Origin of the sequence: Microvirga vignae (assembly GCF_001017175.1) — a bacterium.
GTDB classification, from domain to species: Bacteria; Pseudomonadota; Alphaproteobacteria; order Rhizobiales; family Beijerinckiaceae; genus Microvirga; species Microvirga vignae.
Genome location: NZ_LCYG01000053.1, coordinates 1 through 56,505 on the forward strand (window position 1 = coordinate 1; position 56,505 = coordinate 56,505).

General features: G+C 60.2%; 54 protein-coding genes and 2 pseudogenes (1 of these 56 only partly in view). 24 read left to right on the top strand and 32 right to left on the bottom strand.

The features are described 5' to 3' along the window. Window positions 1–98: 98 nt before the first annotated feature. From AA309_RS19160 to AA309_RS34465, 7 genes and pseudogenes are all read right to left on the bottom strand, one after another. The gene (locus AA309_RS19160; protein WP_047190624.1) at window positions 99–1,292 is read right to left on the bottom strand and encodes an FAD-dependent monooxygenase; all 1,194 of its coding nucleotides are present in this window, start codon (window positions 1,290–1,292) and stop codon (window positions 99–101) included. A gap of 166 nt (window positions 1,293–1,458) precedes the next feature. After that, the gene (locus AA309_RS33310) at window positions 1,459–2,682 is read right to left on the bottom strand and encodes a GNAT family N-acetyltransferase (RefSeq protein ID WP_160310500.1); all 1,224 of its coding nucleotides are present in this window, start codon (window positions 2,680–2,682) and stop codon (window positions 1,459–1,461) included. 549 nt (window positions 2,683–3,231) lie between these two features. Further along, the gene (locus tag AA309_RS19170; protein WP_047190625.1) at window positions 3,232–3,456 is read right to left on the bottom strand and encodes a hypothetical protein; all 225 of its coding nucleotides are present in this window, start codon (window positions 3,454–3,456) and stop codon (window positions 3,232–3,234) included. A 75-nt stretch (window positions 3,457–3,531) separates the two neighbouring features. Beyond that, window positions 3,532–3,690, bottom strand: a complete 159-nt coding sequence (locus AA309_RS35330) for a hypothetical protein (protein WP_160310501.1) — start codon at window positions 3,688–3,690, stop codon at window positions 3,532–3,534. Window positions 3,691–5,091: 1,401 nt separating this feature from the next. Continuing rightward, window positions 5,092–6,354 carry a peptidoglycan-binding protein gene (locus AA309_RS32245; protein WP_052954854.1) on the bottom strand — a complete coding sequence of 421 codons (1,263 nt, stop codon included), beginning with the start codon at window positions 6,352–6,354 and terminating at the stop codon, window positions 5,092–5,094. 321 nt (window positions 6,355–6,675) lie between these two features. After that, a pseudogene (locus AA309_RS19185) lies at window positions 6,676–7,865 on the bottom strand (tyrosine-type recombinase/integrase). Window positions 7,866–8,515: 650 nt separating this feature from the next. Beyond that, window positions 8,516–8,956, bottom strand: a complete 441-nt coding sequence (locus AA309_RS34465) for a hypothetical protein (protein WP_150117653.1) — start codon at window positions 8,954–8,956, stop codon at window positions 8,516–8,518. A 106-nt stretch (window positions 8,957–9,062) separates the two neighbouring features. Between AA309_RS34465 and AA309_RS19195 the strand changes: the two genes are divergently transcribed. Further along, window positions 9,063–9,290 carry a hypothetical protein gene (locus tag AA309_RS19195; protein WP_047190628.1) on the top strand — a complete coding sequence of 76 codons (228 nt, stop codon included), beginning with the start codon at window positions 9,063–9,065 and terminating at the stop codon, window positions 9,288–9,290. A gap of 187 nt (window positions 9,291–9,477) precedes the next feature. Here the strand turns inward: AA309_RS19195 and AA309_RS19200 are convergent, their stop codons facing one another. The 9 genes from AA309_RS19200 to AA309_RS19240 all read right to left on the bottom strand — a co-directional run bounded on the left by AA309_RS19200 (window position 9,478) and on the right by AA309_RS19240 (window position 19,548). Next, window positions 9,478–10,341: a hypothetical protein gene (locus tag AA309_RS19200; RefSeq protein ID WP_150117654.1), complete on the bottom strand. Its 864-nt coding sequence runs from the start codon at window positions 10,339–10,341 to the stop codon at window positions 9,478–9,480. Between the two features lie 341 nt (window positions 10,342–10,682). Further along, window positions 10,683–11,093, bottom strand: a complete 411-nt coding sequence (locus tag AA309_RS19205) for a hypothetical protein (RefSeq protein ID WP_047190630.1) — start codon at window positions 11,091–11,093, stop codon at window positions 10,683–10,685. A gap of 1,500 nt (window positions 11,094–12,593) precedes the next feature. Next, window positions 12,594–12,905, bottom strand: a complete 312-nt coding sequence (locus tag AA309_RS19210; RefSeq protein WP_047190631.1) for a hypothetical protein — start codon at window positions 12,903–12,905, stop codon at window positions 12,594–12,596. A gap of 143 nt (window positions 12,906–13,048) precedes the next feature. Continuing rightward, entirely contained in the window at window positions 13,049–13,219 is a 171-nt protein-coding gene (locus AA309_RS35335) for a hypothetical protein (protein WP_160310502.1), read from the bottom strand. Window positions 13,220–13,912: 693 nt separating this feature from the next. After that, entirely contained in the window at window positions 13,913–16,843 is a 2,931-nt protein-coding gene (locus AA309_RS32250) for a bifunctional diguanylate cyclase/phosphodiesterase (protein ID WP_052954855.1), read from the bottom strand. A 289-nt stretch (window positions 16,844–17,132) separates the two neighbouring features. Next, window positions 17,133–17,840, bottom strand: a complete 708-nt coding sequence (locus tag AA309_RS19225; RefSeq protein WP_047190633.1) for an outer membrane protein — start codon at window positions 17,838–17,840, stop codon at window positions 17,133–17,135. Window positions 17,841–18,131: 291 nt separating this feature from the next. Continuing rightward, window positions 18,132–18,587 (bottom strand): NUDIX hydrolase, encoded by a 456-nt coding sequence (locus AA309_RS19230; RefSeq protein WP_047190634.1) that lies wholly within the window; start codon window positions 18,585–18,587, stop codon window positions 18,132–18,134. 43 nt (window positions 18,588–18,630) lie between these two features. Then, window positions 18,631–19,131, bottom strand: coding sequence for a phasin family protein (locus tag AA309_RS35905; RefSeq protein ID WP_047190635.1), 501 nt, complete (start codon window positions 19,129–19,131; stop codon window positions 18,631–18,633). Window positions 19,132–19,167: 36 nt separating this feature from the next. Continuing rightward, window positions 19,168–19,548: a phasin gene (locus AA309_RS19240; protein ID WP_047190636.1), complete on the bottom strand. Its 381-nt coding sequence runs from the start codon at window positions 19,546–19,548 to the stop codon at window positions 19,168–19,170. A 195-nt stretch (window positions 19,549–19,743) separates the two neighbouring features. On the opposite strand from AA309_RS19240, the gene AA309_RS19245 reads away from it, so the two are divergent. Both AA309_RS19245 and AA309_RS19250 read left to right on the top strand, forming a co-directional pair. After that, window positions 19,744–22,461: a PAS domain-containing sensor histidine kinase gene (locus AA309_RS19245; RefSeq protein WP_052954856.1), complete on the top strand. Its 2,718-nt coding sequence runs from the start codon at window positions 19,744–19,746 to the stop codon at window positions 22,459–22,461. 106 nt (window positions 22,462–22,567) lie between these two features. Further along, on the top strand, window positions 22,568–25,291 hold the full coding sequence (locus AA309_RS19250) for a bifunctional acetate--CoA ligase family protein/GNAT family N-acetyltransferase (RefSeq protein ID WP_047190637.1): 2,724 nt from the start codon (window positions 22,568–22,570) through the stop codon (window positions 25,289–25,291). A gap of 170 nt (window positions 25,292–25,461) precedes the next feature. Here the strand turns inward: AA309_RS19250 and bfr are convergent, their stop codons facing one another. From bfr to AA309_RS19285, 7 genes are all read right to left on the bottom strand, one after another. After that, a complete protein-coding gene (gene bfr, locus AA309_RS19255) occupies window positions 25,462–25,950 on the bottom strand; it encodes a bacterioferritin (RefSeq protein ID WP_047190638.1) in 489 nt (162 codons plus the stop codon). A gap of 79 nt (window positions 25,951–26,029) precedes the next feature. Further along, on the bottom strand, window positions 26,030–26,287 hold the full coding sequence (locus tag AA309_RS19260; RefSeq protein WP_047190639.1) for a (2Fe-2S)-binding protein: 258 nt from the start codon (window positions 26,285–26,287) through the stop codon (window positions 26,030–26,032). A 119-nt stretch (window positions 26,288–26,406) separates the two neighbouring features. Then, the gene (locus tag AA309_RS19265; RefSeq protein ID WP_047190640.1) at window positions 26,407–26,976 is read right to left on the bottom strand and encodes a putative glycolipid-binding domain-containing protein; all 570 of its coding nucleotides are present in this window, start codon (window positions 26,974–26,976) and stop codon (window positions 26,407–26,409) included. A gap of 60 nt (window positions 26,977–27,036) precedes the next feature. Further along, window positions 27,037–27,711 (bottom strand): LutC/YkgG family protein, encoded by a 675-nt coding sequence (locus AA309_RS19270; RefSeq protein ID WP_047190641.1) that lies wholly within the window; start codon window positions 27,709–27,711, stop codon window positions 27,037–27,039. Beyond that, entirely contained in the window at window positions 27,708–29,141 is a 1,434-nt protein-coding gene (locus AA309_RS19275) for a LutB/LldF family L-lactate oxidation iron-sulfur protein (protein WP_047190642.1), read from the bottom strand. Before AA309_RS19275 ends, AA309_RS19270 begins: the two co-directional genes overlap by 4 nt. An 8-nt stretch (window positions 29,142–29,149) precedes the next feature. Beyond that, window positions 29,150–29,944: a (Fe-S)-binding protein gene (locus AA309_RS19280; protein WP_047190643.1), complete on the bottom strand. Its 795-nt coding sequence runs from the start codon at window positions 29,942–29,944 to the stop codon at window positions 29,150–29,152. Further along, the gene (locus AA309_RS19285) at window positions 29,941–30,345 is read right to left on the bottom strand and encodes a c-type cytochrome (protein WP_047190644.1); all 405 of its coding nucleotides are present in this window, start codon (window positions 30,343–30,345) and stop codon (window positions 29,941–29,943) included. The genes AA309_RS19280 and AA309_RS19285 overlap by 4 nt, the downstream gene beginning before the upstream one ends. 252 nt (window positions 30,346–30,597) lie before the next feature. Between AA309_RS19285 and AA309_RS19290 the strand changes: the two genes are divergently transcribed. The 5 genes and pseudogenes from AA309_RS19290 to AA309_RS19305 all read left to right on the top strand — a co-directional run bounded on the left by AA309_RS19290 (window position 30,598) and on the right by AA309_RS19305 (window position 36,311). Continuing rightward, on the top strand, window positions 30,598–32,031 hold the full coding sequence (locus tag AA309_RS19290) for an FAD-linked oxidase C-terminal domain-containing protein (protein ID WP_047190645.1): 1,434 nt from the start codon (window positions 30,598–30,600) through the stop codon (window positions 32,029–32,031). Continuing rightward, window positions 32,028–33,215, top strand: a complete 1,188-nt coding sequence (locus AA309_RS19295; RefSeq protein WP_047190646.1) for an FAD-binding protein — start codon at window positions 32,028–32,030, stop codon at window positions 33,213–33,215. Before AA309_RS19290 ends, AA309_RS19295 begins: the two co-directional genes overlap by 4 nt. A gap of 24 nt (window positions 33,216–33,239) precedes the next feature. Continuing rightward, a pseudogene (locus AA309_RS37790) lies at window positions 33,240–33,311 on the top strand (hypothetical protein); the annotation flags it as partial. 27 nt (window positions 33,312–33,338) lie between these two features. After that, the gene (glcF, locus tag AA309_RS19300; protein WP_047190709.1) at window positions 33,339–34,694 is read left to right on the top strand and encodes a glycolate oxidase subunit GlcF; all 1,356 of its coding nucleotides are present in this window, start codon (window positions 33,339–33,341) and stop codon (window positions 34,692–34,694) included. A gap of 102 nt (window positions 34,695–34,796) precedes the next feature. Continuing rightward, window positions 34,797–36,311: a hypothetical protein gene (locus AA309_RS19305; RefSeq protein ID WP_052954857.1), complete on the top strand. Its 1,515-nt coding sequence runs from the start codon at window positions 34,797–34,799 to the stop codon at window positions 36,309–36,311. A 70-nt stretch (window positions 36,312–36,381) separates the two neighbouring features. On the opposite strand, the gene tyrS is transcribed toward AA309_RS19305, so the two are convergent. Further along, complete coding sequence (gene tyrS / locus AA309_RS19310) at window positions 36,382–37,632, bottom strand: tyrosine--tRNA ligase (RefSeq protein ID WP_047190647.1); 1,251 nt, start codon at window positions 37,630–37,632, stop codon at window positions 36,382–36,384. 379 nt (window positions 37,633–38,011) lie between these two features. Between tyrS and AA309_RS19315 the strand changes: the two genes are divergently transcribed. From AA309_RS19315 to AA309_RS19325, 3 genes are read left to right on the top strand one after another with little or no spacing between them, the layout of a single operon-like run. After that, a complete protein-coding gene (locus AA309_RS19315; RefSeq protein ID WP_047190648.1) occupies window positions 38,012–38,863 on the top strand; it encodes an SDR family NAD(P)-dependent oxidoreductase in 852 nt (283 codons plus the stop codon). Next, window positions 38,860–39,444: an NUDIX hydrolase gene (locus tag AA309_RS19320; protein ID WP_047190649.1), complete on the top strand. Its 585-nt coding sequence runs from the start codon at window positions 38,860–38,862 to the stop codon at window positions 39,442–39,444. Before AA309_RS19315 ends, AA309_RS19320 begins: the two co-directional genes overlap by 4 nt. Before the next feature lie 60 nt (window positions 39,445–39,504). After that, on the top strand, window positions 39,505–40,179 hold the full coding sequence (locus AA309_RS19325; RefSeq protein ID WP_047190650.1) for a DUF2076 domain-containing protein: 675 nt from the start codon (window positions 39,505–39,507) through the stop codon (window positions 40,177–40,179). 133 nt (window positions 40,180–40,312) lie between these two features. Here AA309_RS19325 and AA309_RS19330 read toward each other — a convergent pair whose 3' ends face one another. Then, window positions 40,313–41,056, bottom strand: a complete 744-nt coding sequence (locus tag AA309_RS19330) for a L,D-transpeptidase (protein ID WP_047190651.1) — start codon at window positions 41,054–41,056, stop codon at window positions 40,313–40,315. Window positions 41,057–41,271: 215 nt separating this feature from the next. On the opposite strand from AA309_RS19330, the gene AA309_RS19335 reads away from it, so the two are divergent. Then, window positions 41,272–42,117: a DMT family transporter gene (locus AA309_RS19335; RefSeq protein WP_047190652.1), complete on the top strand. Its 846-nt coding sequence runs from the start codon at window positions 41,272–41,274 to the stop codon at window positions 42,115–42,117. A gap of 5 nt (window positions 42,118–42,122) precedes the next feature. On the opposite strand, the gene AA309_RS19340 is transcribed toward AA309_RS19335, so the two are convergent. Further along, window positions 42,123–42,536, bottom strand: coding sequence for a DUF3806 domain-containing protein (locus tag AA309_RS19340; protein ID WP_047190653.1), 414 nt, complete (start codon window positions 42,534–42,536; stop codon window positions 42,123–42,125). Between the two features lie 176 nt (window positions 42,537–42,712). On the opposite strand from AA309_RS19340, the gene groES reads away from it, so the two are divergent. The 5 genes from groES (at window position 42,713) to AA309_RS19365 (ending at window position 46,408) form a co-directional block, all read left to right on the top strand. Continuing rightward, window positions 42,713–43,000 carry a co-chaperone GroES gene (gene groES / locus AA309_RS19345; protein ID WP_047190654.1) on the top strand — a complete coding sequence of 96 codons (288 nt, stop codon included), beginning with the start codon at window positions 42,713–42,715 and terminating at the stop codon, window positions 42,998–43,000. A 66-nt stretch (window positions 43,001–43,066) separates the two neighbouring features. Beyond that, window positions 43,067–44,713 carry a chaperonin GroEL gene (gene groL / locus AA309_RS19350; RefSeq protein WP_047190655.1) on the top strand — a complete coding sequence of 549 codons (1,647 nt, stop codon included), beginning with the start codon at window positions 43,067–43,069 and terminating at the stop codon, window positions 44,711–44,713. 122 nt (window positions 44,714–44,835) lie between these two features. Next, entirely contained in the window at window positions 44,836–45,318 is a 483-nt protein-coding gene (locus AA309_RS19355) for a calcium-binding protein (protein ID WP_052954858.1), read from the top strand. A gap of 164 nt (window positions 45,319–45,482) precedes the next feature. Then, entirely contained in the window at window positions 45,483–45,929 is a 447-nt protein-coding gene (locus tag AA309_RS19360; RefSeq protein WP_047190656.1) for a MarR family winged helix-turn-helix transcriptional regulator, read from the top strand. Between the two features lie 38 nt (window positions 45,930–45,967). After that, window positions 45,968–46,408, top strand: coding sequence for a P-loop nucleotide/nucleoside kinase family protein (locus AA309_RS19365; RefSeq protein WP_047190657.1), 441 nt, complete (start codon window positions 45,968–45,970; stop codon window positions 46,406–46,408). Between the two features lie 72 nt (window positions 46,409–46,480). On the opposite strand, the gene gstA is transcribed toward AA309_RS19365, so the two are convergent. Next, complete coding sequence (gene gstA / locus AA309_RS19370) at window positions 46,481–47,095, bottom strand: glutathione transferase GstA (RefSeq protein ID WP_047190658.1); 615 nt, start codon at window positions 47,093–47,095, stop codon at window positions 46,481–46,483. A gap of 26 nt (window positions 47,096–47,121) precedes the next feature. Beyond that, a complete protein-coding gene (locus AA309_RS19375) occupies window positions 47,122–47,574 on the bottom strand; it encodes a DoxX family protein (RefSeq protein WP_047190659.1) in 453 nt (150 codons plus the stop codon). Window positions 47,575–47,680: 106 nt separating this feature from the next. Here AA309_RS19375 and AA309_RS19380 point away from each other — a divergent pair, with 106 nt between their 5' ends. The 5 genes from AA309_RS19380 (at window position 47,681) to AA309_RS19400 (ending at window position 50,594) form a co-directional block, all read left to right on the top strand. Further along, window positions 47,681–48,127: a MarR family winged helix-turn-helix transcriptional regulator gene (locus AA309_RS19380; RefSeq protein WP_047190660.1), complete on the top strand. Its 447-nt coding sequence runs from the start codon at window positions 47,681–47,683 to the stop codon at window positions 48,125–48,127. 89 nt (window positions 48,128–48,216) lie between these two features. Beyond that, complete coding sequence (locus AA309_RS19385; protein ID WP_047190661.1) at window positions 48,217–48,765, top strand: VOC family protein; 549 nt, start codon at window positions 48,217–48,219, stop codon at window positions 48,763–48,765. Window positions 48,766–48,847: 82 nt separating this feature from the next. After that, entirely contained in the window at window positions 48,848–49,231 is a 384-nt protein-coding gene (locus tag AA309_RS19390; protein ID WP_047190662.1) for a COG4315 family predicted lipoprotein, read from the top strand. Window positions 49,232–49,278: 47 nt separating this feature from the next. Next, window positions 49,279–49,788 carry a sigma-70 family RNA polymerase sigma factor gene (locus AA309_RS19395; protein ID WP_047190663.1) on the top strand — a complete coding sequence of 170 codons (510 nt, stop codon included), beginning with the start codon at window positions 49,279–49,281 and terminating at the stop codon, window positions 49,786–49,788. Beyond that, window positions 49,785–50,594: an anti-sigma factor family protein gene (locus tag AA309_RS19400; RefSeq protein WP_047190664.1), complete on the top strand. Its 810-nt coding sequence runs from the start codon at window positions 49,785–49,787 to the stop codon at window positions 50,592–50,594. Before AA309_RS19395 ends, AA309_RS19400 begins: the two co-directional genes overlap by 4 nt. A gap of 12 nt (window positions 50,595–50,606) precedes the next feature. On the opposite strand, the gene AA309_RS19405 is transcribed toward AA309_RS19400, so the two are convergent. Beyond that, window positions 50,607–51,434, bottom strand: coding sequence for an aldo/keto reductase (locus AA309_RS19405; protein ID WP_047190665.1), 828 nt, complete (start codon window positions 51,432–51,434; stop codon window positions 50,607–50,609). 159 nt (window positions 51,435–51,593) lie between these two features. Between AA309_RS19405 and AA309_RS19410 the strand changes: the two genes are divergently transcribed. Next, window positions 51,594–52,673 (top strand): flavodoxin family protein, encoded by a 1,080-nt coding sequence (locus AA309_RS19410; RefSeq protein ID WP_047190666.1) that lies wholly within the window; start codon window positions 51,594–51,596, stop codon window positions 52,671–52,673. 72 nt (window positions 52,674–52,745) lie between these two features. Here the strand turns inward: AA309_RS19410 and AA309_RS19415 are convergent, their stop codons facing one another. Genes AA309_RS19415 through AA309_RS19425 form a run of 3 tightly spaced genes read right to left on the bottom strand, consistent with a single transcriptional unit; the run spans window position 52,746 to window position 55,315 of the window. Then, a complete protein-coding gene (locus AA309_RS19415; RefSeq protein ID WP_047190667.1) occupies window positions 52,746–53,531 on the bottom strand; it encodes a MetQ/NlpA family ABC transporter substrate-binding protein in 786 nt (261 codons plus the stop codon). Between the two features lie 34 nt (window positions 53,532–53,565). After that, window positions 53,566–54,231, bottom strand: a complete 666-nt coding sequence (locus AA309_RS19420; RefSeq protein ID WP_047190668.1) for a methionine ABC transporter permease — start codon at window positions 54,229–54,231, stop codon at window positions 53,566–53,568. Next, window positions 54,221–55,315, bottom strand: a complete 1,095-nt coding sequence (locus AA309_RS19425; protein ID WP_047190669.1) for a methionine ABC transporter ATP-binding protein — start codon at window positions 55,313–55,315, stop codon at window positions 54,221–54,223. Before AA309_RS19425 ends, AA309_RS19420 begins: the two co-directional genes overlap by 11 nt. 272 nt (window positions 55,316–55,587) lie before the next feature. On the opposite strand from AA309_RS19425, the gene AA309_RS19430 reads away from it, so the two are divergent. Further along, on the top strand, window positions 55,588–56,505 hold the beginning of the coding sequence (locus AA309_RS19430; RefSeq protein ID WP_200902013.1) for an ABC transporter ATP-binding protein/permease. Its footprint extends 1,179 nt past the window's final position; only the first 918 of its 2,097 coding nucleotides appear in the window; the start codon lies at window positions 55,588–55,590; its stop codon lies off the right edge, out of view.

Consider the following 56,505-nt stretch of genomic DNA (forward strand, 5'->3'; position numbering starts at 1 on the left):
TGGTCTGGCATAGGTGCTTACCTGGGGTACAGCTGTTGCCCTACTGCAGAGCGATTCTGGCACCAAGCGGGGAGAGGGCGAGATTGGCATTCCTTTGATCACGTTCGCTGTCGCTCATAGTAGAGGGTAGCGGCGAGGCTCCGCAATTTCCGAAGCACTTGAGTCTTGTTCGTGATCCTATCCAGTTGGCAGTAGATTGCTGGCGGCAGAAGAGGAACTATTGGCGAGCGGCGGCTCAGTAGCAACGTGAAGAAATGCGATGGGTCGAGTTGAATATAGCGAGGAATACTCTCGAACCACTGAGCGCTCAGGTGAGCCTTCTTGCACGGCTGGAGTAAGGCGTGCTGCCGCTCCGTTTCGTATGCTTTTAGGGCTGCTTGGACGTCCGTATGAGCCTGCAGATTGGTGGCTAGTGAAATGGCGTCTTGGATCGCCAACTGCGTGCCCGAGCCAATCGAGAAGTGGGTGGTATGCGCAGAGTCTCCCACCAATACGATGTTGTCAGCATGCCATTTTATGTTCTTGACCCAGCGGAAAGTGAGCCAGGGGAGACCTTTGTCTGCGTTAGCCTTGCTGATAAGCCGATGACCTGCGAGGTGGTGCTCGAAGATACACTCCAAGCATGCGAGGCTCTCGTCCCGCCCCAGCCGATCAAACCCGAGGCCCGTCCAAGTGTCGGAGGAGCACTCGGCAATCAGAGTGCTCATCTGCTGGCTGAAACCATAGGCGTGAAACCAGATCCATCCAGCCTTAGTTGGCGCGAAGCCAAAAGTGAAATTGTTGAAGATTTTTGTGGTTCCCAGCCAAACATACCTGTTGCGTCCCTCAGAGATCTGGGTCTCGAAACGATCAGCTTTCAGCTGCCGCAGTCGACTGCTGGCCCCGTCGGCAGCGACGATCACGTCAGCATCCGGTAGTCGGCTCGCGTCGGTGATCTTGTGCTCGAAGTGGATCTTTACGCCGAGAGCTGCCGCTCGTGCGGTCAATATATCGAGCAACTGCTGACGACCGATGCTGAAGCCACCGCCCAGACCTCGTAATGGCGGACTTCCTTCCATATCCAATATTTGGCCGACCCATTCAAAGGATTGATCCAGGATTTTATCCGCAGTGACAGGATCGTTCTTCCGTAAGGCTTCAACCATGTCGTTAAAGAACACCACTCCCCAGCCGTGGGTGACGCCCGCAGGGTTCTGCTCAAAAATCGTGATCTCAGTATTCGGATCGCGCAGCTTTATTAGAATAGCGAGATAGAGACCAGCTGGTCCTGCGCCAATACAAGCAATTCTCATGCTGTCCTCTCAAAACTGCACCGGCTCCCGATGCGGCAGGAGAGCAGTGATGTCCGCTTGAGGAGATCACTGCGAGAAGCTGGTTGAAGAACCCGATCTGGTAGACCATCATAAGGCGGGACGGACCACCCGCGGGCCGAAGTCGTGCGCCGAGCGAAGCTGTGTATCAGTAATCGCATGCCTGGGGCTGAACTGACCGGCTGTCTGCGGCTCGACATGGCTTCCGACCTCCGCGACGCTTGAATCTGTGGTAAGTATTAATCACGGCTCTTGGAATCCAAGGCCGCACAAGGTTTTGGTACAGCGATCTCACCACAATGCAGGGCAGTTTAAACAGTATTGGGAGGATGCCGCGGCGGATCAAATACAAATCGGTATATTTGGCATGGCTCATGCGCCAGTGACAACTCCAGGCGAAACTGCTCATGGGATGGAGTTCCGCAACGTCTTGGCGGGAAAAAGCATCTTCAAGGATTGTCTCAACCAGCAAACTACCGGGCCTGCATTCAGAGAAACTCTCATCAAAAGCAAATTTGGGGAGCATGAGGGTGGTCCCGCATCGGACACCCATACCAGCTGCTACGAGCCGGTCGCCCACTCGGATCGCCTGCCATTCCCACCGGCCTTGAAGTGCAAAGTTTCGCACGAGTGTGGTGTAGAAAGAAGATGCGCTTGGATCGTTTAGGATACTGGTTCCATTACGCCCCTTCCAGCCAGACGCTTCGAGTGCCACAAACTCGCTCAGGAACGCTTCACCCGCTGCTGGTCCTTTTCGGATTTCGCGCAATACAGGTCCTCGCGCCTCAAGTTTCCTGTGGAATCGCCGCAGATCCTCACGCAACCTGCCTAAACGTGCCCGGTACGCACTGAAATCGCCTTCGACGTTCAGATACGAGTATAGCGAGTGCAGTCCAGTACGGATGATATAACTGCCGCTCCCCCCCGCAGTAGCCTCCCATACGGGGGAGTTGCAGCGTACGGCTTTGAGTTCAAGGCCGAGATGGTTCGGCACCTGACGGTTTACTTCTGTTAGAAGGGCTCTGAAGGCGGGTGCTGCGTACTCGGACGCCAACAGGACATCCCCAGAGGGCGTTAACGCATCATAAGCGGTGCGCAGTAGTGGCCAGTGATGGCGCAGGACTGAATGCGGAGAGATGATGATAGGCAATACCCCAACCAGCGTATCATCGAGATAGGCGAAGCTGCAAAACCAGTTCTCGTTCGGCTTAAGTCGATGGCGCAGGAAGGCATCGACCCAGCCAGGAAGCAGTGTTGGGGTTTTCTGGGGTGCCTCCCAGCCTAAGCGATCCCATGCAGCAGCATGCGGCGCAAGGGCATCGAACTCCCTGACCGTGACCGTTCTAATCCTTCCATAAAGGGACGTCTCCAATACGCAGCCTCTTGAAAGGATGGCAGGGGAGGCAGGACTTGAACCCTGCACCTTTGGGATTGAAGCCCCAATGCTCTGCCAGTTGAGCTACTCCCCTGCGCTTCCAGACCCGCGTCTGGAAATGTGGAGCGGGTGGGACGGTGCTGCCCCGCCGCCAAACGAGGGGGATCCTCGATGTCGCCTGCTTCACCCGCAACCTGTCCAGTCCAGTTTAGCCGCAACTCACGATAACGTGGAACCGCCTTCCGAGTTAGCTCGAGCAGATTTTCGAGTTACCTCCGGGCGAAAGCGTGTGGTTGTAGCTCACTACGGATTTGAATAACGAGTGCACGTGGCTTTGAATCGTTTGCTCAGATTGTGGGGGATGCCGCCCTGTGCACCTTAGACATCTGCTTCAAACACCAACGCACTCGTTTCAAAGCCAAGGGCAAACGTTTTATGTCTCGGAGGGGCCCATACGGCGACTGCTGGCAGGTGTTGTCTATGCAGGACGTGGATGCCCCGGGAGCGTGAATGGCCGTCTATGGCCTCCTAATGCGGTCGGTGACTTCATGCGACCTGGAATGCTCGCCTGGCTCGTTCGCGGATCTCGTCTAACTCATCCTGCAAGGAATTAATCTGCCCTTCCACCTCCTCGAAAGATGCACATTCCGGAGTGATGAACAGGTGGCCATCCTCGCCCCTGGAGTAGCGCAGGAGGGCAATTCTGACGGATGCCGGATTGTCGGGAGTGCCCGGCCTGATGTCCAACTCAAAGGCTCCGAATACGTGCATAGGCTCGTCTCCTCGTGGCTTGGGTTCTGTACCAGTTCCGAACCGCTTCCGGATCGGTGCCCACGCCCGCCGTCCCTATTCGCTGTTCTCGACGGCCTCAATAGCGGCGGTTCCAATCGCTTCCATGATTTGGTTCTGCACCTCCGGGTCGATACTGACCCACCACTCGCGGAAGCCTTGCCGCGTCTCCAACTCGGCAAGGACAGCGTCGGCAACCTTTCGGGTCTTATCCATCTCGTGCCTCCACTATGGCGGTGAACGCCGTATTCTAATTCCACGTAGGCTCGTCCAGTCCCAGTCAGCCTTCAAACGTAATCTCATCTCCGCCCGCGTCAGCGAAGGCGGGTGTGGTGGAGCGGCAGCGATAAACAAGATATTTAGCGACATAAAATGCAGGCGGGCAGCACTATCTTTATTTTATGTCGCTCGAAAGCTTGGATATTCGATTTTAAGACTCTGGACCGCGCTTGAAAAAGGGGCCGATATGGAAGCATATCAACAACGGTGGTCCCAATGACCAAAGCAACTAAAGTAAGGCGCGGCAGAGGCCGTCCGAAGGGAGCATCTTGGCGGAACGAAGGTGATGCCAGAACCCTAGCACGGATTGCCGACCTAATCATCAGAGAGCCTATGCCGCACACCACGGCCATGCGGCGGCTGGGCATTCATGGTGAAGCCGAAACCCGCCGCCTCCAGCGCAAATGGAAGGTGCAAGGAGAGGCTTACCTCGGCGCAGCTCGTGAACGTCGTCAGGAGATGGCAGATGCTCCGTCTGTGTTCACGCAGATTGTTGAAGCTGTGACGACTGTCCGGGATGCGTGGGCTCCAATTCCGTCTGTTATTGCTCAACTCCAGTCCGCATTTAATGGTCCCGACATGCGACAGAAATTTGAGCAGCTCCGGGCATCTCAGAAAGTCCGGCTATTCAAGCAATATGCAAGTATGTTGAGGGTGCAGAGGCTAAACGGGTTCAGGCGATGGTGATGGATGCCGGTTCCCAAGCCCGGCTTATTGAAGCGCAGAAGCTCGCTAGGCGGCTTCGAAGGAAATGATTGGCCGCAAGGCGTCAGAGGGCGGGAGCATCGCCGCCCTCTACCATTGCTGACGCAGGCAGTGGGTGTGGCGCGTGTAGGGTTAAAGGGTGGTTTTTTCCCCGCATGACGTTTCGGGCTTATGTGCTGCCCTCCATGCCGCCTGTCATGAAATGGGGCAGTCTGGCAACATTAGGAAGCGCTTGGCAATCTCGGTCACGGCTCAAAAATAGCGGACGCGAAATTTATGGACCGGAGAGTCCTACCGCTTCAGTGATGCTTAGCACGGTTCGTCTCACATACAGCGAGTGAATACCGTTGGTTTCTCGTTCGGGACAGTCCCGATGACTGAACGATCCACTAGACGTCCGTTGAGGAGTTGAAGGTGGACGCGAACGGAAGCGGATCCTGCACCTCGCGTGCATACTCCGGCACTGCGCCATCCATCAGGTGAGCGCTGAAGGGCGGTCCCTAATTCGCAGGTGCCAGTGCCGGCTACGATGTTCTTGGAAGCCACCACAAGCCGTTTTGCATTGTTCGGATCTCCGCAAGCAGTTCCAGGCAGGATCCACTCCCCGAATGGTGTTTCCGTGGCAGGGACGGCTTAAGGCCCCTCAATTTTTTCTTCAACGATTCCGTCCCAGACGTCATCAGCAGAAAGGCCATTCGCAACTTTGAAATCCGTGAGAGCGGACCTTGAGGCCATGCCCCAGACACCATCGCCTGTCTTGCGATAGTAGCTTAGTTCAGAAAGGCGGCTCTGGATCTTCAACGCATCACGGGGATTGAGCGGGTGAAGTGTGGCGCCTTTTGGAGGGGCAAAAGGCGTGAAAAGCCCTCTCACATCCTGCTCAGGATTTACGGGAACGTAGGCGACAGGGGCTGCTGGATACTGGTCATCAAAGATCGCAAGCTGAGTTCTCAGATCCCATCTGTCGTCTGAGCCGAGCCCATTGCGGATCTTGAAGTCTCGGAGCGCAATTCGCGACCTTTGCCCCCATACACCATCGACAAGGCCATGGAAGAAGCCCCGCTCCTGAAGTCGACGTTGAACCTGCGCGGCAGCATCCAGGTTTGCTAGCTCGAGGACCTGAGGGTCCATCAAGGGACCCTCAGGGCGCCCTATTGCATATGATGGCGTCTGAACAGGAGGGAGTGCTGCGGTCTTGGTCTCGGTGAGCTGCGCGGGGTTGGTCGTCACTGGGGCAAGCGTTCGAGCATTCGGATCGTAGTAACCAGCTTCAGGATCTGCGGGCACTGAACGCTGCGGGAGCTCCGGTTTCGCGGCGAGCTGACGTTGCTCTGGTGGCACCTCAAACCTTTTGACGTGCATGCCAAGAAGTTCAGCTTTTCGGAAGCTAAGCATCTCAGCACCATCTGGCGGCGCGCTTGTGATGTAGACGATAGCGTCCTCGCTCAATCCGAGCGAGTGGAGATAGGCCCCGACTAGGGCGTTCCCTGGCCCAGTCTCGACCTTCTTGCCGTTCTCCAGCTTCCAAGCGGCATGGAAGGCAATCCGCCCCCCAGGACCGGCCCATCTGGTTTTTCCTCCGAGCCAGGCTAGACCACAGGCGGAGGCACAGAGCATATCGTCAGGAACAACCGTGTCGAAACCTTTAAGCCGAATGGCTTTTCCAATCTCAATTCCAGCAATCAGGTTCCCGCCCACACTGTTGAACAGGACCATGGCCTCTTTGACGAGAAAAACCTTCTGCTTGAAGACATCATCATCGCCGTATTGGAATTCACCCTCAACGGTTATGAGGGCAAGGTCTTTGCTAGGGATCAACTCGATCTGTGCCGCTTGAGCATTTGTCCAGGCAATGAGAAGCAAAGAGATAAAAATAAATCCCCTGAGCTTCTTCATCTTTAGTGCCCCACAGCAAGTCTCCCAACAAACGTACGGGCAATTTGGTCAGGAAGCTATCCAACATTTGGTAGGTTCAAGTTGTGCTTTGAGGCTACTCCGCCTAATTATCATGACCAACAGCAAGGGCCCGTAATGCAGTAGGCCTGCAACATCAGGGAACACCCAGCAATCTCGGTCACACTTCGTCACACCTCAAAAAAGGTCGGGCGGGACGAGTTCTTAGATTGTGGTATCCAACGCCGCTTTGCTCAGTCAAAAGCTTTTCGCGGTCTGCCGCCTTATCTTGGGTGGCTGCGCTAGCCGTGTGCCGTCTCAGAATTACTTGCCCCGTGCCTTCCTCTCCATGGGAATGACAGTCGCAGCGGGGCCTCCATCAAGGGCGGCCGCAATCGTGCTTCCAATTTGATCGGAAGCCCGGCGCAAAGGATCTGCGTCTAGGTGGGCATAGCGATGGGTTGTCGCACTTTGAGAGTGTCCGAGGAGCTTTCCGATGATGGGCAAGCCTAATCCCGCCCCCGCTCCGAAGCTTGCATGCGTATGACGTAAATCATGGAGCCGAATGCCCTCCAGGCCTGCCGCTCGCGTGATGGCTGCCCATGGCTTTTCAGGTCCGCCCGTGGCTTCCCGCTCTTTGACCCTGCTATAATATGCGGGTTCTCCTCCATGCGAGGCAGAGCCTCCAGGACAGCCAGGGCGGCAGCCGAAAGATAGATCGGCTTCTTGCCGGTCTTACTATCCGGCAGGAGAATAAGCCCCCGCTCAAAGTCCACATGCTGCCACTCGGCATGAATGATTTCACGCAGACGGGCACCTGTCAGCAGGAGGAGCCGCACTGCTGCTAAGGCAAACGGGTCAAGCTTGGTCCGCTTCGCTCCCTTCGGGGCGTGTTTCGTCAGCTTGTCCTCTTCCACCTTCCAGGGCAGGCCTATCGTCTCGGCCTCTCGCATTGCGTCGCCAAGGCGCGCCAGCTCGTCTTTTGAGAGAAATCGCTCCCGCCCTTGTTCCCGGTTCTTCTCAATCCCCTTGGCTGGGTTGTCGCCAAAACTCACCCGAGGCTCGTCACGTCGCGCGGCCCAATTCCAGACGCTGGAAATGAGGGCAAGGGCCCGGTTCGCTGCAAACGGGACATCGCCCATTTTCTCGTGCAATCTCGCCACGTCACTGCGGCGGATGTCAGTCATGCGGCGTGAGCCGATGGCAGGGAAGATATAGAGCCGCAAAAGGCGCTCATACTCCTCCTTGGTGCGCTTCTTGCGCTTGGGCTCCACATGGATGGCCAGGAAGTCGTTTGCAACCTCCTTGAAAGTGCGGACAGCTCGGCCTGCACGACGTTCCTCTAATGGGTCCGCGCCTGTCTCAACAGCCCCAAGTACCTTCTTGGCTTCGGATCTGGCCTCGTCAGGGGTTAGGCGGCCATGCTCGCCAATGGTGATCCGATGGGAACGCCCATCCTTCCGGTACTGCGCGACATAGGCCTTTTTTCCCGGTTGGGAATGCCACGACCCCAAACCCCGCTAGGGCATCATCCCAGAGAAAGGCCCGGTCCTTGCCTGCCTAAACGGTCAGGGCATCAACGGATCTCTTGGACATTCTCCCACTTGGCATCAGACCCCTCCGGTAAGCGCTCGGTAAGCAAAACTGATCTAATGCCAGGATGCATCAGGAAATCAGGAGAAAGAAAGTGCTTATAAAACAAGGGCTTTTGATTACGCGGGGAAACAGGGGATACATCTGGCAAGCTGGGCCGCATGATTGTGGATCTGGGGGTCCCCCGTTCAAGCCGGGGCGGCTGTACCACTTCAAAATCAATAGCTTAGCGCATCGTAGGTTCGAAGCCTTGCTCTCCGGGAAGCTTCGTCAGGAAGCCTATGGGAAGCAAAGCAGCTAGCCTCCTTCCGTCCATTTGCCGCTCTGGTGTGTCGTTGTCGGGATGGAGGAGCGCCTGTTCGGCTGGCCCTCTCACATGGGAGCCCTGCTGACACCGGCGACCACTTGGAAGCCGCGATGAAAGACTACCAAATACCTGGACCATTGGTTGAAGGTGACCTATCGGCGTTGCCGTAGCCGCCCAGCTCAAAGGTCAACCCCTTCCTGCCGCTTCCGGTGTGGCTTGCCGCGCCTTCCTGCTGGGCAACTGTATTCACAGAGGCCGTGGCCCTTATGACGTGACGCTGCGATATCGACCGGATTGCCTTCGTGGTCGAAGCTGTAAACCTCTGTTTGAAAGGACCAATCCTCTTTTTGACATTCGGCTGCGATGCACTGGTCGCTGTGCGGATCCGTGGAGTGCAGAGGTGATTTCAGGAGCTTGCTTCTGCGGTTGGGCATCGGCTTGAGAGGCTGGAGGTTGGTCTGCGGGCTTGGCCTCTGTCATTTCCTGTTTCAGACGCGCGAGTTCAGCCTCGGCAGAGCCCCGCGCTTTGATCGCTTCCTCCAACTCCACACGGGTGGAGGCAGCCTCTTTTCGGGTTCTTACAAGCTCTTCGAAGAGCCTTTCGCGAACTTGGTTCAGCTTTTCCTTGTCGGCTCCGACATCGGCCATCGACAAAATTCTGAAGAAGTACGACCGCCCGATGTCCGCCGAGGTCAGGGCCAGCATCAAAGTGCCATAGCATTGGAGTGCTGTCGTGCTGCAGCACTCTAGCTTCCTGGCTATCCTTTCAGGCAGGATGGTCAACCGGCTACCCTATGTTAGTTCATAGGCTATGAAACAGCAGTTCGTCATTGCGCCAATCCACCACCATTGGGTTGTTGTCGCCAGCAACGGGAGCAGGCAAGTCTATGGCAGCCGCTCTCAGGCGATCCGCATGGCGATCCAAGCGGCTCACTCCGCAGGCGAGAATGGGGATGATGCGCAGGTTGTCGGCCTAGACGCGAACAACCTCCATTACGCAATCTGGACATGCGGACAGGACAGTTTCACCCGCCTCTAGGCTACTCACTTCCAGCTAGGCTGCCCTGGAACTTCATGAGGCTACAGCGCTGCAGTGCTCCATTGCTGGGGCATGAAACTGCCACGACACTCAAGTCTCACAGCGAGATCGTGTCCCATCAAACTCATCACCGCATACCTTGCCCCACTAGGGCATCTCTCGCTCTTTTCTGCAATTGACTTGAGGCTCATGAAGGAGGTGGTTGCGGAGGGACCTCAATCGGTGATGGGGCCTCAATCGGTGATGCCTCCCGTTCCGTTTGCCCCAGAACTCGCCGTAAGTCTTCATTCAGGCTCCCGAGAGGAATTGCCTCATACTGAGAGATTGTTATGCATCGACCCTCAATGCTGGCCATCACCACAGCTTCGGCAGAGGGTTGATTTTCAGTCGTTTGACCGCTCGTCGAGCTACGGCGCTCATCAATGGAGGTGCCGCCTTTGTTCAAGACGATGACATACCAGACGTTCCCAGTTTTGGCTGCTTCTGCCAACGTCCGAACTTTTTGTTTAGCCTCGTTCAGTGCCTTGCGGCGTTCTTCGATTGACTCACCCCGCGTGAAGGCGAGATTTGGAGGCGTGTCGCCGCTTTCGCCGTAGGGATGGATGAAGTTTAACGTCATCCTCAAGCCATCGACCTTGACCTCTTTAATCGGAAGTGCCGCAGCCTCTTTGCGTCCTTGGACGAACTCACGGACAGCCACGTCGCATGACCGGAACTCATCCTGTTCCTGCGCCGCTTGGTGTGGTGACGTTCGCTCCTGAACGGAAGTGTTTCGTTTCCGGGATGTCGCGCCCTCTGCTCCCGCGGAAACGGCCAGGACAAAGGCGACAGACAACATTAGAATCCGCACCATAACTCCATCCTCCCGCAATGGGGAAGAACGTCGCCAACCCGGCCAACGGCCAAGATGCTCTGGGTTAACGGATCCGCAGCCGAGCGGGCCACTGTCAGAAAAATAACGCTCAGGCTGGTTCTTAGTTGCTGAGTATTCGAGAAAGCAGCCTAGCACGTACCTTAATTCTTCCGCAGCCTGCAAGATGTGGTTCTTCAATGGCTTACTCGTCCTGATGGCGCTTGCGGGCTTCCCATGTTTCCCGGCCATCCTGTCAAAGAGGGTAAGGCCTGCTTGTATGGATTTTGTGTCAGGAGCGTTTATGGAACGTGCTGCACATCCGGGACCGTTCATGCCCGGCTGGGCAATGTCTCTGGGGATCAACCAAGCGGGACTCTTGCAACAGATTGACCGTCACGCTCGTCATTCAAGCACAAAGCGCACTCTTGGTGATTTTCACCCGGAATACGTCAGCTTTAGGAGGGTTGCCCCGGCGAGATAATCGCACGAGGCTTTTTGCCGAGAACCAGTCGACGAAATCAAGCTTGCAGGACGTTGCACTATCCTGTCAGAAGGTCGATCACCCGCATGAGGGCGACAGTATTGCCGGTGTTTTTGCTCCGCTCAGGCATACGTTTCCCACACGACCACACATCTCCTTTTTTGTAGACTGTGTCACCGGAGCCCGTGTCGACCGGGAGTTCGCCTTCCAACATGTGGCAAACCATATCGTTGCCCATGCTCGACCCACTGGTGCTTGCTCCCGGTTGGTAGATGTTGTCTCGCATTGAGACCGTCTTGTAGTTCGGGATCATCGTATCTCGCTTGGTGTAGTCCACCCGACGAACGCCGGGAGCTATCTCCCTTCCTTCAGGTGAGGCAGAACTTTGAGCGACGGCTTGTCTTGAAGGGACGAGTGTAGACGCGGCGGCGATACTGAGCAGTGCATGGCGACGGTTAAGCTGTCCCATTGCTCCCTCCCGTCCAAGAGGCCACCCCAGCATACTTCGGTTCCACGACCTGCCGGGATGCGTGTCAATAGATCGCCGCACACTCGGAAATGAAGATATTCTATTATTTCATAATCTTAGAACGTCTTCTCCTTGGCGCCAGACTCACGCCGTTCCGATGATGGAGCGGTGATGATCGAGATCCGTTCACATGTATATGTGGAGGAGAGGGCGCAGGTGTTGGGATGAATCTTCAAACGGGAACAACATTGAGCACCAAGCTCAAGAGCCCGATGCCAAATAGCAACGCAAACAGATCGCAGATATTCGCCAAGGCATCGTTGCCCGGATGTCTGTTCCTACCGCCCATAGGGCGGCATATGCCGCACCCAAGACCTTGGGCAACACCCCTTGTGGTTGATGCGTCCCTCCCGGCCAGTACGTCGAGGAGTCTCTGGCCGGGAGACTGGGGCTCTTGTGATCAACCCTCAGGTGAAGGCTAGTCGCCTTATCTCCTCCAGTTGAAGAGGCTACCTCGACAAGGCTTGGACCAAGTGCTTGATCGCAACTATGACAGGAGCTGTGCCGGTAGTTGCCCCCTACGGCTGGCACAACATCAAAGACCATGCGCCACAGCTCGTCTTCATTTGGCTGCATTGTCCCGCCCTTGAAGCCTTCGTCGCAGCACTACTGCCCCCCATGAACGCAGACATTGCGCTACAGCAAACCAAGGGCGGAGAACTCCTTGGCTGGTGTACATGCCTGAGCCCCACAGGCCATGGAAGTCGCGGCTCGGAAGAACTTCAGCGCTCCGAGGCGCTGGGGGACAAGTCTCTGAGCGACACCCGATTTGCATCAATTGAAGGCTGCGGGGATTGCTCACCCATTAAGATGAGGATGATCGCGAGTGCTCCGATCGCGGTCGCCACCAATGAAACATCCACAATCATACGCTTCAGCTCTTCACGACAAGGTCGCATTTCTACACCGCGGATGCCAGCAATTCCGATTCACATATGTTAATTGTATGAGATTGTATACAAATATTCAGAAAGAACGGCGCGATATGCTGTCGCGATGAGCTGAATGCCAAAGCCGCTGGACCACAGGGCAAGGCAGAAAGAGGACGACAACAAGCCCTGGTTGGACCGTCTAACGAGAGTTGGTCGGATCAGGCGGATTGGTGGCGGGAACGCGCCGATGATAACGTTCTCCCTCCAGATCTCCATATTGCCGTCGTGACCTAGCTTGCGTGCATGCTAGATTGCGTCCTCATCGGAGCTGCAAACAAAGCTGTCGGTTGTGTAGGTGCCCGACAATCTGTCGAACAGAAGCACACGATACGTTACTGCGCTTTTCGATGCTGGCCCCATCATTTCGCCTCCCAGGGGAGGGAGGAAGCCTGACCACTTCTGGATGGCATTGATCCAGATCAAGGCGCCAGATGGCCAAATGTGCCTGGAAGCGCACTCGCGGTCGAGAGCACGATGGCAGCGGTGGCGCGCCAGACAAGGGCGCTCTTCAACGGGAAGCTGTCATTCCTGCCGCTTCCGGAACAGGGCTCTTGGTCAGAACCATCTTGTCGGTGGTGCGGTGACAGGAGATCGTGACGAAACCATCGGAGGCGTTGATCCGAACGCTCGTCTCTTCTTCGTTGTTGATCAGTTGCACGGGGGGCTCGTCTACTTCCCGGGAAGCCTCGGCAATAATCGACAGGCAATCGGAATAGGGCAGGGCGGCGATGCGGGTGCTCGCATCCTCTGCCTGGGCAGCGGCGTGGCTTGAAAATACTCCAAGGAAGCCGAGCAGGAAAATCATCGTCCATGAACGCATCGATTCTGTTCTCCCAATGCTCGGAAGATCACCACGCCCGAGGCTTTGCCGCTGTGCTGTACCACACATAGGCAACGTACCCCTTAACGGGCCGTTCCTGCTGCTGGTGTCGCAGGAAGAGCTCGTTCGCTCGTGTGAAAACCTTAGCCGCTCGATTCTTTCAATCTTGCGAACATCTCCCGGCCACGCCTTTCCGCTCTCTCCAGAGCCTCGGCGAGCAGACGGCGCGCTTGCCAGGATGTCTCACGGTCCTGTGCACCGGGGATCTGGGCGAGGATCGTGTCCGCTTCTGCTTCGTAGCGTTCTTCGGGCATGCAGAAAACTCGTTTCAGAGGATCGGTGGATGTCATTGCAACCGTTACGGATCCTTCGGGTTCCGGCGTTCTGCATCTCAATCGACAAGCGGGCCCTGCGTCGTCATGAACCTTGCCCTTGAGCAGGAAATGTAAGAGAGTTCCATTGAGAACAGGAAGCCCAAATCATAGAACGGGCTCGCTCATGGGGTTGTTTTCCATTGATGTCGGCGTTCGGTTTATTTCGTACCGTTGCAGGTCGGGATCGCTATTCCGGCCGGCGGAAGAATGAATATCGGTCTATCTCATTGCGGCCGGGACTCTAAGTCCCCAAGAAGATTTCACGTTCAGCTATGATTCATCCCAGAAACGTCAGGGGTGGTCCTATGAAAGCTTGTGGACCAGATCCCTTACAGGACGCTCTCGAATTGAAAGCGCATGTCAGAAGTCTGAAGGCCCTGCTTGAATTGCAGCGCTGGCAGATCGAGGTGTTGAACCAGCGGCTCTATGGTTCAGCGCCGGGAGGAACAGCCGCCCGACGCTTGCTGGCTCTCAAGCAAAGTGAGGCAGGGGTATCACGCCTGCGCAAAAAAAACGGTTCCTAGAGCATCGGACGAGAATAGTGGAAGCCACTTTTCTCGTCCGATGCTCCCTTCTTTTCATGAGCGCATCGCTGGGTGCGAAACGCCGGATCCACTTTTTACGCACGGTGCGTTACCGCTCCTGCCGACGCTGTTTCCGGTCTTTCAGGAAAAGAGTGTCCAATTCAGCGATACTGAACTGGCCTGCCTCCCAGGATGCCACCAGATCAGGAATGGAGCTGCTTGGGCTCGCCATGCCGAAGAGAAAGCCTTGACCGAAGTCGCAGCCCTGGCTGCGCAGGAAAGCCGCCTGCACGGCCGTTTCGACACCCTCCGCGACTGTCGTGATTCTAAGACCCTTGCCAAGGTTGAGAACCGCCTGGAGGATGGCCGGATCGTCGGGGTTGCTCGCCAGATCATGCACGAAGGAACGGTCGATCTTGATGACATCGACCGGGAACTGCTTGAGATGGGATAGCGAGGCATAGCCCGTTCCGAAATCGTCGAGCGCGATCTTGACGCCTTCTGCGCTCAGCGTGCGGAGGGCTTTTTCGACGAACTCCGTACCGCGTCCGAGAAAGACGGTTTCGGTCACTTCGATCTCGAGACAACGGTTCGGGATATCGGCAGAGTGCAAGCGTGCCAGAATTCTGTCGGCGAACTCCATGTCCCTGAACTCGGCAGCTGATGCATTGATTGCCACATGTCCGAATGGGATGCCGTCCTGCAGCCAGCGGCGCATGTCGTCGAAGACCATGTCGTGCATCTGCTTGCTGAGAGCAACGGCGAGCTGTGGATCGTCAAAGGCGGCCTGGATGCTCCCGGGAAGTTCGATGCCGGCGCGGCGATTGCGCCACCTGAGGAGGGCCTCGAAGCCCTGGAGAGCACCCGAATTCAGGTGCACCTTGGGCTGATAGAAAGGCTCGATGCTGCGCGCGTCGATCGCCCCACGGGCATTGCTGCGCATCTCCGCCTTCCGCTGCGCCTCCGTCCGCATGGAAGTCTCGAAGACGACCACCTTGTCGCGTCCGGTGGCCTTGGCCGTGTAGAGCGCGACATCGGCTTGCTTCAGCAGGTCTTCGGCTTCCTGTGCATGATCCGGCCAAATGCTGGCGCCGATGCTGGCCCGGCAATCGAGCGCGCGTCCCGCGTAGGGGAGCGGCCTCTGCAATTGCTCCAGGATGGGTGCGATGAGCGTCCTGATATCTTGCTCGCCATCGATTTCTGGAAAAATGATCGCGAACTCATCGCCGCCGTTGCGGGCGATAGTGTCGATCGGTCGTACAGCGGCGCTGAGCCTGTTGGCAACGGCCTGCAGAACGGCGTCGCCCGCGTCGTGACCGAGAGTATCGTTGATCTCTTTCAGGTGGTCCACATCAAGGATCAGCAGGCCGACCTTGCGTCCCAGGGCTGCCGATCGCTCCAGGGCCTTGCTCAGGCGGGCCTGGAAAAGTGCGCGGTTGGGGAGACGCGTGAGGGGATCGTGATGAGCAGCCCAGATGATCTTCTCTTCCGCCTCTTTTTGCGTGGTGACATCGCTGACGATGCCCTCCAGAAAGGCGGGCTCGCCCGACGCGTCAAAGATGCATTGTCCCCGGTCGGCAACCCAGCGGGTTTCTCCGGATCGGGTCATGATCCTGTAAACGACATTGAAAGGCTGTTTCGCTGGAATGCTGCCGAGGATGGCATCGTCGACCATCTGCATGTCGTCCGCGTGAACGATCTCCCCCCAGTTGAGGCGCCTCTCCATGAACTCGCTGGCCGTATACCCCGTCAGCGCCTCCGCGCCCTCGCTGATGAATGTGAAAGGCCATGGGGCAGCGATATCGCACTTGTAGACGAGACTTGGCAGGTTATCGATCAGCGTTGCGAGTTGTCGCTTGCTTTCGATCAGCTCTGCCTCGGCCTCCATGCGCTCTGTCAGATCACGAGAGATGCCGATGACGCCGACAATCTCGCCGTTCTGCCACCAGGGCACCTTCACGGTCTGAAACTTGCGTGGATTACCCCTGATCGGGATGTCTTCCTCGATCGTGACAGGGGCCCCTGTGGTGAGCACCTGGCGATCCGATCTTGCGTGGATATCGGTTGGATCCCGTGAGAAGAACTCCCGGTCGAGCACCCCTTCGACCGGCCCGCAGGCCTCAGTCAGCTGACGGTTCGAAAAGACGAAGCGTCCCTCCCGGTCTTTCACGAAGATCAGGTCCTGAATGCTGTCGATGACAACCTGGAGCAGATCCTTGCTTTCGAGGGCCTTCTCCTCTGCTATCTTCCGCGCGTGAATGTCTTCGGCAACCGTGATGATCGAGACGGGTGTGCCTGCATCATCGCAGACGAAGGAAACATTCACCGCACACCAGATTGGCGTGCCATCAGGACGGATGTAGCGCTTTTCAATCTGAAAAGGCTCGGCGGTCCCGAGGTGCTTTCTGAAGAGGGCAGCGTTCCAATCGATGTCCTCTTCATAGGTAAAGGCTTGCATTGGCAAGCCGTCCAGCTCTTCCTTGCTGCGGCCCACGATGTCGCAATAACGCTGATTGACCATCAGCACTCGCCCCATCAGATCCCGGTGCAGAATGCCGACAACGGTCTGTCCGAAAACGGTGGCGAGTTGCCGCTCTCGGACACGAAGAGCTTCGGCTGCGATGCGGCGCTCGTTGATGTTGCGGAAGATGACCATGAGGTCGTCATCCACAGGTGTGGCATGCACTTCGTACCAGGTGGACAGGGGCGCGAAATAAGCCTCGAAGATCTGCGTCGACTGCTCCTTCATCGCGCGGCGGTAATTTTCTTCGAAGATCGTGCTTCTTGTCTCGGGAAACCGCTCCCAAATGCATTGACCGATTGTATCGGCCTTCACATTCAGCTCTGCGGCCGCGCGCGGATTGAAGAAGGTGAAGCGCCATTCGCGGTTGAGAAAGAACACGCAGTCGGATGTGCTCTCCACAAAGGCGCGAGCATAGCTCGAAAGCTCGAAAGAAGAGGATCTCCGATCCTGGAAATGCGATTGCCCGCGCGTGTCGGAGAAACGCTGGCGCAGCCATGAACGGCCCCAAAAACGCATAGCTGCACTCTTAAAGTCTGCCCACACCGCACTCGAGATGCGGCTATCTGTTTATGTTAATTAACCTCCCGCGAGCCCGCAGGGGGAATAACGTATTATCAGAATAATGCTCAAGTATTGCGTTACCTTAAGGTATAAAGCAACCCTCAAAAAATGCCGCGGGCACGGTAAAAATTTTTATATAATAACGTTTAAAAAATTTCGTCGTTTCGGGTATCAGATCTAATCCATACAGCGAAAAAGCCCGGTGATCACACCAGGCTTTCATGATTGCGAGTAGCGCTGGAGCTTAGTTGAACTTGTAGTTCAGGCCAGCGCGGAGCACGCCGAATTCCGTGTCGCGGCGGATGTTGACGCGGTTGGCCAGGGCATAGCTGTCGCTGGTGTCGAGGTTAACGTAGAGGCCTTCGACTTTTGCCGTGAAGTTGTCGGTGACGGCATATTCGAGGCCGCCACCCATGGTCCAGCCGCCACTCATGTCATTGTCGCGGCGGTAGCCAAGCGCTCCATCCAGAGCCTTGTTGCCGCCAATTTCACCGTAGGCGAAGCCGAGGGTTCCGAACACAAGAGCCCGATCGAAGGCCAGACCTGCGCGAGCGCGGACCGTGCCGAAGTAGCCGTCGGAGTCGCCCGGATAAGAGGTGCCGCGGTAGGTCGCACCCTTATCGCCGACAGCGGCATATTGGAGATCTGTCTCGGCGCCGACCACGAACATGCCGAACTGGTAGTTGTAGCCACCTTGGAGGCCGCCAATGAAGCCACTCTTGCGGCCACCGCCGGTGACATTGAAAGCGGGATCATAATATTGGCTGGCGCCGGTGCTCCGGCCGTAGCCGAGATTCACGCCTGCATAGAAGCCGCTCCAAGTGAAGGTCGGGATGGCATTGTAGGCGGCGGCCGGAGAATAGCGCGACGGGAGGTCGGCTGCCTGCGCGCCCGAAGCGGCAATGGCGAGAGCTGCGGTAGCAGCAAGCAGAGCGAAAGGAGAGATACGCATCACTGAAATCCGTTGTTACGTCGAAACAAGGTAGGCATTAATTGCCTGTCCCGGGTGTCATAGGCTCGGAAGGGGTAATACTGCAATATGATTGCTTATTTCGCTGCCGACATGCTTGACGTTTGATGAATGTTTACTTTCCATAAACCATGAGCGGTCCGGGTAATTGCTATAGTGAATATTTCGTGAGTAAATGCGTTGCTGAATTCGAGCCTCTGGCTCAAAGTTTAGAGACAAACAAAACTTCTGCCCTGCCGAAAGGCGGGGCTTTTTCTTGGCTGGCAGAGCAGATCAGGCGCTGTCCGCCTTGTCCATGGCGTCGGCCTGCCGGGCAATCACATCGACATCCGCGCTCATGGGCAGCGTCTTCGGATCGAGATCGGCAATGGGAAACCAGCCTGCCTCAAGCGCGTCGTCTCCGGCGATAGCGTCGCCGGAGATCCAACGGCAGCGGACTGCGATCAGGATGTAATGCTGGCGAATGGTGCCGTCGGAGGACGGCACGAGGATATCGAGCGTTGTAATGACGCCCTGCGCCTCGCCCTCGATGCCGGTCTCTTCCAGAAGCTCTCGGTTAGCGGCCTCCGCGACTGTCTCGCCGAATTCGATCTTACCGCCGGGAAAGCCCCAGAGGCCTGCATCCGGCGGGTTGGCCCTTCGCACCAGAAGGGCCTGACCCTCGTGAATGACGACGGCGATCACGGCGGGAACAGGGGAGGGCGAATGAAAAAAGGCCTGGCCAGTCATGGCCAAGCCTTATCGCATGAGGCTGATTTCCGATAGCAGGCGATCAGCGATGGTGCCGCAGCAGAGCCGACTGGAGCGGCTCCACGCTTTTTGTCATCCAGCGTGCCGTGGTCTCGGCAACGTCCTTCCACTGCGCGGAGGCGGTCTCGAAAGCCTCGCGCGCCGCACCGGTCTGGGCATTGAAGCCACCAGGCTGACGGGAATTGTCGATCGCCGTGCGCCACAGATCGAGGGCTGCATGCCCTTGAGTCTGCAGAGCCTGGATGATCTTGTCGTTCACCTCGAGGGCGCCCTTGGCGGAAACGGCAACCGCCTCGCGCATGGCTTGGCGGAGTGCCTCGCCCTGATCCCGGAAGGCGAAGACGAAAGGCTCGCTCTCCTGGGGCTTTGCCTTGGCGGAGACGGAGGGCTTGGGGGCAGGCGCAGGTTCTGCAGCCTGTACGGTCTCCGTCGCTTCAGCGACAGGTGCTGCCGCCATCTCGACGAGATCAGCCTTCGGAGCGCTCTTGGCGCTGCGGGTCTTGGTCTTCTTGGTTTCCGTCATCGTGACGTCCTCGCGACGATTTCTGAGAGAAGGAGCTTACTTCTTCGAGCCGGGCTGCTTCATAGCAGACTGGGCGATCGAGCCGAATTCCTTCATCTGGGTCTGCATGGCTTCGAACTGCGTGCGGACGAACTCGGCCTGGATCTGCATGGCTTCCTGCATGTCCTTGGCGCGCACCATGCGCTGGGCGAGATCGAAAGCCGCCGCTAGGTTCTGCTCGGCATAGGAGAAGGTCTTGCGGGTGGCGTCCTTGGCGCTGGCCTGGACCGTGTTCGCCGAGCCCTCGAAGGTGTCGACGGTCTTCTGGGCGGCGCTCATGAAGCCATCGATGGCCTTGCGGGCCTGCTCGACGCTCTTTTCGGCGAAATCGCGCATTTCAGCCGGAATTTCGTAGGGCTGGTTCGGGTTCGTTGCCATGGGTCGCTCCTCTTGCGGCATTTGTGCAGTGCAATATCACATTGTGCGGTGCGAAATCAACTGCCTTTGGACCTGAACAATTAAGGTTACCTCAAAGTAAAAGGATTCAAGGGCTCAAGCCTGCTGCCTCCTTGCCAACATTCGTCTAAAACCTCTTCAATAAGATAACTCCGAGGTTGACTAGATCGAGGCCGTATGAACGGGGCTCTCAACCAGTATGAAGCGCTGATCGCGCGCCTTGCCGCCGAGCCGGATCTAGGACTCATGGCGAGGCCCGGGGCGCCTGTGCTCGTCTGGGACCGGTCGGTCGAGAGGCTGCTCTGGACATCTCCGGCAGCGGAGGGGCTGGGTGAGGCTTTCACCGACAAGACGGGCCGCCTGGTGTCGGATCTTCGCGCCCGCGAGCGCCTGAAGGCTCTGGCCGCAGGGGCCGCTCCCCGCGAGAGGGCGCGCCTTGAACGACTGCGCCTCAATCCGATCCGCCCCTGGCAACCCGTTCCCTGTGCTTGCTGCTTGGCGGTTCTGGAGAGCGGGGAGGAGGTCCTGGTGACGGCGCTTCTGGGGCCGGTCCCTCAAGGCTTCGAACGCTCGAGCGCCTCTTCGATCTCCAAGGCCGACAATCCGCCCGCTTCCGAGATCTTCAGTCCTCCTTCCGAAGAAGTCCCGGCCCCTCAGAACAAGCCGCACGGCTCCATCCGCTTCGTCTGGCAGACTGATGCCCAGGCGCGGTTCACACAGGTATCACCGACCCTGGCCAAGGCCGTCGGGACGCGGGCAGGAGATATTGTGGGACGCACCTGGGATGAACTGACCCACAGGGTGGTCACCGATCCCGAAGGGGAAATCGCAGGCTTCTTCGCGCGTGGCGAGACCTGGAGCGGGCGAACCGTCTTCTGGTCGCTGGAAGAACAGGCCAAGCAGGTGCCGGTCGACTGGGCGGGAATGCCGGTTTTCGGAGCCGGGCGTGAGCTCATCGGGTTCCGTGGCTTCGGTCTGCTGCGCATGGACGAGATGCGCGAGCGGGAGGCTTCGGAGCTTCCGGCAGCCGATACCGATGCCTTCCTGACGGACGCAGCCCTTCCTTTCGCTCCGCCGGAGGAAGCGCAGGTCGAGGAAGAAGAGGACATCTCCGCCCCACCTCAAGAAGACGAGAACTGGTTCGCCGACTTGCGCAATAAGGTGGCGGAAGCGCTCGCCAGCACGAAGCCTGCCGAGAAGCCCGCGGAAACGGACGTCGCGGCTCGGTCGGAAGAAGCCGACCAGAAGGCGCGCCCCGCTTCCACATCGAGCCTGTCCTCTGCGGAACGCAATGCCTTCCGCGAAATTGCTCGTGCCTTGGGTGCGCGCCTGGAAGAGAGAAGTTCACGAGCGGCATCTGCTCCTGACGAAACAGCATCGCAGGAAGAAGGGTCCGACGAGATTGAAGCATCCGCCGAGGAAGCGCAGGCAGCACCTGCTGTTTCTGACAATGGCGATCGCATCCTTGATCGTCTTCCCGTCGGCATTCTCATCCATCGCGGTGAACACATTCTCTTTGCCAATCGCTTCCTTCTCGATCTGACAGGCTATGAAGATGCCAAGCAGGTGACGGCTGACGGCGGCATCATGCAGCTCTTCCGTGGTTCTCCGGCCCTGAATTCCTTCGCGGAGGAAGATGCAGGGCTCGCGCTTACGACCCGTCATGGCGAAAACATCACCGTGAGCGTGCGTGCATCGGAGGTGGAATGGGATGGCGAGCAGGCTGAGCTGATGCTCATCCGCAAGTCCTTCGCTCAGGACCGCGCACTGCGCCCTCAGGACAGCCGTGTGCAGGAGCTCGAGGCGATCCTCGATACGGCGACCGATGGCGTGATCCTGTTCGATGAGACAGGCCGCATTCTTTCGCTCAATCGTTCGGCCGAGGCGCTGTTCGGCTATCACCAGCGCGAGGTGATGGGCAGTCTCATCACGATTCTGTTCGCTCCCGAAAGTCATAAGGCAGCCCTCGATTATCTCGAGAGCCTTCGTTCGCCGGGCGTGGCGAGCCTGCTCAACGATGGTCGCGAGGTTCTGGGACGCGAGCGGCAGGGCGGCACCATTCCGCTCTTCATGACCATCGGACATGTGGGCGAGGGCGAGCGCCGCAAGTTCTGTGCCGTGCTGCGCGACATGACGACGTTCAAGAAGGCGGAAGGCGAACTTGTCGGCGCCAAGCGCGCAGCGGAAGAGGCAAGCGCGCAGAAATCCGATCTTCTCGCCAAGATCAGCCATGAGATCCGCACGCCGCTCAACGCCATCATCGGCTTTGCCGAGGTGATGCTGGAGGAACGCTTCGGCCCCATCGGGAACGCCCGCTACAAGGAGTATCTGCGCGACGTTCACGCCTCCGGCTCGCATGTGATCAGCCTCGTGAACGATCTGCTCGATCTGGCGAAGATCGAAGCAGGGCGCCTCGAGTTGTCATTCACCGGCGTCAATCTCAACGATCTCGTTTCGTCCTGCGTCACCCTGCTTCAGCCGCAGGCCATGCGCGACCGCATCGTCATGCGCACGAGCTTCGCACCGAAGCTGCCGCCGGTCGTGGCCGATGAGCGCTCCGTGCGCCAGATCGTGCTCAATCTCGTCTCCAACGCCATCAAGTTCACTGAGGCCGGCGGCCAGGTGATCGTCTCGACCGCGAGGACGGATCGGGGCGAGGTGGCGTTCCGGGTGCGGGATACCGGTATCGGCATGACGGAGGAGGAGGTCGAGGCGGCTCTCGAGCCGTTCCGTCAGATTGCGACCTCTCGAAAGCCCGGCGGTACGGGTTTGGGGCTCCCCCTCACCAAGGCGCTCGTGGAGGCCAATCGTGGCGCTCTGCAGATCTCGAGCCATCCCAACGAGGGCACGCTCGTGGAGGTGATCTTCCCGCCGACCCGGGTGCTGGCGGAGTAGCCGCTCCTCCGCGAGAGATTGTTTGATCCAGGACATTTGACCCCTGAGCGTTACGCGTTAGCTTTGGGAAACTGCTCCAAGACCTTCCCGAGACGAAGGATCGCTCATGTCCACCTATCGCCTCGACACGTTGTTCTCACCCCGGTCCATTGCGGTCGTAGGTGCCAGCCCGCGCCCGGGCTCGCTGGGGCTGACTTTCCTCAAAAACCTGATCCAGGGAGGGTTCACGGGAGCGCTATATCCAGTCAATCCGCATCACAAACAGATCGAGGATCGACCGTGCTTCGCCTCGATCGCTAGGCTTCCCGAGACGCCGGATCTCGTCGTCATCGCCGTGCCGCCCCGCAACGTGCTGGATGTGGTCGAGGATGCTGGCAAAAGAGGTGCGGCCGCCGCTATCATCGCCACTGCCGGCCTCGGCTATGGTGCAGATTCCATGTCCGGGCAGGTGAGGCTCGCCGCACGTCGCTACGGTCTGCGTATCGTCGGACCGAACTGCATCGGCGTTCTCTCTCCGCGTGCCCGCATGAACGCGAGCTTTGCGGCCCATGACGCCAAGCCCGGAGACCTCGCGCTCATCTCCCAATCGGGTGCGGTTGCGGTCGGCCTCGTGGAATGGGCAGCGCAACGGCAGGTCGGTTTTTCCGCCGTCGTATCCCTCGGCGACAAGATGGATGTCGATTTCAGCGACTGCCTTGATTTCTTCTCGGCTGACGCGGGCACGCGCGCGATCCTGCTCTACATCGAGTCCGTCGACAACGCCAAGAAGTTCATGTCTGCGGCGCGTGCTGCGGCACGCATCAAGCCCGTGGTCGTAATCAAGGCCGGGCGACATGCGCAAGGCGCGAGAGCGGCCGCGACGCATACGGGTGCATTGGCGGGTTCCGACGCAGTCTATGACGCCGCGTTCCGTCGCGCAGGTTTGCTGCGCGTCCTCGATCTCGATCAGCTGTTCTCGGCGGCCGAAACCCTTGGGCGACAGAAGCCTTTCCCGGGAAAGCGACTTGCGCTGCTCACCAATGGCGGCGGCGTCGGTGTTCTGGCGACCGACCGGCTCATCGACATGGGCGGAACGCTTGCCAGTCTCTCGCCGGAGACGCTTGAGAAGCTGAACGCCTTTCTCCCGCCGACCTGGTCACAGTCCAATCCGGTGGACATCATCGGTGATGCGGATCCGGCGCGCTACGCAGGCGCTCTCGAGGCACTGCTCGCCGATCCGGAGAACGACGCCGTTCTCATTCTCAACGTCCCGACGGCCGTGGCCGGTGCTGCCGATGTCGCGGCGGCCGTCACCGAGGTCATCAAGCGTCATCGCGCCAGGGGCTATCAGCAGAAGCCGGTCTTCGCGGCCTGGATCGGTGAGGATCCGGATTCCGCGCGCGTGTTCGAAGAAGCGCGCATTCCGCATTTCGCCACCGAGGCCGACGCGGTGCGTGGTTTCCTCCAACTCGTGCGCTATCGCGAAGCGCAGACAGAGTTGATGGAAACACCCGACAATCTCCCGCATGATTTCTCGCCCGATCCGGAAATGGCTCGCGCGATTGTTGCAGGGGTGCTGGCGCAGAACCGCCACTGGCTCAACCCACTCGAAGTCAATGCACTGCTGAAGGCCTATGACATTCCCACCGCTCCCGTGACTTTGGCCAAGACACCCGATGAGGCAGCCAGGGCTGCGCAGCCCATTCTTGCCGAAGGCGGAACGGTGGCGGTGAAGATCCTTTCGTCTGATATCGTGCACAAATCCGATATCGGTGGTGTGAAGCTCGATCTCACGACGGAAGAAGCGGTGCGCAAGGCCACGGCCGATATCTTCGAGCGTGCCGCGCGCCTGAGGCCGGATGCCTCCATCACGGGCGTCACGGTTCAGCCCATGGTGCGCCGTGTGAAGGCGCGCGAGCTGATTGCAGGCCTTGCGGACGATCCATCGTTCGGTCCAGTTGTCGTGTTCGGCCGTGGCGGAACGGCAGTCGAGGTCATCAACGACAGGGCGCTCGCCTTGCCGCCGCTCGATCTGAAACTCGCCAACGATCTCATTGCACGCACTCGCGTGTCACGCCGTCTCAAGGCCTATCGCGATGTGCCGGCTGCGGACGAGTGGGCGATTGCGCTGACCCTCGTGAAGCTCGCGCAGCTTGCCGCCGACGTACCGGAGATCCGCGAACTCGACATCAATCCGCTTCTCGCGGATCACACCGGCGTCATCGCTGTCGATGCACGCGTGCTCGTCGCACCTGAAGTGCGAAAGGGGAGTGGGCATCCGCGCTTTGCCGTGCGGCCTTATCCGAAGGAGTGGGAGCGCACGATCACGCTTCGCAACGGGCGCAAGGCCTTCGTGCGTCCCGTCAGGCCGGAGGATGAGGAGGAGTTCAAGCGCTTCTTCGAGAAGATCACCCCGGAAGACCTCCGTCTTCGCTTCTTCGCACCTGTCCGCGATTTCAGCCACACTTTCCTCGCGCGCCTGACGCAGCTCGATTATGCCCGCGCCATCGCCTTCGTTGCGTTTGACGAAGAGACAGGTGGAATGATGGGTGCGGTCCGTGTCCATGCGGATGCCAACCACGAGACGGGCGAGTACGGCATTCTCCTTCGCTCCGATCTCAAGGGCCTCGGTCTGGGCTGGACGCTGATGCGCCTCATGATCGAATGGGCGAAGGTGGAGGGTCTCCATGAAGTCGAAGGTCAGGTGCTGCGCGAGAACTCGACGATGCTCGACATGTGCCGAAACCTCGGCTTCTCGATCAAGATCGATCCCGACGATCCGGAGCTGCGCATCGTGAAGCTGCCAATTGCAGCCATTGATGAGCCCGGCAAGCTGGCGGAGACGGCCTAGAGCATCGGACCCAAAAGTGGATTTGCACTTTTGGGATTGATCCGATGCTCCCTTCATAGAGCAGCGCATCGTCATGCGCGGAAAACCGGGGCCACTTTTCCGCACGATGCGCTAGATACAAGACGGCCCGCCAATCGGCGGGCCGCTGCATTCATCAGATTGAGAATTTCTTAGTGCTCGTGGGCCTCGAGCCCGCCGATATGCTTCTGCGCATAAAGCTCGACGCCGATCTGCTCGATGAGGGTGAGCTGAGTTTCGAGGAAGTCGATATGGCCTTCCTCGTCGGCCATCAGCTCCTCGAAGAGGTTCTTGGACACGCGGTCGCCGATGCTGTCACAATAGGCGGCTGCCTCCCCGTAGAGGTTACGGGCGTCGTATTCGGCGGCGAGGTCCGACTCGAGAACCTCCTGGATATTCTGGCCGATGCGCAGGGGATCGAGCACCTGCAGGTTGGCGAAGCCTTCGAGGAAGAGGATGCGCTCGATGAAGCGATCCGCGTGGTGCATCTCCTCGATGGATTCCTTGCGCCAGGTCTTGGCGAGATCCTTGTAGCCCCAATTGTCCAGGAGCCGGTAATGCAGCCAGTACTGGTTGACCGCCGTCAGCTCGCTGCGCAGGCCGCGATTGAGATACTCGATAACCTTCGGATCACCCTTCATCCTACCCTCACATCCAAACGGCGACAAAACGTCGGCCCATCTTTAGAGGATTTATGAACTAGGGTGAAACCCTCTTTGTTCAAAGATGCGGCTCGGCGGCCACTTTTTCGAGGGAGGCGGGGCAGCAGCCCTTCTGGCAGACGGCGACCGGCGCCACGCCTGCCTCGGCCAGCGCCTTGTCCATGATGTCCCGGATGGTTCGAGCACAGCGGCCGCAATTGGGGCTGCAGCCAAGACAGCGATAGACCTGCGCGGGCGAACGCGGGCAATCCGGCCCAGGCTTCATGCAGGCTTTCACATCGCCGTCGGAGAGGACATTGCAGGAGCAGACGATCATTTGTTTTTCTAGTTTAGAATTGTTAAAAACTACGTTTGATTTCAGACACTTAGCGGAAATATCAGGCGAGCGCCAGTGCTTGAGGGCGCGCGGAGTTGTCACGCAGGCTGGAAAAACCGTCAGTCCAGGCGCCGGAACAAGCCAGGATAATCCCGTACGAATCCCTCCTCATCGACCGATAGATCGGCCGTGAAGCTGCTTTCCAGGCTCTCGAAGCGGTAAAGGGTCCCCGGATTGAGGGCTGTGTAGCGCTGATCGCGAGCAGAGACGGTGAGATCAGGAATGGCGATGTAGCAGAGGCGAATATCGACGGCTCGTCCAGCCTCCCATTCCAGACGGCGGATCGGCAGAGTGTTGGTCAGGGGCGTTGCCTGAATATCGACGTCGATGCAGCCCTGAAGCTCGGGCTTGGGCTTCCCGTCCTCGATCCAGCTGCCTTGCCCGTTGCTCTCCAGATCGAGAACATGCCCGGATGTCGTCCGAAGATGGACCGCTCTGGTGCGCCAGGAGGAGTCCACCTTCAGGCGGTAATGCAGGCCGAACCTTGTTCCATCCTCCCGGCCGATCACCACGCCAGAAATGGTCAGGCCGCCATCGGCCGGGCGCACATCGACATGCTCCAGGCCTTCTTCGCAGCCGTCCCAGGCCGACCAGCGGAGGGAGCGAAAAATCAGCGGGCGAGTGGGCATCGGGACCTCCGAGCTGCGCAGGACAAGAATATGCCTCTGCGCAGACTTTTCGAGTCCGTCTTACTCCCGCACCACAATCACGTGCAGCCGCCGGGGGCCGTGAGCGCCGAGGAGCAGGGTCTGCTCGATATCGCCGGAGCGGGAAGGGCCCGTGATCCAGTTCACCGTGCGCGGCATGGAGCCCTTGCCATAGGCGAAGCGCACGCGGTTCCAGACCGATTCGTAATCACTGGCGATATCCTTGGCCGAGACCACGATGATGTGGTTGTCGGGCAGGAAGTTGAGGGTGGAGGGGTTCTCCGGACCCGAGATCATGGCGAGCGTGCCGGTCTCCGCCACGGCGCCGAAGGCATGGCTGACGGCGTTGAGATCGCGGCCCTCGCTCGGACCGTGCGAGACCTCCAGCGTCGTCTCGCTCCAGGGCATCACCTTCAGGCGCGGGTCATCGCCCATGCGGAGGCTGGCTGGAAGGTTGTGATTGCGCAGGAAGAGCGCGATGGATTGCGGAACTTCCATAGCGGAAGCCACTTCGGTCACCGTCGCAAGAGAGGCTTCGGCCATCGTCTTGAAGAGGGCGATGCGCTCTTCGCCGGAGACTTGCCCGCGAGCGGGGATGACGCCGCGAGGTGCGCGCTCCAGCCGATCCTGAACGATCTGGTTGCGGATGGTCTCGTTGCCTTTCACGCCGAGAGAACGGCGGATATTGGCGAAAATGTCGTCGCGGGCGCTGGTCATGCTGCTCTCCCGTTGCGCTCGCGCTTCCAGCGCGCCTGGAACGTTTCTCCTTGAGGAGCAGGGAAGTCGCGATACTTCGTCCAGCCCTTGGCAAGTGGCAACCAGGAGAAGCGGCCCCGCTGGCGTCCTGCGAAACCAAGTGTCGCCATCGCGGCGCGGGTGGCGAGCCGATAGAGGGCAGGGCGTTTGGCGACGAAGCCCCAGAGTCCCAGGCCCGAACGCACGGAGGCAGGCGTGAGATGCCGCTCGAATTCCCGCTCGCGCCAATGACGCATGAGCTTAGGGAGAGGAATGCGCACGGGGCACACGCTCTCGCAACGTCCGCAGAAGGTGGAGGCGTTGGGCAGGTGCCCCGCCTTGTCGACACCAATCAGCGAGGGAGTCAGAACCGCGCCCATCGGGCCAGGATAGACCCAGCCGTAAGCATGACCACCCACTGCGTGATAGACCGGGCAATGGTTCATGCAGGCGCCGCAGCGAATGCAGCGCAGCATCTCCTCGAAGCTCGTGCCGAGCATGGCCGAGCGCCCGTTGTCGATGAGCACGACGTGATAATTCTCAGGGCCGTCCGCATCGCCGGAGCGGCGAGGACCGGTCGAGAAGGTGGTGTAGACCGACATCTCCTGGCCCGTGGCCGAGCGGGCGAGAACGCGCAGCAGCTGGCTCACGTCTTCGAGCGTCGGCACCAGCTTCTCGATGGAAGCGAGCACGATATGCGTCCTGGGCAGGATCTGCGTCAGGTCGCCATTGCCTTCGTTGGTGACGATGATCGACGTGCCTGTCTCCGCCACCAGAAAGTTCGCGCCGGTAATGCCGACATCCGCCGCAAGGAAGCGCTCGCGTAAGACCGCGCGCGCTTCGCTCAGCAGCTGCACGGGTTCCGACAGATCGCGCTTGGCATCGAGATGCGTGTGCACGCGCCGAAAATCCTGCTCGACTTGGCTTGCGTTGAGATGCACCGCGGGCGCGATGATGTGGCTCGGCATCTCGTTGCGGAGCTGGATGATGTATTCGCCCAGATCCGTCTCGACGGGGCGAATGCCGTTGGCCTCGAGGTGGTGATTGATCCCGATTTCCTCGGAGATCATGGATTTGCCCTTGGTCACCGTCTTCGCGCCGGCGTCACGGCAGATCTTCAGGATGATCTCGCGCGCTTCATCCGCGTTGCGGGCGAAATGCACATGGCCGCCCGACGCCTTCACCTTCTCCTCGTAAGCCTCGAGATAAAGGTCGAGATGCTCGAGCGTGTGGTTCTTGATGTCGCGTGCCGAATCCCGCAGCGCCTCGAACTCCGGCAGCTTGTCGGCGGCTGCCCGGCGCTTGTCGATAAAACCCTGCTTCACGTTGTTCAGCGCTTTCTGCAGCTGAGGGTCGTGAAGCGCGCGGGCGGCGTTCTGCTTGAACTGGGGAGAGGTGGTGTGAACGGTCATGGCTGATTTTACTTGCGCAACGCGTCCTTGGCGAGGCCAATGGCCGGTTCGTCCGTCATGCTGGCCAGAATCTCGGCCACGTGACGCACCTCGATGGGCTTGCCATCGCGACTGAGCTTGCCTGCCATGTTCATGAGGCAGCCGAGATCGCCCGCGAGCAGGGTCGGCGCGTGCGAGGCCTCGATGTTCTTGACCTTGGCATCGACGATGGCGCCCGAGATGTCGCTGTATTTCACCGCGAAGGTTCCTCCGAAGCCGCAGCACACGTCGCTGTCGTTCATCTCGACGAGGGTGAGGCCCTTCACGCTCGCCAGGAGCTTGCGCGGCTGACTCTTCACGCCGAGTTCTCGGAGGCCGGAGCAGGAATCGTGATAGGTCACGGCACCTTCGAAGGAGGCATCGACCTGAGTGACGCCGAGCACGTCCACCAGGAAGCTCGTGAGCTCGTAGGTCTTGACCGCCAGGGCATCTGCCTTCGCACGCCAGTTCGGATCCTCTTCGAAAAGCTCCGGATAATGTTTCTTGATCATGCCGGCGCAGGAGCCCGAGGGAGCCACCACATAGTCGAAGCCTTGAAAGGTTTCGATCATTCGCTGTGCAAGGTCGCGCGTGGTTCCACGGTCGCCCGAATTGTAGGCGGGCTGGCCGCAGCAGGTCTGGACAGGGGCTTCGACAATGCAGCCCGCATCTTCCAGGAGTTTCACGGCCGCAAAGCCCACGGAGGGGCGCATCAGGTCGACGAGGCAGGTCACGAAAAGGCCGACCCGAGGCTTCTCGGGTCGGCTCATGGTCAGATCGCTCATTGGGTGACCTTCTGGCCCTGAGCGTCGAACTGCTTCAGGTAGGCGACGAGATCGTTGACTCTCTGCTCGTCCTTGAGGCCGGCATAGATCATCTTCGTGCCAGGAATCTTGGCCTTCGGGTCCTTGATGTAGTCGCGGAACGTCGCCTCGTCCCAGGTGATCCCGGAATTCTTGTTGGCGGGGGAGTAGTTGTAGCCTTCGACCGAACCCGAATGACGGCCGAAGAGGCCGTTCAGCACGGGACCCACGGCGTTTTTCGCAGTCGGACCGACCTGATGGCAGGCGCGGCATTGAGCGAACACCTTTTCACCGGCAGCGGCATCCTGGGCTTGAGCTTGGTCGAACTGGGCCTGAGCGAACCCGGCGAGCAGCAGGGAGGCAGAGAGAACCAAGGAACGCATCAAAAACTCCTTATCTGGACGAATGTCCCACCCTAGAGCATCGAACCCAAAAGTGGGACGCACTTTTGGGACCCATCCGATGCCCCCTTGTTTATCGGCGCATCGTCTGGCGCGGAAAACCGGGTCCACTTTTCCGCACGATGCGCTAGAGAGAGGCTCTACATTATTGGAAAATTCCCTCAAGGCCAGCTACCTTGTGGGGAAGGGCAGCCATGCCGTGGAAGCAGCCGGAAAACGCCCAGGGAGGGTGTCATGACGATCGCATTCCCCAAGCCGGATGAGGCCATTCTGGCCCGTCGCAAGGACATCATCGAGGGCTTGAGCCGGCTCGTGGCCTCCGAGGCCCTGATCGTGTCCGAGGATGAGCGCCGGGCCTTCGAGACCGACGGCCTGACCGCCTATCGCCAGATGCCGCTGGCCGTGGTGCTGCCGTCATCGACGGAGGAGGTCTCCGCCATCATGCGATTCTGCCATGAGCACGGGGTGAAGGTGGTGCCTCGCGGGGCCGGAACCTCGCTCTGCGGCGGGGCAATTCCGCAAGAGGATGCCATCGTGCTCGGCGTCGCCAAGATGAACCGGGTGCTGGATGTCAATTTCGAGGGCCGCACGGCCCGGGTGCAGTCCGGTATCACCAATCTCGGGATCAGCCAGGCCGTGGCCTATGAGGGATTCTTCTACGCCCCCGACCCGTCGAGCCAGCTCGCCTGCACGATCGCCGGCAACATCGCCATGAATTCCGGCGGCGCGCATTGCCTGAAATATGGCGTGACCACCAACAACCTGCTTGGCGTCACCATGGTGCTGCTCGACGGCACGGTGGTGGAGATCGGCGGCGAGCATCTCGACAGCCCCGGCTATGATCTGCTCGGCCTCATCTGCGGCTCGGAAGGCCAGCTCAGCGTCGTCACTGAAGCAGTCGTGCGCATCCTTCGTTCGGCGGAAGGCGCGCGACCTGCGCTCTTCGGCTTCGAGAAGGTGGAGGATGCAGGCGCCTGCGTTGCGGCGATCATCGGGGCCGGCATCATTCCGGTCGCGCTCGAATACATGGACAAGCCTGCGATCCAGATCTGCGAGGCTTTCGCCCATGCAGGTTACCCGCTCGAAGTGGAGGCCATGCTGATCGTGGAGGTCGAAGGCTCGGATCAGGAGATCGACGACATGCTCAGACGCATCGTGGCGATTGCTGAACCCTTCAAGCCGAAGACGATGAAGGTCTCGCAATCGGAGGCTGAAAGCGCCGCGATCTGGAAGGGCCGCAAGTCGGCCTTCGGCGCCACGGGACGTGTGGCGGATTACATCTGCATGGACGGCACGATTCCCACGGGTCAGTTGCCTTACGTGCTCAAGCGCATCGACGAGATCGTAAAATCCTACGGCCTCGCCGTCGCCAACGTGTTCCATGCAGGCGACGGCAACCTGCATCCGCTCGTCATGTTCAACACGAACGTACCCGGCGAGATGGAGAAGGCAGAAAAGGCTGGCGAGGACATTCTCAAGCTCTGCGTGGAAGTCGGCGGCTGCCTCACCGGCGAGCACGGCGTCGGCATCGAGAAACGCGATCTGATGACATACCAGTTCAGCGAAACCGATCTCGCGCAGCAGATGCGCGTGCGCGGCGTGTTCGATCCGCGCTGGCTGCTCAACCCGGCTAAAGTGTTTCCCCTTGAAGGAAGGCTCGCGGCGTGACCAATCATTTTCCCCGCGACGAGCAGGAAACCTCTGCGATCATCCGTGACGCTTCCGAAAAAGGCATCCTGCTCAGCCTTTCCGGCCAGAGCACCAAGGCCGAGATGGGGCGCCCCAACCAGACGGACGCCTCGATTTCTTCCTCCGCGCTGACGGGCATTACGCTCTACGAGCCTGCGGAAATGGTGATCTCCGCGCACAGCGGGACGCCCGTGTCCGAGGTCGTGCGCACGTTGGCCGGGAAGGGGCAGGAGCTGCCCTTCGAACCGATGGATTATCGCCCGCTGCTCGGCACGAAGGCGGAGCCCACCATCGGCGCGGTGGCGGCCATGAACCTCTCCGGCCCGCGTCGCATCATGGCGGGTGCCGCGCGTGACAGCCTGATCGGTGTGCGCTTCGTCAATGGACGCGGCGACGTGGTGAAGTCCGGCGGACGCGTGATGAAGAACGTCACGGGCCTCGACCTTGTGAAGCTGATGGCCGGCTCCTGGGGCACGCTCGGCTTCCTCACCGAAGTGACCTTCAAGGTGCTTCCCAAACAGGAGCGCATGACGACGCTCGTGCTGCGCGGCCTCAAGGATGCTCAAGCCGTCGAGGCACTCTCGCAGGCGCTCGGTTCGCCTTACGACGTGACGGGTGCCGCCCACATTCCGGGGCGTGACAGGCCGGGCGCGAGCACGCTGATCCGGCTCGAAGGATTCTCGGTCTCTGTCGATTACCGGCTCGGCGAGCTGCGCCGCCTGCTCAAGCGCTTCGGCGGATCCACCGATGTCCTGGAGGGTAGGGGGGCGGAAGCCGTGTGGCAATCCGTGCGCGACGCGACAGTGCTCACCAATGGCGCAGATCGCGCGATCTGGCGTGTCTCGACGGCGCCGACCAAGGGGCCCGAGTTCACGAAGCGGATCGCGCAATCGATCGAAGCGCAGTGGTTCTATGACTGGGGTGGCGGCCTCATCTGGATTTCGACTCCGCTGAGCGGTGGCGCAGGCTCTTCCGTTCTGCGGGAAGCCACTCAGGAACTCGGCGGTCATGCCACGCTTGTTCGCGCGCCGGCCGAAACCCGCTCGGCCATCGACGTGTTCGAGCCGCAGAACGAGACGCTGATGACGCTGACGAAAGGCATCAAGGCTTCCTTCGATCCGTCCGGAATTCTCAATCCGGGCCGGATGTATGCGGGTGTCTGAGATGGCCGTGAAGAGGCTGTTGTCGGGTACTGGATCCACGACAATCCCGCCCTCAATATCATCATGCTGATCCATCCGATTGATGCCATCAACCAGTGGCAATCGGCGATCCGAGATAAAACGATGCAAACGAATTTCACGCCTGATCAGCTCAAAGATCCAGCAATGGCTTCGTCGGAGAAAATTCTCCGCACCTGTGTCCATTGCGGCTTCTGCACGGCGACCTGCCCGACTTACCTGCTCCTCGGTGACGAACTCGATTCACCGCGTGGGCGCATTTATCTCATCAAGGACATGCTGGAGAGCGGCAAGCCTGCTTCGCCCGAGGTGGTGAAGCATATCGACCGCTGCCTGTCGTGCCTGTCCTGCATGACCACCTGTCCGTCGGGCGTGCACTACATGCATCTCGTCGACCACGCCCGCGCCTATATCGAGGCGACCTATACACGGCCTGGGCATGACCGGCTTCTGCGCGGACTGCTCGCGCGCATCCTGCCCTATCCGAACCGCTTCCGCCTCGCGCTTGGTGCTGCGCTGCTGGCCAAGCCCTTCAAGGGGCTGATCGGCGCATTGCCGCTCCTCGGCAGCCGCCTGCAGGCCATGATCGAGCTCGCGCCGGCCCGAATGCCTCCCCGCTCACCCTTCGGCCAGCCGGGCACCTACAAGGCTGAAGGCGAGCGTCGTGGTCGCGTGGCTATTCTCTCCGGCTGCGCCCAGCCGGTGCTGAAACCCGGCTTCAACGAGGCGGCCATCCGCCTGCTCAATCGGCATGGCGTCGACGTCGTCCAGCCGAAGGGGGAGGGCTGTTGCGGCGCGCTCGTCCATCACATGGGACGGGACCAGCAGGGGCATGAATTCGCCAAGCGCAACATCGACGCCTGGATCGCCGAGATGGACGGGGAGGGATTGGATGCCATCATCATCACCGCCTCCGGCTGCGGCACGACGATCAAGGATTACGGCTTCATGTTCCGGGACGACCCGGCCTATGCCGAGAAGGCGGCCCGCGTCTCAAGTCTCGCCAAGGACGTCACGGAATATGTCCTGACTCTCGACCTGATGGAGCCGGTGCGGGAGACCGACCTCGTGGTAGCCTACCACTCTGCCTGCTCCATGCAGCACGGCCAAGCCATCCGCACCGAGCCCAAGACCCTGCTGAAGAGGGCGGGCTTTACGGTGAAGGATGTTCCGGAAGGGCATATCTGCTGCGGCTCGGCCGGCACCTACAACCTGCTCCAGCCCGAGATCGCCACCCAGCTCAGGGCCCGAAAGGTGGCCAATATCGAGCGCACCAAGCCGGACCTGATCGCCACCGGCAATATCGGCTGCATGACCCAGATCGGAAAAGGAACCGAGATCCCGATCGTCCATACGGTCGAGCTTCTGGATTGGGCGACCGGCGGGCCGATGCCTGAAACCCTTGCAAAGTCAGGCTTTCAGAGCCGTCTCTCGGCACCAGTGAGCGTTGACGCCGAGTAACTATGTCACATCAACAAGCAACGAAATTTTGTTTTCAACCGACCTGACTCTGGGTTAAAAGATGCCCAAAGTGTGACAAATAGGCGCAAAGGGGGCGGCACCATGTCTCCGGGTTGGACGTCTTTCAGAAACCGTTTCGGTGGCAAGAAGCCGGGTGAGGAGGTCGTCAGCGTCCTGCCTGTGCAGTCCGACGCAACGGCACCTATGGCTGCCGCCTCGGCCGTGATTCCTCAGGAGAAGGAGCCTATCGTGGTGCGCCCCAACGGTGCACTCGACACGGTGGGGCAAAAGAACGAACTGATCCGCGTTCGCTTCGCCAACATGATCGACCGGTTGGAGGAGATCCGCAGCCTGAAGGAGGATTTCGCCCTCCTGAGCGAACCGGTGAACGATCTCATCCGCAGCTATCCCCAGCTCCAGTCGCGCCTGTTGGAGACGGAAGCCGTGCTCAAGCAGGAGACCGAGACCACGGCGGCGCTCCGCCGTGAGCTGCACGATCTCGGCACCCTCCACGCCCGCACCGCGGACGATCTGTCCGCCACCGTCTCTCAGCTCCGAAAGGCCGAGGCCAGGACCCGCGAACAGGAATCCCACATCGAGGATCTTCGCCTCAATGTGAAGGACAAGGAGGCGATGGCTGCCGACCTTGAAAACCAGCTGGCGATCGAGACCGAGCGGGCTCGCAACATCACGGAAGAGAACCAGGCCCTTCGCCTGGAGGCGCAGGAAGCGGACCAGACGGTCGCCCGTGCCGAGCGCGAACTCATCGAGATCCGTGAGCGCAACGGCCTTCTTGATCACGAGGTGAAGCGCCTGCAGAAGGTGGCGGAGGAGCAGAACTATCGCCTCTCCAGCCTTACCAACCGCTATGGCGAGATGGAAACCCAGCTCGAGGGCACCCGCCAGCGCGCCTCCGAGCTCGAGACCAAGCTCATGGCCGAGCAGGTGCTGCGTCAGCGCCTCGAGACGCAGCTCGATTCCGAGCGCTCCTCGCACCAGACGGATCTCTCGGCGCTCGACATGAAGATCGAGGGCCTCAACTCGCGCCTCGCCGCCACTGACAAGATCCTGTCGCACACCCGCGACCAGCTGCGCGACAAGAACGAGGCGCTTCGCGGAGTCGAGCGCAGCCTCAAAGAGACCACCATCGAGAAGAATACCCTCGACCGCCGTCTCGAAGCGACCCAGCAGGAAGTCGAGCGCCAGGTGGCGATGGTCAACGAACTCCAGCGCTCGCGCATCGAGCTGCAGGAGCGCGTGGAGATGCTCAACAAGGCCATCGCGGCCAAGGACTTCCAGATCGAAAGCTCCGACAACAAGCTCGCAAGCCTCACCGAGCGCATCGACCAGCTCACCAAGCGTTTCGAGCAGGAGCGCGGCACGCTGGAGGCTGCCAATCGCCGCCTCACAGAAGAGCTGCAGAACGAGAAGGCCGAGCGTTCGCTCGTGCAGGGTGCCCTCGAGATTGCCCGCGAGAGCCGCATCAAGATCCAGAAGAAGTACATCGCGCTTCGGAAAAAAACCCGCCTCGACTCGCAGGAGGACGATGCCGGTCTCCTCGACAAGGACGAGGTCGAAACGAATGTCCATCCGCTGAAATCCACGGATGCCGAGTAAGACAAAAAAGCCCCGCCGATGCGGGGCTTTTGCTTTCAAGACGTTGCGACCGGGGCCGTAGGCCCTGGTATCAGATCGCTTTCACCAGGGCATGGCGTTTACGTCCTGCCGTGAGCATGAGGGCGCCGTCGCGCAGGTTAGCCCTCGTTGCCGTTGCGTTCTCGTCATCGACAGGTTCGCCATTCAGCTTGGCTCCACCGCCCTTGATCAGGCGACGCCCTTCGCTGCGCGATATGGCGAGGCCGGTCCGTTGAAGGAGAGTGGCCACAGGAATGCCGAGATCGAGTTCCTCAGCAGGAATCTCGATGCTGGGCAGTCCTTCAGGCCATGCTCCTTCAGTGAACGTGCGATGGGCCGTTTCTGCTGCTTCGCGTGCAGATCCCTCGCCGTGGGTCAGGCGCGTCACGTCGGTTGCGAGAATCCGCTTCGCCTCGTTGATATCCGATCCTTGCAGTTTGCCCATCCGCTGAATCTCGCCGAGCGGCAGCTCGGTGAAGAGGCGAAGGAAACGCGCAACATCGTCGTCCTCCGTGTTGCGCCAGAACTGCCAGAACTCGTAGGGGCTCAGGCGCTCGTTGTTGAGCCAGACCGCGCCTCCCGCCGTCTTGCCCATCTTGGTTCCTGACGATGTCGTCAGGAGAGGCGTCGTCAGGCCGAAGAGCTGCCGCTGGTCGATCCGCCGCGCCAACTCGATGCCGTTGACGATGTTGCCCCACTGATCCGACCCGCCCATCTGCAGCACGCAGGAATGACGGCGCGAGAGCTCAAGGAAATCGAAGGCCTGAAGCACCATGTAGTTGAATTCGAGAAGCGTCAGGGGCTGCTCGCGCTCGAGTCGCTGGCGCACGCTGTCGAAGGTCAGCATACGGTTGAGGGTGAAGTGCGTGCCGAAATCGCGCAGGAACGGCAGGTAGCGAAGCGGATCGAGCCAGTCGGCATTGTCCACCATCACGGCATCCGTCGGTCCGTCGCCGAAGGTGAGATATTGCGAGAACACCTTTCTCAGTCCGGCGATGTTGTGCGCGATCTGTGCATCGTCGAGCAGGGGACGGCTGGAGTCGCGAAAGCTCGGATCCCCGATCTGCGTCGTTCCTCCGCCGATCAGGATGATCGGCTTGTGCCCTGATTTCTGAAGCCAGCGTAAGGCCATGATCGGCAGAAGGTGCCCGGTATGCAGGCTGTCCGCCGTCGCGTCGAAGCCGACATAGGCCGTGATCGGTCCCGCGCCAAGCGCCGCATCGAGCGCTGCGAGATCGGTGCACTGATGGACGAAACCGCGCTCGGCGAGCGTCTTCAGAAAAGGTGAATGGGGTTGTGTCATTGGGGTCTCCTGGGCTTTTCGGGAAGCCGCAGACCGGAGACCGATCCCAGAAATGAAAACGCCGCCGGAATGCGGCGGCATGGATCGTGAGGTCGCAACCAAACGCAGCCGCCCTATGGGGACGGCGTATAATAGCTGACGAAGATGGTGCGGCCTGTGATCATGAGCGTGTTTCTACCGGTCTTGTTCTGTTGCGTCAATGGCTCACACGATTATGCAACGGTGTCCCGCCCTTGGCAGCTCATCGCGCAGCGCCACTTGTGCGGCAGGCAGGCTCTTGTTGAGAGAGGCAGAGCCGCCGCTTGCCAAGCTCGAGCATTGGCAGCACTCAAGGACTGCGCGAACATTGGCCGAACCCTTTTGGCAAAGGACACCAACGATGGCTCATCATCCTGCAATCGCTCCCAACCGTGTGGCCGTCATCACCGGAGCGGCGAGCGGCATCGGGCTCGCGGCGGCAAAGCGCTTTGCGGAACTCGGGCTCAAGGTCTGCCTCGCGGATCTTCCGGGCGAGGCTCTTCAGCGCGCCGCGCAGGAAGTGGCAGGCATCAACGGCACCCGGAACGTGATTGCCGTTCCCGCCGATGTCAGCCGCCGCGAGGATGTCGAGCGCCTGATAGAGAAGGTCGATGCAGCTTTCGGCGAAGTGGCCGTGCTGATGAACAATGCGGGCACCGAAGGCGGCGGTCAGCTCTTCGGCGATCCCCAGCGCTGGCAGGCCATTCTTCAAACCAATCTCTGGGGCGTCATCAACGGCGTGCAGGTCTTTGCGCCCGCCATGATCGCACAGGGTACGCCCTGCGCCATCATCAACACGGGCTCGAAGCAGGGAATCACCACGCCTCCCGGCGATACGGCCTATAACGTGTCCAAGGCCGGCGTGAAGGTGGTGACGGAGGCGCTGGCCCATGAGCTGCGCAACAAGCCGGATTGCAAAATGACGGCGCATCTCCTCATCCCGGGCTTCGTCTTCACGGGCTTCACCCGCGCAAGGGGCGTCACCGAGAAGCCCGCCGGTGCCTGGACGCCGGAAGAGGTCCTCGACTTCCTGCTGCCGGCTTTGGAACGCGGCGATTTCTATGTGCTCTGCCCGGACAACGAGACGACACGCGCGATGGACGAGAAGCGCATTCGCTGGGCTGCGGAGGACATCATCGAGAATCGCCCCGCGCTCTCCCGCTGGCATCCCGATTACAAGGATGCTTTCGCGAAGATGACGGATCAGAAATGAGCGGCGGTTTCGATCCGGCAGCCTTTCGTACGCAGGTCAGGCGTCTGCTTGATGAGCATGACCGCGCGTTTGGCGTCGCAGATGGGAGACATATCGTTCTGCGACGCCAGATTGAAAACGGGGATGACATTCACTCCCGCTCCACGTTTCCCGGGCACATCACGGCGTCGGCCTTCATTCTGGATGAAGCGGGCCGTCGCATCCTGCTGATCCATCACCGCTCTCTTGCACGCTGGCTGCAGCCGGGCGGGCACTACGAGGCACCTGAGAGCCTCGAGGTTTCCGCCTTGCGTGAAGCCTTCGAGGAAACGGGCGTTCAGAATCTCGTGATCGATCCGTGGCATCAGGCCTCGCGTCTTCCCATCGATATCGATAGCCACCTCATTCCGGCCCGGCCTCAGAAGGGTGAGCCCGAGCATTGGCATCACGACATCCGTTACATCGTGAGAGCGCAGGAGGGAGGCGTCAGCCCCGATCTGGCGGAGGTCCATGGTGCGGAATGGCGCGATGTGGCCGAGCTGGAAGGCATTGCACCGGATGCCCTGCGGAATTTGCGCAAGCTTGGCCTTGTTCGCCCCTAACAAAACACGAAGCCGCGCTTACATGAGGGGTCAATGGTCCATGCGCGAAGGAGGTTTGCCATGAACGATCAGGAACGCGAGGTCATTGCCGATATCTTCCGACGGCTCGAACAGGTGGCGAACCAGCCCCGCGATCCGGAGGCCGAGCGCTTCATCGCCGAGAAGCTGCGCCAGCAGCCCTATGCGCCCTATGCCATGGCGCAGGCGATCTTCGTGCAGGAGCAGGCGCTGGCGAGACTCCAGGAAGAAAACGATCACTTGCGTGCCGATCTGGAGCACGCGAGCCGTCAGCCGCAGCAGGGCGGCTTCCTCTCCAGCATCTTCGGTGGCGGAGCGCGCCCGCCGGGTCCGGCCTACAACACGCCGCCCGCTCGCCGCGCGTCGCCGTGGGGCACGCCGCAGCAACCTCCGATGCATCAGTCCTATGGTGCCCCAGGTTCTTGGGGCGGCGGCATGATGCAGCCGCGTGGCGGCGGTTTCCTGCAGACCGCACTTTCTACGGCGGCCGGCGTCGCGGGTGGCATGATGATCGCCAATGCTTTGTCCCATGCCTTCGGTGGTGACGAGAATCCTGCCGAGGCAGGACAGTCGGCTCTTGCCGATCTCGGCAACGATCAAGGCGGCAATACCGACTTGGCCGGCATTTCGGATTCCCTGTATGAGAACCCTGATCAGAACCGCGACGACTTCTCCGACTTCGGCGGTGATGCCGGAGATGATGGCGACTGGGCCTGATCGCGTAAGCTCGAATGCTTCTTGCGTCATCCCCGGCCTTGTGCCGGGGATCCACGTCTTGGGAGCCGCAACGACTTAAAGACGTGGATGGCCGGCACAAGGCCGGCCACGACGATGAGAGTCATGACGATGCTTAGATCACGATGACGGGTGTTCCGACTCTCACGCGGCTGTAGAGATCCACCACGTCCTCGTTGAGCATGCGGATGCAGCCGGAAGAGACAGCCTGTCCAATCGTGTGTGGCTCGTTGGTGCCGTGGATGCGGTAGAGCGACGAGCCGAGATAGAGCGCACGCGCGCCGAGGGGATTGTCCGGGCCGCCTTCCATGTACCGCGGCAGGTCGGGGCGACGGCGCAGCATCTCTGCCGGCGGGCGCCAGTCGGGCCATTCGCGCTTCATCGAAACGGTCTTGCGACCGGCCCATTCGAAGCCCGGACGGCCGACCCCGATGCCATAGCGGATCGCGCGTCCGCCCTCCTGCACGAGATAGAGGAACTTCTCGTTCGTATCGACGACGATCGTGCCCGGGCGCTCCGTGCCGCGATAGGACACGATCTGCCGCTGGAACTGCGGCGCAATCGCATAGTCGATGCTGTTGTCGTAGCCGGAATCCTCATAGGTCTGCGGCAGCGTTGCAACGCGCGTGCCGGCACGTACGGAGCCCGTCGTGGCGGGATAGCCGCGTGAGGCCGGACGCGTCACGAGGGGATAATCCTCGCCGTAGCCATCCTGCGTGCGGGCGTAAGGATAATCGTATTCCGAGGAGATGTAGGTATTGCCATAGTAATGCCCGCCGCCATAGGCGTACTGAGCCGATCCGGAGGTTGGCATCAGGGCGACAAAAAGCATTGCGGTGCAAGGGATCCAAGCGCGCATCGAAGCATCCTGTTCATGTGGTTTGCTTCAATAACGGCAAGCGCGGCGTTTGTTTCCGCCAAGCTCCGCAAAAATGCATGAATTCTTATCTTCCTCCTTTTCTGTCGACAGTGCAAAACGGCGGATGAAGCGACTGCCGAATTGCTGTAAGAACTTCGCTCTTCTGCGAAAGCTCTCATCCTGAGAGCTCGCGCCTCACATCGTCGTGATCTTAAATGCAATACGGTCCCGCCCTGCGGGCTGCCGCGGGCATCGCGGTTCTGTCCGTCATGGATGCGGTCATCAAAGGGATGTCCGCCTATTACCCGACCTTCCAGGTCACCTTCCTGCGCTTTGCCTGCGGGACCATCGTCGCGACCGGCGTGGTCGCCGTCATGCAACCGGGCTGGCCGAGCCGCGAGACGGTGCAGGCGAATGTGCTGCGCTCCGTCACGGCGGTCGTCACGGCAGTCAGCTTCTTCTATGCGCTGGGTCAGCTGCCTCTGGCGGAAACGCTTGTTCTCTCATTCCTCTCGCCCATGTTCATCGCGCTCTTCGGGCTGCTCATGCTGAAAGAGCGGGTGGACCCAAGGATCGTCGCAGCCATCGCCATCGGCTTCGGCGGCACGCTTGTGGTCGTGCTGGGACAGACGGAGGAGGCGGGAGCTACCCGCTCCTGGATGGGCGTTGGCGCTGCACTGTTGTCTGCCGTCACTTACGCCTTAAGCCTTGTTCTGCTGCGCCAGCGGGCCCAGCGGGACAAGTTCCTGCATATCGTCTATTTCCAGAATATCGGCCCGGCTCTTCTCGTCCTGCCTTTCGGCCTTTGGGCCTGGCAGCCCCTGAAAGTGGTGCATCTTGCCTGGTTCATGCTCATGGGCGTTCTCGGGATCATCGGCCACGTGCTCATGGCAACCGCCTATGCGAAGGCCGAGGCCGCCCGGCTCGCGCCCCTGGAATACACGGCCCTGATCTGGGCCATTTTCATCGGCTATGGGGTGTTCAGCGAGGTTCCTACGCTTGCGACCCTCGGGGGAGGACTCCTCATCGTGGCCGCGGCCATGCTGACCACCCGGCGCTAATAGTATTATTCGCGGGTATTGCGGTCGCTAGTCTCGGTTTCCTGGATGATTGCCAGGGCTTCTTCGATGAAGCCTTGGATGTCGAACGGAATATCGCCGTCTTCGAAGCGGTTGGTCACGGCTGAAAGGGACGCAATCACTGCCATCTTACTGGGATGCGCCACCACAGGTTCAGACCCGTAATCGTCGTCGACAGTAGCCCACTCGAAGCCAGCTGCGCGGACGAGCTCGTCTCCGATCAGGACCCCAATTGCCTCCTGGTCCCCGATGGCGTCATCTGCCACGGTTCTGCAGTCGAGGAGGCGTTGCGCACTTTCAATAGAGGCAGGAGAGATCAGACGTGCCAGAAGAGCCCGGCGATCAGCCAGGAGTGCAGCATGGTCATCCCAGAGGGGCTGATAGAGAGGATGGTTCGCCATAGCTGAAGGTTATTGAATAAAGTTTCGGTTTAATCAAGCTCATCAGTCAGCCTTGACTCTCCCCAAACACCTCCTTATCTCGCTTCCGCGTTAGCACTCGTCTCCCGACAGTGCTAACAGGGATAAGACCAGGGCGCGGCCATCGGGGCCGCGTTAACAGTCAAAGGGGAAGTTCCATGAAGTTCCGTCCGCTGCACGACCGCGTTGTCGTCCGCCGCATCGAGGCCGAAGAGAAGACGGCCGGCGGCATCATCATCCCGGACACCGCCAAGGAAAAGCCGCAGGAGGGCGAAGTCGTCGCCGTCGGCCCCGGCGCCCGCGATGAGACCGGCAAGGTCGTGGCTCTCGACGTGAAGGCCGGCGACCGCGTTCTGTTCGGCAAGTGGTCCGGCACCGAGGTGCGGATCGACGGTCAGGATCTCCTGATCATGAAGGAATCCGACATCATGGGCATCGTCGGCTAATTCAAGCCGATCCGATCCCCATCATACGATTTCCAACGATTTCCAATTTAACTGGAGGCTAAGCCCATGGCTGCCAAAGACGTTAAGTTTTCTTCCGAAGCCCGCGAGAAGATGCTGCGTGGCGTCGACATCCTCGCCGATGCGGTGAAGGTGACCCTCGGCCCGAAGGGCCGCAACGTGGTGATCGAGAAGTCCTTCGGCGCTCCGCGCATCACGAAGGACGGTGTCACCGTCGCCAAGGAGATCGAGCTTGCCGACAAGTTCGAGAACATGGGCGCGCAGATGGTCCGCGAGGTCGCCTCGAAGACCAACGACATCGCCGGCGACGGCACGACGACCGCGACGGTTCTGGCTCAGGCCATCGTTCGCGAAGGTGCCAAGGCGGTGGCCGCCGGCATGAACCCAATGGACCTCAAGCGCGGCATCGACCTCGCCACGGCCGAGGCTGTGAAAGACATTCAGGCTCGCGCCAAGAAGGTGAAGTCCTCCGATGAGGTCGCCCAGGTTGGCACGATTTCCGCCAACGGCGACGAGTTCATTGGCCGTGAGATCGCCAACGCCATGGCAAAGGTCGGCAACGAGGGTGTGATCACCGTCGAGGAAGCCAAGACCGCGGACACCGTCGTCGATATTGTTGAGGGCATGCAGTTCGACCGCGGCTATCTCTCGCCGTACTTCATCACCAATGCCGAGAAGATGGTGGCCGAGCTCGAGGATCCCTACATCCTCATCCACGAGAAGAAGCTCTCCTCGCTTCAGCCGATGCTGCCGATCCTCGAGGCCGTGGTGCAGACCGGCAAGCCGCTGCTCATCATTGCCGAGGACGTGGAAGGTGAGGCTCTCGCCACGCTCGTCGTCAACAAGCTGCGGGGCGGCCTGAAGATCGCGGCCGTGAAGGCGCCGGGCTTCGGTGATCGCCGCAAGGCCATGCTGGAAGACATCGCGACCCTGACCGCCGGACAGACGATCTCCGAAGACCTCGGCATCAAGCTCGAGACCGTATCTCTGCCGATGCTCGGCCGCGCCAAGCGCGTTCGCATCGACAAGGAAAACACCACGATCATCGACGGTGCCGGCAAGAAGCAGGACATCGAGGCGCGCGTGGCGCAGATCAAGGCGCAGATCGAGGAGACCACCTCGGACTACGACCGTGAGAAGCTGCAGGAGCGTCTGGCCAAGCTGGCCGGCGGCGTCGCGGTGATCCGCGTCGGCGGCGCGACCGAGGTCGAGGTGAAGGAGAAGAAGGACCGCGTGGACGACGCGCTCAACGCCACCCGTGCTGCGGTGGAAGAGGGCATCGTCCCCGGCGGCGGCACGGCTCTGCTGCGCGCCAAGGCTGCGGTTGCCAAGCTGAAGGCCGACAATGCCGATGTGCAGGCCGGCATCAAGATCGTGCTGCGCGCCCTCGAGGCTCCGATCCGCCAGATCGCCGAGAACGCCGGCGTCGAGGGTTCGATCGTGGTTGGCAAGATCAACGACAACGCGAAGTCCGACACTTTCGGCTTCAACGCTCAGACGGAAGAGTTCGTGGACATGCTCCAGGCCGGTATCGTCGATCCGGCGAAGGTCGTCCGCACGGCTCTGCAGGATGCCTCATCCGTGGCCGGCCTCCTGGTCACCACCGAGGCCATGGTCGCCGACGCTCCGAAGCGCGAAAGCGCTCCCGCGATGCCGGGCGGCGGCATGGGCGGCATGGGCGGCATGGACTTCTAAGTCCAGCGCTTCCGTAGAAACGAAGAGACCCCGGAGGAAACTCCGGGGTTTTTTTATTGGAGTTATGATTGCACGGTTTAGTATACTGATATAATATTAAATAACAAACCTAGGGGGAGGCTATGGCCGCCTATACCGGCAATGCTTTGAATTCGCGGCTCCCGGCGCCGCCTCCCGTCGTCGAGACGAGCCTCATCTTGAAGGGAAGAGAGAAGGCGGACATGCTTCTCGGCCGGAAAGGCAATGACTATCTCAACGGTGACCTGGGCAACGACAAGCTGACAGGCGGCAAGGGAGCCGATGTCTTTGCCTTCACCACCAGGGCCGGCAAGGCCAATGTTGATCAGATCATGGACTTCGCCAAGGAGGATATCATCGTCCTGGCGTCGAATGTTTTTACTGGCCTGAGGAAAGGCGGTCTCTCAAAAGATGCCTTTCAGGTTGGGACGAAAGCCTTTCAGCACGATGACCGGATCATCTACAACATCAAGACAGGTGACGTGCTCTATGACGCAGACGGGTCCGGCACGAAATACGCGGCGGTCACGTTCGCTCACCTGACGGCCGGCAGCGCTCTTGCGGCAAGCGACTTCCTCGTCTTCTGAGTGCCGCTTTCGAGTGTTGCGCTATTAATCGCATTCAGCAAAAAGCCCCGGAGGAAGCTCCGGGGCTCGTTTGTTGCCGCTTTGAGCAACGGCCGTCGTCATTGCGCGAGATTTCCATGATACTTGCATATGCAAGTATCATGGAATGGAATAATATGTGCCATATGACGAAACCATCATACATTGCGATGCTCAACCTGCTTCGGGCGAACGCTCTTATGGAAGAGCGCCTTGCTGGGGAACTCGCTTCCGTGCACGGCATCGATATCAACGAGGCCATGCTGTTGATGCACCTTGCACGGGCACCCTTGAACAGGCTCTCCCGGATTGATCTTGCCAAGCGCTTGCACCTCAGCGCCTCCACCGTCACACGCATGACGGCACCGATGGAAAAGACCGGCCTCGTCACACGTCAGCCCGATCCACGGGATGCCAGGCTCGCTTATGTTGTTCTGACAAAGGCAGGACTGAAGCTGGTGGCGGATGTTCGCACCACACTTGAATCCCGCTCAGCAGATTTCTTCCGCGACAGATGGACGAGTGAGGAAATTTCGATACTGGCAGGGTTTCTCGCGCGCCTGACTGCAAACGAGCCTGGAGAGCCCATCTGATTGTCGGCTCAGCCGGTGCCGGCAAGACAACCTACGCGATGAATTTGGCGGACAGAATCGGCGGAATCCGGTTCTCAATCGATGAATGGATGGTAACTCTGTTTGCCGCCGACATGTCACGTCCCCTCGAACCATCCTGGATCTGGGAGCGTGTCGGACGCTGCGAGACCATGACCTCTAGCATGGCTCTGCAAGTTGTTGAGCGCGGTGCGCCTGTCATTCTTGATCTGGGTTTCCAGCGCATGGAGCAGCGCAGGACGATGGCCGAACATTTCAGAGGCAAGAGCTTCGATGTTCAGCTGCATTGGTTGGATGTCGATGTTGAAGAACGCTGGAACAGAGTGAGCGCACGTAACGATCAGCAAGGTGCTACTTATAAGCTCACTGTCACAAAACCGATGTTCGATTTCATAGAGACGCGTTGGGAGGCTCCGACATCGAATGAACTTCTGGCAATGAACGGCTCTCGCATAGGATAGAAGCAGTTCTCGGCCATGATAAGGAGTGGGCCCCGGATTTCTCCGGGGCTTTTTCGTTTCGAATGATGGGAATTACGCCACCTGCTTCAGGCCTTCGGCCACCAGCGCTTCCTGCACCTTCGGGCGCGAGGCCACGCGGGCCTGGAACGCGCTTAAGTGTTCGAAGGACGATATGTCGATGGCGTGGAAGTTCGTCCAGTTCACGACCGTGAAGAGATAGGCGTCGGCAATCGTGAAGGCCTCTCCCATCAGGAACGGCTGCTTCGCCAGGATCTCGTCGAGATAGGCGAAACGGCTGGCAAGGCGATCCTTCGCGGCGGTCTTCACGGCCTCCGGGGTGGCAGGGTTCCAGAGCGGGACGAAGCCCTTGTGAACCTCCGAGCTGATGAAGGTGAGCCACTCGATGAGGCGGTAGCGCTCCGTGGTGCCGTGGGCCGGTGCGAGCCCGGCGTCGGGCTGCTGGTCGGCGAGATACTGGATGATCGCAGCCGCTTCCGTGAGCAGGGAGCCGTCCTTCAGAGCGATGGCGGGCACGTAGCCCTTCGGGTTGATCGCGCGGAAGTTCTGGCCGGTCTCGGTGAGGTGCTTCGAGAGATCCACCTTCTCAAGAGTGATCGGAAGACCGGCCTCGCGGGCCACGATGTGCGGAGCGAGCGAGCAGGCGCCGGGGGTGTAGTAGAGCTTCATCACTTGGTCCTTGATGGAAGGAGGGATCAGGCCGCTGGCTTCAGCGAAGCCGGGCTAGTGAGAAGGGGGAGGCGGGAGGACGGGCTCAGCGCATGGGCGCCATCGCCCAGAAGAGCCTGTGCCACCGAGAGCACGATCAGGTACAGCGGATATTCCCAGCCGCCCCCAGGAGCGGAGAAGACCCAGCCGTTGCCGATATGGACCCAGGTCGCACCGGCGAGGACCGGCAGGAGGGCCAGGGCGACCCAACGGCTCTGCACACCAAGAACCAGCAGGATGCCGCCGATCAGCTCGGCGAAGAAGGTGGCATAGGCGAGGAAAGCCGGAAGGCCGAGGGACTCGAAGTATTGCGCCGTGCCCGCCAGGGTGAAGGTCATGTATTTCAGAACCAGGCCATGGGCGATGAACATGACTCCCAGGGAGGCGCGGAGGAGGAGAATGCCATAGGCGGTGCTGGAAGAGGTTGTGTTGTTCGACATCGGAAAACTCCATGCAGATGCATGAATATTCATATGCACTTGCATGGAAATGTCAAATATGATGCAATTGCATAGAAACAGGAGATGCTTTGCCGTGGTGCAAGACATGCAGGAACCATCGGACGCCGTGACCGACGCCTGGGTCTGCCTGGTCCGGGCGGAGAGGGAAGTGGTGGGCCAGATCGAGGCGGAGCTGAAAGGCGCCGGTTTTCCCTGCCTGTCCTGGTACGATGTGCTCCGGCATCTGAAGCGCCAGCCCGATGGCCGTTCCTCCCCGAAGGAGATCGAGGACGCGGTGCTGTTCGAGCAGTACAACCTCTCCCGTCTTCTGGACCGCATGGAGACGGACGGGCTCGTGCGCCGCATTCCCTATCCCGGTGACAAGCGGCGGCAATGGGTCGAGATCACGGACGCGGGGCGGGCGCTCCAGCGGCGCATGTGGGGCGTTTATGGTCCGGCCATCAACCGCTTTGTCGGTTGTAAGCTGACCGCGGCGGAGGCGGAGCAACTGGCCTCTCTGCTGCTGAAACTGATGCAGCCCAAGAAGGATTAGGGCCAAGAACGAACTGGCAAGAACGAACTGGACTGACGGGCGTTCATAGGAGAAGGCGGCTAAGTTTTGCGGCCGACGAGGGATGCTCCGTGACGACATGCTCTTTTTCATTCACCAGCCTGCGGCGCAGCATCCTGGCCGGCCTCGCCATCCTGCCAACCGCAACCTTCCTCCTCGCTGGCTCGCCCTTTGTCTGGGCGCAGTCGGCTTCGACCTCGCGCCCGAGTTCCACCTCCATCCGGACGCCGGACTTTGACGAGAGCGTGCGCTGGTATCAGGGCATGCTCGGCTTCCGGTTGATCGCAAGTCAGAATTTCGTTCAGGGACGAACGGCCGTTCTGGAGCGAAGCGGCTTTCTGTTGGAAGTCACCGAGGTCGATCACCTGCTGCCACAGATTCAGGATCCTCACGCCACAGCGGGTGTCGAGGTGACACACGTGCCTGTCATCAGTTTCCTCGTGCCCGATGTCGACGAGGAGATCGAGCGGTTGCGAAAGGCGGGTGTGGAGGTGCTCCAGGACCCAGCAGATGAACTCGATGGCCGCTATCGCACGGCGCAGATCCGCGACAACGGCCGCCACAGGATCGAACTGCGGGAGCCTATCGACGAGAATGGCTTCAACGCGATGGGACGTTGAAGAAAATTTTGTCGTACCCGGAATAAAGCTTGGTGTGGCGTGTCTTAAGGGCGTGGTCATCACGACCGTCAGGAGGACACCCATGAAGCTGCTTTTCAGTTCTGCCCTTTTCGCCGGCGTTCTCATCGCCACAGGTGTGCTTGCTCAAACGGCTGCTCCCGCGAAAGCGGCTGATACGAGCAAGGGCAAGGCCCTTGTCGACGCCAAGGGCATGACGCTCTACACCTTCGATCGCGATGCGGCCGGCAAGTCCAACTGCAATGGCCAATGCGCCCAGAACTGGCCGCCGCTCATGGCTGCCGCGAGTTCCGCTGCATCCGGCGATTGGACCGTGGTCACCCGCGACGACGGATCCAAGCAATGGGCCTATAAAGGCAAGCCGCTTTACCTCTGGGTGAAGGACACCAAGCCCGGCGAGGTCACGGGCGACGGGGTCAACAACGTCTGGCACATCGCCACGCCATAAGGCACAGTCTCATCTTTGATGATGCAGGACGTTACGAGAGTTTGACCGTGGACGAGATCGTCTCTCTTCTCGAGCCGCAGATCCCAGGCTTGCGTCGCTATGCCTGGGCGCTTCTGCGCGACAATGAAGCGGCTGACGATCTCGTCCAGGACACGCTGGAGCGGGCGATCCGCCACTGGAGCCAGCGCCGCCGCGACGGCGATCTGAAGGCCTGGCTCTTCGCGATCGAGCGCAACCTGTTTCTGAATGCGGTCCGTCAACGCAAGAGCCATGGCGTTCACGTTGGCGTCGAAGCGCTGGAGAATGCACCGTCATCGACAGAGACGACGGAGAGCCATATGGGCCTTCGCGATGTTCTGGCAGGCCTTGACGCTCTGCCGGAGGAACAGCGCTCGGTGCTGCTCCTCGTAAGTGTCGAGGACCTTTCCTATCAGCAGGCCGCGCAGGTTCTGGATATTCCGCTCGGCACAGTGATGTCGCGCCTGAGCCGGGCGCGCGGACGCTTGAGGGAGTTCATGGAAAACGGACGCAACGCCGTTTTGAGGAGAGTGAAGTGACGGGTGAGCGACCCATCGGTGAGGACGACCTGCAGGCTTTCGTCGACGGAAGGCTTGAGCCTTCACGTTATCAGACGGTCAAAGCCTATCTGGCATCCGACCCGGCAAGGGCCGAACAGGTTCAGCGTGAGATCGAGCAGCGCGATGCATTGCGCGCGCGCCTTGCGTTCAAGGCACAGGAGCCGATCCCCGCACGCCTGCGCGTCGCCAATATCATCGCTGCTCAGCGACGGCCGATAGCCTTTCGGCTCCAGAGAATGGCTGCAGCTCTCGTCTGGCTTGTGCTCGGCGGAGCGATTGGCGCAGCCGGCGGAGCATGGTGGACAGAGCGCTCCTCACAACCTGCCGTGCAGATGGCCGTGGCGGACAGTGCCATTGCGGCTCATCGCATCTATGTCAGCGAGCGCCTTCACCCTGTCGAGGTTTCCGGCGATCAGGAAGCGCACCTCGTGCAATGGCTGTCGCGTCGTGTCGGGAAGCCATTGAAAGCACCGGATCTCAACGCCCAAGGCTATCGGCTCATCGGCGGCAGGCTTCTGCCGTCGGGAGCCGAGGCGGCGGCGCTCTTCATGTATGAGAATGGAAGCGGCAACCGCCTCACGCTCTATGTGCGCTCCAGCGTTGGGGAGGGTGAGACCGCATTTCGCTTCGAGACGCGGGGTGACGTCTCGGCGTTTCTGTGGATCGATGAAGGCCTCTCTTACGTCGTATCGGCTAAAGCCGACCGTGCGCAGCTCCTGCCGGTTGCAGAAGCGATCTACCATCAATTCGAGACGACAAGCGGTCCCGCGAAGGACCGCTTGTAATCAACTCCGCCATCAGCCGAAAACTGCGGGGTCGGGACCGACGCGGCCATTCCTGTCATCCATGGCTTCGATGATGCGCATATCCTCTGCATCGAGCTTGAAATCGAACACGTCGATGTTCTCGCGAATGCGCGACGGCGTGACCGATTTCGGAATCACGATGAAGCCGTTGTCGAGATGCCAGCGCAGGATCACCTGAGCGGGCGTCTTGCCGTATCTGCGTCCGATGGTAGCGAGCTTTTCATCCGTCACGAGGCTGCCTTGCCCGAGAGGGCCCCAGGACTCGGTTGCGATGTTATGCTGCGCATGGAAGGCGCGCAGCTCCTTCTGCTGGAAGCGCGGGTGCAGCTCGATCTGGTTGACCGCGGGAACGATGCCCGTCCCGTCGATCAGCCTCTGCAGGTGCTTTTCTTGGAAATTCGATACGCCGATGGATTTCACGCGTCCTTCCTCCTTCAGACGGATCAGGGCGCGCCAGGCATCGAGAAAACCCTCACCGCTGACCCCTGGCCAGTGGATGAGATAGAGGTCGAGGAAATCGAGCTTGAGGCGCTTGAGGCTCTCGTCGAAAGCAGTCAGCGCCGCATCGTAGCTGCGCTTGTCGTTCCACAGCTTGGTGGTGATGAAGAGCTCGTCGCGCGACACGTCGGAGGCGGCAATCGCCTGGCCGACACCTTCCTCGTTCTCGTAGATTGAGGCGGTGTCGATGGAGCGGTAGCCGGCCTTGATGACATCGGTCACGCAGGCGACGGCATCCTCGTTCGAGACCCGCCAGACGCCATAGCCGAGCTGCGGCATCGTGTTTCCGTCGTTCAGGCGAAGGGGTGGGGTGGTCGGCATCGACTGCTCCTGGAAGGGATGAAAGAGTGCGAGACAGAGGTGGGGTCTCACGTTCGATAAACAAGCCGTGACCGGCCATTCAGCGCCACGCGGAACCGGCGCAGGCGGGCCTGCGTTCCGAAGCTTAGCACTGATCCGATCTAAGAATGGGAGTGCCCTTTGTCCATCCCAGAAGCGAGAACCGGCACACCTGACCCCACGCTCGATGAAGGTGAGTTCCGCAGGCGCTTCCTTCAGACCTTTCAGGACCCTGCTTTCGAGCCCTTGACCCAAGAGCTGCGGCGCATTGCCGATGCAGCCTGGGATGCCTACAGCCATCATCGCAAGAGCCCGAGAACGCGCAAGGCAGGTCCCGGATTTAGCGACCCCGATTATGATCTTGGAGTCGATTGGATCGCCGCGAAGGAAGCGATCGATCTCGCGCAGCAGCGGCATGAGGATCCCGATGGGCCCGCTCGCTTTCTCCTGATCTCCTCGGCATCGCGCAGCGAGCATACCTGTCCCGGTGAAATGTCGAAGACCTATCGGCTCGTCGAGATCGCCCGACAGGTGATCGCATGCGCGGAGAATGTCGAAGTCGAGGTTCTGGACCTCAGCCGGTTGGCATCCGAATATGGGCGGCACATCCATCCCTGCAAGACCTGCTTCTCGACTTCTGCCGCGCTCTGCCACTGGCCGTGCTCCTGCTATCCCAATTACTCCCTCGGGCAGACGCAGGACTGGATGAACGAGATCTATCCGAAATGGGTGGAAGCGCACGGCGTCATGATCGTCACGCCTGTGAACTGGTATCAGGTCTCCTCTCCACTGAAGCTGATGATGGATCGACTCGTCTGCGCCGATGGTGGCAATCCTGACCCGACATCGACGCATGGCAAGAAGGTGCAGGAGGCGAAGGAGCTGGAGCTGAGAGGCTGGGATTATCCCAAGCATCTCTCCGGTCGCTTGTTCTCCGTGATCGTGCACGGCGATGCGGAAGGAACCGAAGGAGTGCGCCGCAGCCTGTCCGATTGGCTGCGCGCGATGAATCTTGAACCGGCAGGCAACCTTGCCGAGCTCGATCGCTATATTGGCTATTGGAAGCCTTATGCCACCAGCCATGAGGAGCTGGATCGCGATCTCGATGTCCAGGCTGAAATAGGCAACGCTGCGTGGACTCTTCTCGATGCCGTCAGATCGAAGAGAGCAGGGCATTGGGCAGGGGCCGGCGAGCGCTTGCCGGAGCCGCGACGGAAATAACCGGTGAAGCGATGTGAATGAAAAAAGGCCGGGCGAAAGCCCGGCCTGAATGCTTCATCGAGAAGAAACGGCTTACCAGCTCGTGAGAACGGAGCCCTTGAACTTCTCTTCCACGAACTTCTTTACCTCGGGCGAATGGTAGGACTCGATGAGGGCCTTTACCCAGGGCTTGTCCTTGTCCTCGCTACGCACGGCGATGAGATTCACGTAGGGACCCTTCGGGTTCTCGCGGGCGATCGGGTCCTTCACCGGATCCAGGCCGCCCGATGTTGCATAGTTGGTGTTGATAATGGCGGCATCCACGTCGGGGAGAACGCGCGGTCCTTGGGCGGCTTCGATCTCGACGAATTTCAGCTTCTTGGGGTTCTCGGTGATGTCGAGGGGAGTCGGCTTGTAGCCCACGCCTTCCTTGAGTTTGATGAGACCCTTGTCCTGCAGAAGGATCAGGGCGCGGCCGCCATTTGTGGGATCGTTCGGAATCGAGATCGTTGCACCGTTCGGCAACTCTTCGAGACTCTTGTGCTTCTTCGAGTAGATGCCAATCGGGAAGTTCACGGTCAGCGCCACGCTCTCGATCTTGAAGCCGCGGTCAGCCACCTGATTGTCAAGATAGGGCTGGTTCTGGAAGGAATTGGCCTCGATGTCACCGGCAGCCAGAGCCGTGTTCGGCACCACATAGTCCGAGAATTCGACGATCTTGATCTCGATGCCCTTCTGCGCCGCAATCGGCTTAACGGCTTCGAGAATCTGCGCGTGCGGGCCGGGCGTAGCGCCGATGCGGATCGTCTGGGTCTGTGCCAGAGCGGGCAGGGAGGCGAGGGAGAGAAGGGCAGCGAGGCCCAGTTTCTTCAGGGACATCGGGATACTCCTTGTGCGATGTTCTTATGAAGGATCAGCCGTGGCGGATGCGCTTGTTGAGGCGTCGGGCGAGGCGGTCACCGATGCTCTGCACAGCCTGCACGAGCACGATGAGAACCACCACGACAGCGAGCATCATTTCCGGCATGAAACGCTGGTAGCCGTAGCGGATGCCGAGATCGCCAAGACCGCCGCCGCCGACGGCACCCACCATGGCCGAGAAGCCCAAGAGCGACACGATGGCGAGGGTCAGCCCCAGCACGATGCCGGGCAGGGCTTCGGGGATCAGAACCTTCAGCACGATCTGCAGCGGCGTTGCGCCGAAGGCGCGCGCGGCCTCCACGAGCCCCTGATCCACCTCGCGAATCGCGCCCTCGATGAGACGCGCGATGAAAGGCGTTGCGGCAATCGTCAGCGGCACGATGGCCGCATTGGTGCCGATGGAGGTGCCGGCGATCAGGCGGGTGAACGGAATGATCGCGACGACGAGAATGATGAAGGGCGTCGAGCGCGTGGCGTTGACGATGACGCCGAGAATGCGGTTCACCCAGGGAGCCGCGAACAGCTCACCCTTGCCGCTGGTGGCAAGATACACACCGAGCGGCAGGCCGAACAGCGTGGCGATCAGCGCGGAGACGCCGACCATGTAAAGCGTTTCGCCGGTGGAACTGGCGATAAGGCGGATCATCTCAGGCGACATGGCCGAGCACCTCCGTATCGAGACCGTGTTTCTTCAGGAAGTCGAGCGTCTTCAACGAGGCTGCCGCCGGTACGCTCACGACGAGAGTGCCGAAGGGGCGGCCTGCGATTTCATCCACCGCACCGGAAAGAATGTTGGCTTCAATGCCTTCCTCGCGTGCGAGACGCGCCAGAACGGGATCGGTCGCGTGCGGGCCGCGAAAGCCGATGCGGATGACCGTCTGGCTGTCCGGTGTCGCCTCCTTCTGCAGGCGATTCTGCACATAAGGCGGCAGCACGCGCCCGGCTTCGTCGCCGAGGAAGGAGCGTGTGACTTCATGTTTCGGACGGGTGAACACCTCGAACACGTCGCCCTGCTCGACGATGCGTCCGCCCTCGATCACCGCCACCTCGCGGGCGATGTTGCGGATCACCGCCATCTCATGGGTAATGAGCAGAATGGTGAGGCCGAGTTCTGCATTGATGCGCGCGAGCAGATCGAGAATGGAGCGCGTGGTTTCCGGGTCGAGCGCGGAGGTCGCTTCGTCCGAGAGCAGCACCTTCGGTTTCGTGGCAAGCGCACGGGCAATGCCCACACGCTGCTTCTGGCCACCTGACAGTTCGGACGGATAACGGTTGCGCTTGTCCGAGAGGCCGACGAGGGCCAGAAGCTCCTCTACGCGCGCCTTGATCTCGGCCTTGTCATAGCCTGCCACCTCGAGAGGCAGCGCGATGTTCTCCGCCGCAGTGCGGGAGGAGAGCAGGTTGAAGTGCTGGAAGATCATGCCGATGGAGCGGCGGGCATGGCGAAGCTCGGATTCGGGCAGCGCGGCAATGTTCGCGCCGTCCACGATCACCTTGCCGGAGCTGGGCTTCTCCAGCCCGTTCACCAGGCGGATGAGGGTGGACTTGCCGGCACCGGAGCGGCCGATCACGCCGAGGATGGAGCCCTGGGGCACCGCGAGGTCGATCTCTCGCAGAGCCGTGACAGGCTGGCCATCGCGTCCGGGAAAGGTCTTCGAGATCTTCTCCAGGCGCACGATAGGCTCCGCCGGGATCAGGCGTTGCGACGGCTGGTCGCCGAGATATCCGAGAGGGGCGTTCATAGGGTCGCTTTACGGTCGTCTCATGAGTGGATACGACACATGGGATATGGCGTTCTCTATGTCAACTGAATTGTTCTTTAAACAGGATCATCTGTTCTGAAGAACGGCCTTGGCGGTGGAGAAGCGCCTCTTGCCCTCCAGGCGCGACATCACAAACCGGGGATCGCCCCTTTGAGGCGGACATTTCTCCTTGCTTTCGCCATGAGCGCGGTTGATCGGGCTGTCCTATGTTCCTATGGAGCCAAGGGGCGGTTCCCCGTCAGGAGAAAAGAATGATCAAGGCGAGCATTGCGCTGGCACTCATCGGTTTGGGCGTTTTGGGCGCCTCCCTGTCAGGAGCGGTCCAGGTTCCGTTCTATCTGCCGCTCTCAACCCTGGCCCTGGCCGGGATCCTGATCATCGGCCGCGATATCCCGAAATTCCTGCGCATCTTCCTCGTGATGATCGCGGCCACGCATGTCGTGCTCGTCCTGCTCATTCTCGGGGCCACGCTCGGAGCGATTACGGGTGACTATACGGGCTATGTCCCGCCGCCTTCCGCAGCCCTGGGCGCCACGGCGTTCGGAGCCCTCGTCTTTGGCTTGTCCTATGTGCGTGTGGTCCAAACCGTCTGCCGCATTGCTGATCGTTATCTCGATTCCCAGGCCGACAGCGTCATCCGCATTCCTTTCATCGGTCTCGTGCGGGCGCGCGAAGGAACCATCGGCACGTGGATGATCGCCATTCTCATCGCGATCAATCTCGCCCAGGTCGCACTCAATGTGCGCCTCAGCTTCTTCTCTCGCGACATGTTCAACGCGCTCGAGGCCAAGGATGCCGCGGCCTTCTGGTATCAGCTCTTCATCATCTTCATGCCGCTGGCAGCCGTCTTCGTCGCCATCGCGCTGACGGAAGTGCTGCTGCAGAACGTGCTGACCATCCGCTGGCGTGCATTCCTCAACACTTACTATGTCGGCGAGTGGCTGGGTGATGGCGCACATTACCGGATGCAGATCATCGGGCGCGGCGCGGACAACCCGGACCAGCGTATTTCGGAAGATCTGCGCAAGTTCGTGGAAAGCACCTATTCCTTGTCCGTGGGCCTCATGAACCAGGCAGCGACGCTCGTATCCTTCGTGGCGATCCTCTGGACGATCTCGGTGGGCTTCACTTTCCCCGGCACCGATGTCGAAGTGCCCGGTCTGCTGGTC

Bases quoted from the DNA above. Each gene is read 5' to 3' on its own strand.
- AA309_RS19160 (WP_047190624.1), bottom strand. From the start codon at position 1,292: ATGAGAATTGCTTGTATTGGCGCAGGACCAGCTGGTCTCTATCTCGCT.
- AA309_RS19170 (WP_047190625.1), bottom strand. From the start codon at position 3,456: ATGCACGTATTCGGAGCCTTTGAGTTGGACATCAGGCCGGGCACTCCC.
- AA309_RS35330 (WP_160310501.1), bottom strand. From the start codon at position 3,690: ATGGATAAGACCCGAAAGGTTGCCGACGCTGTCCTTGCCGAGTTGGAG.
- AA309_RS32245 (WP_052954854.1), bottom strand. From the start codon at position 6,354: ATGAAGAAGCTCAGGGGATTTATTTTTATCTCTTTGCTTCTCATTGCC.
- AA309_RS34465 (WP_150117653.1), bottom strand. From the start codon at position 8,956: ATGCTGGCCCTGACCTCGGCGGACATCGGGCGGTCGTACTTCTTCAGA.
- AA309_RS19195 (WP_047190628.1), top strand. From the start codon at position 9,063: ATGAAACAGCAGTTCGTCATTGCGCCAATCCACCACCATTGGGTTGTT.
- AA309_RS19205 (WP_047190630.1), bottom strand. From the start codon at position 11,093: ATGGGACAGCTTAACCGTCGCCATGCACTGCTCAGTATCGCCGCCGCG.
- AA309_RS19210 (WP_047190631.1), bottom strand. From the start codon at position 12,905: ATGCGTTCATGGACGATGATTTTCCTGCTCGGCTTCCTTGGAGTATTT.
- AA309_RS35335 (WP_160310502.1), bottom strand. From the start codon at position 13,219: ATGCCCGAAGAACGCTACGAAGCAGAAGCGGACACGATCCTCGCCCAG.
- AA309_RS32250 (WP_052954855.1), bottom strand. From the start codon at position 16,843: ATGCGTTTTTGGGGCCGTTCATGGCTGCGCCAGCGTTTCTCCGACACG.
- AA309_RS19225 (WP_047190633.1), bottom strand. From the start codon at position 17,840: ATGCGTATCTCTCCTTTCGCTCTGCTTGCTGCTACCGCAGCTCTCGCC.
- AA309_RS19230 (WP_047190634.1), bottom strand. From the start codon at position 18,587: ATGACTGGCCAGGCCTTTTTTCATTCGCCCTCCCCTGTTCCCGCCGTG.
- AA309_RS35905 (WP_047190635.1), bottom strand. From the start codon at position 19,131: ATGACGGAAACCAAGAAGACCAAGACCCGCAGCGCCAAGAGCGCTCCG.
- AA309_RS19240 (WP_047190636.1), bottom strand. From the start codon at position 19,548: ATGGCAACGAACCCGAACCAGCCCTACGAAATTCCGGCTGAAATGCGC.
- AA309_RS19245 (WP_052954856.1), top strand. From the start codon at position 19,744: ATGAACGGGGCTCTCAACCAGTATGAAGCGCTGATCGCGCGCCTTGCC.
- AA309_RS19250 (WP_047190637.1), top strand. From the start codon at position 22,568: ATGTCCACCTATCGCCTCGACACGTTGTTCTCACCCCGGTCCATTGCG.
- bfr (WP_047190638.1), bottom strand. From the start codon at position 25,950: ATGAAGGGTGATCCGAAGGTTATCGAGTATCTCAATCGCGGCCTGCGC.
- AA309_RS19260 (WP_047190639.1), bottom strand. From the start codon at position 26,287: ATGATCGTCTGCTCCTGCAATGTCCTCTCCGACGGCGATGTGAAAGCC.
- AA309_RS19265 (WP_047190640.1), bottom strand. From the start codon at position 26,976: ATGCCCACTCGCCCGCTGATTTTTCGCTCCCTCCGCTGGTCGGCCTGG.
- AA309_RS19270 (WP_047190641.1), bottom strand. From the start codon at position 27,711: ATGACCAGCGCCCGCGACGACATTTTCGCCAATATCCGCCGTTCTCTC.
- AA309_RS19275 (WP_047190642.1), bottom strand. From the start codon at position 29,141: ATGACCGTTCACACCACCTCTCCCCAGTTCAAGCAGAACGCCGCCCGC.
- AA309_RS19280 (WP_047190643.1), bottom strand. From the start codon at position 29,944: ATGAGCGATCTGACCATGAGCCGACCCGAGAAGCCTCGGGTCGGCCTT.
- AA309_RS19285 (WP_047190644.1), bottom strand. From the start codon at position 30,345: ATGCGTTCCTTGGTTCTCTCTGCCTCCCTGCTGCTCGCCGGGTTCGCT.
- AA309_RS19290 (WP_047190645.1), top strand. From the start codon at position 30,598: ATGACGATCGCATTCCCCAAGCCGGATGAGGCCATTCTGGCCCGTCGC.
- glcF (WP_047190709.1), top strand. From the start codon at position 33,339: ATGCAAACGAATTTCACGCCTGATCAGCTCAAAGATCCAGCAATGGCT.
- AA309_RS19305 (WP_052954857.1), top strand. From the start codon at position 34,797: ATGTCTCCGGGTTGGACGTCTTTCAGAAACCGTTTCGGTGGCAAGAAG.
- tyrS (WP_047190647.1), bottom strand. From the start codon at position 37,632: ATGACACAACCCCATTCACCTTTTCTGAAGACGCTCGCCGAGCGCGGT.
- AA309_RS19315 (WP_047190648.1), top strand. From the start codon at position 38,012: ATGGCTCATCATCCTGCAATCGCTCCCAACCGTGTGGCCGTCATCACC.
- AA309_RS19320 (WP_047190649.1), top strand. From the start codon at position 38,860: ATGAGCGGCGGTTTCGATCCGGCAGCCTTTCGTACGCAGGTCAGGCGT.
- AA309_RS19325 (WP_047190650.1), top strand. From the start codon at position 39,505: ATGAACGATCAGGAACGCGAGGTCATTGCCGATATCTTCCGACGGCTC.
- AA309_RS19330 (WP_047190651.1), bottom strand. From the start codon at position 41,056: ATGCGCGCTTGGATCCCTTGCACCGCAATGCTTTTTGTCGCCCTGATG.
- AA309_RS19335 (WP_047190652.1), top strand. From the start codon at position 41,272: ATGCAATACGGTCCCGCCCTGCGGGCTGCCGCGGGCATCGCGGTTCTG.
- AA309_RS19340 (WP_047190653.1), bottom strand. From the start codon at position 42,536: ATGGCGAACCATCCTCTCTATCAGCCCCTCTGGGATGACCATGCTGCA.
- groES (WP_047190654.1), top strand. From the start codon at position 42,713: ATGAAGTTCCGTCCGCTGCACGACCGCGTTGTCGTCCGCCGCATCGAG.
- groL (WP_047190655.1), top strand. From the start codon at position 43,067: ATGGCTGCCAAAGACGTTAAGTTTTCTTCCGAAGCCCGCGAGAAGATG.
- AA309_RS19355 (WP_052954858.1), top strand. From the start codon at position 44,836: ATGGCCGCCTATACCGGCAATGCTTTGAATTCGCGGCTCCCGGCGCCG.
- AA309_RS19360 (WP_047190656.1), top strand. From the start codon at position 45,483: ATGACGAAACCATCATACATTGCGATGCTCAACCTGCTTCGGGCGAAC.
- AA309_RS19365 (WP_047190657.1), top strand. From the start codon at position 45,968: ATGAATTTGGCGGACAGAATCGGCGGAATCCGGTTCTCAATCGATGAA.
- gstA (WP_047190658.1), bottom strand. From the start codon at position 47,095: ATGAAGCTCTACTACACCCCCGGCGCCTGCTCGCTCGCTCCGCACATC.
- AA309_RS19375 (WP_047190659.1), bottom strand. From the start codon at position 47,574: ATGTCGAACAACACAACCTCTTCCAGCACCGCCTATGGCATTCTCCTC.
- AA309_RS19380 (WP_047190660.1), top strand. From the start codon at position 47,681: ATGCAGGAACCATCGGACGCCGTGACCGACGCCTGGGTCTGCCTGGTC.
- AA309_RS19390 (WP_047190662.1), top strand. From the start codon at position 48,848: ATGAAGCTGCTTTTCAGTTCTGCCCTTTTCGCCGGCGTTCTCATCGCC.
- AA309_RS19405 (WP_047190665.1), bottom strand. From the start codon at position 51,434: ATGCCGACCACCCCACCCCTTCGCCTGAACGACGGAAACACGATGCCG.
- AA309_RS19415 (WP_047190667.1), bottom strand. From the start codon at position 53,531: ATGTCCCTGAAGAAACTGGGCCTCGCTGCCCTTCTCTCCCTCGCCTCC.
- AA309_RS19420 (WP_047190668.1), bottom strand. From the start codon at position 54,231: ATGTCGCCTGAGATGATCCGCCTTATCGCCAGTTCCACCGGCGAAACG.
- AA309_RS19425 (WP_047190669.1), bottom strand. From the start codon at position 55,315: ATGAACGCCCCTCTCGGATATCTCGGCGACCAGCCGTCGCAACGCCTG.